48 protein-coding genes, 1 tRNA gene and 8 pseudogenes (2 of these 57 cut by a window edge) are annotated in these 57,385 nt (G+C 64.6%); 33 read left to right on the top strand and 24 right to left on the bottom strand.

Annotation, left to right across the window (positions count from 1 at the left end):
• The 7 genes from ALC15_RS09720 to ALC15_RS09690 all read right to left on the bottom strand — a co-directional run.
• On the bottom strand, positions 1-348 hold the start of the coding sequence (locus tag ALC15_RS09720) for a lipid A biosynthesis lauroyl acyltransferase (protein WP_050627041.1). Its footprint begins 588 nt before the window's first position; only the first 348 of its 936 coding nucleotides appear in the window; its start codon is at positions 346-348; the stop codon falls past the left edge of the window.
• Between the two features lie 18 nt (positions 349-366).
• Positions 367-1,644: a beta-ketoacyl-ACP synthase gene (locus tag ALC15_RS09715; protein ID WP_050627040.1), complete on the bottom strand. Its 1,278-nt coding sequence runs from the start codon at positions 1,642-1,644 to the stop codon at positions 367-369.
• 27 nt (positions 1,645-1,671) lie between these two features.
• Positions 1,672-2,835, bottom strand: a complete 1,164-nt coding sequence (locus ALC15_RS09710; protein ID WP_050627039.1) for a beta-ketoacyl-ACP synthase — start codon at positions 2,833-2,835, stop codon at positions 1,672-1,674.
• Between the two features lie 12 nt (positions 2,836-2,847).
• On the bottom strand, positions 2,848-3,324 hold the full coding sequence (locus ALC15_RS09705; RefSeq protein ID WP_050627038.1) for a 3-hydroxyacyl-ACP dehydratase FabZ family protein: 477 nt from the start codon (positions 3,322-3,324) through the stop codon (positions 2,848-2,850).
• A gap of 9 nt (positions 3,325-3,333) precedes the next feature.
• Positions 3,334-3,633: an acyl carrier protein gene (locus ALC15_RS09700; RefSeq protein WP_050419055.1), complete on the bottom strand. Its 300-nt coding sequence runs from the start codon at positions 3,631-3,633 to the stop codon at positions 3,334-3,336.
• Between the two features lie 182 nt (positions 3,634-3,815).
• Entirely contained in the window at positions 3,816-4,172 is a 357-nt protein-coding gene (locus ALC15_RS09695) for a hypothetical protein (protein WP_050627087.1), read from the bottom strand.
• An 87-nt stretch (positions 4,173-4,259) separates the two neighbouring features.
• Positions 4,260-5,117, bottom strand: a complete 858-nt coding sequence (locus tag ALC15_RS09690) for an ion channel (RefSeq protein WP_244486008.1) — start codon at positions 5,115-5,117, stop codon at positions 4,260-4,262.
• A gap of 110 nt (positions 5,118-5,227) precedes the next feature.
• On the opposite strand from ALC15_RS09690, the pseudogene ALC15_RS09685 reads away from it, so the two are divergent.
• Positions 5,228-5,853, top strand: a pseudogene (locus tag ALC15_RS09685) (ParB-like protein).
• Here the strand turns inward: ALC15_RS09685 and ALC15_RS09680 are convergent.
• The 4 genes and pseudogenes from ALC15_RS09680 to ALC15_RS44545 form a co-directional block, all read right to left on the bottom strand.
• Positions 5,814-6,326, bottom strand: coding sequence for an MgtC/SapB family protein (locus tag ALC15_RS09680; protein ID WP_050627036.1), 513 nt, complete (start codon positions 6,324-6,326; stop codon positions 5,814-5,816). The pseudogene ALC15_RS09685 and the gene ALC15_RS09680 sit on opposite strands and share 40 nt — an antisense overlap.
• Before the next feature lie 22 nt (positions 6,327-6,348).
• Positions 6,349-6,927, bottom strand: a complete 579-nt coding sequence (locus ALC15_RS09675) for a peroxidase-related enzyme (protein WP_050627035.1) — start codon at positions 6,925-6,927, stop codon at positions 6,349-6,351.
• A gap of 108 nt (positions 6,928-7,035) precedes the next feature.
• Positions 7,036-8,783: pseudogene (locus ALC15_RS09670) on the bottom strand (ATP-binding protein).
• Between the two features lie 206 nt (positions 8,784-8,989).
• Positions 8,990-9,187: a hypothetical protein gene (locus ALC15_RS44545; RefSeq protein WP_162240480.1), complete on the bottom strand. Its 198-nt coding sequence runs from the start codon at positions 9,185-9,187 to the stop codon at positions 8,990-8,992.
• A 109-nt stretch (positions 9,188-9,296) separates the two neighbouring features.
• On the opposite strand from ALC15_RS44545, the pseudogene ALC15_RS09665 reads away from it, so the two are divergent.
• The 9 genes and pseudogenes from ALC15_RS09665 to ggt all read left to right on the top strand — a co-directional run.
• Positions 9,297-11,072: pseudogene (locus ALC15_RS09665) on the top strand (putative bifunctional diguanylate cyclase/phosphodiesterase); the annotation flags it as partial.
• Positions 11,073-11,160: 88 nt separating this feature from the next.
• Positions 11,161-11,346 (top strand): hypothetical protein, encoded by a 186-nt coding sequence (locus tag ALC15_RS09660; RefSeq protein WP_050627033.1) that lies wholly within the window; start codon positions 11,161-11,163, stop codon positions 11,344-11,346.
• 149 nt (positions 11,347-11,495) lie between these two features.
• Positions 11,496-12,452, top strand: a complete 957-nt coding sequence (locus ALC15_RS09655; protein ID WP_050627032.1) for a catechol 2,3-dioxygenase — start codon at positions 11,496-11,498, stop codon at positions 12,450-12,452.
• A gap of 159 nt (positions 12,453-12,611) precedes the next feature.
• Entirely contained in the window at positions 12,612-13,082 is a 471-nt protein-coding gene (locus ALC15_RS09650) for a DUF1801 domain-containing protein (protein ID WP_050627086.1), read from the top strand.
• 216 nt (positions 13,083-13,298) lie between these two features.
• Positions 13,299-14,576, top strand: coding sequence for a sulfite dehydrogenase (gene soxC, locus ALC15_RS09645; RefSeq protein WP_050627031.1), 1,278 nt, complete (start codon positions 13,299-13,301; stop codon positions 14,574-14,576).
• A 34-nt stretch (positions 14,577-14,610) separates the two neighbouring features.
• Positions 14,611-15,108: a c-type cytochrome gene (locus ALC15_RS09640; protein ID WP_430649151.1), complete on the top strand. Its 498-nt coding sequence runs from the start codon at positions 14,611-14,613 to the stop codon at positions 15,106-15,108.
• A 172-nt stretch (positions 15,109-15,280) separates the two neighbouring features.
• Positions 15,281-15,586 (top strand): BA14K family protein, encoded by a 306-nt coding sequence (locus ALC15_RS46030; RefSeq protein ID WP_050627029.1) that lies wholly within the window; start codon positions 15,281-15,283, stop codon positions 15,584-15,586.
• 157 nt (positions 15,587-15,743) lie between these two features.
• Positions 15,744-17,246, top strand: a complete 1,503-nt coding sequence (locus ALC15_RS09630) for an amino acid permease (protein WP_244486006.1) — start codon at positions 15,744-15,746, stop codon at positions 17,244-17,246.
• Positions 17,247-17,326: 80 nt separating this feature from the next.
• The gene (gene ggt, locus ALC15_RS09625; protein ID WP_050627028.1) at positions 17,327-19,063 is read left to right on the top strand and encodes a gamma-glutamyltransferase; all 1,737 of its coding nucleotides are present in this window, start codon (positions 17,327-17,329) and stop codon (positions 19,061-19,063) included.
• A gap of 59 nt (positions 19,064-19,122) precedes the next feature.
• Here the strand turns inward: ggt and ALC15_RS09620 are convergent, their stop codons facing one another.
• Complete coding sequence (locus tag ALC15_RS09620) at positions 19,123-19,551, bottom strand: hypothetical protein (RefSeq protein ID WP_244486005.1); 429 nt, start codon at positions 19,549-19,551, stop codon at positions 19,123-19,125.
• 474 nt (positions 19,552-20,025) lie between these two features.
• Here ALC15_RS09620 and ALC15_RS09615 point away from each other — a divergent pair, with 474 nt between their 5' ends.
• The 4 genes from ALC15_RS09615 to ALC15_RS09600 all read left to right on the top strand — a co-directional run bounded on the left by ALC15_RS09615 (position 20,026) and on the right by ALC15_RS09600 (position 23,782).
• Complete coding sequence (locus ALC15_RS09615) at positions 20,026-22,521, top strand: penicillin-binding protein 1A (protein WP_050627026.1); 2,496 nt, start codon at positions 20,026-20,028, stop codon at positions 22,519-22,521.
• Positions 22,522-22,739: 218 nt separating this feature from the next.
• Positions 22,740-22,940, top strand: a complete 201-nt coding sequence (locus tag ALC15_RS09610; RefSeq protein ID WP_050627025.1) for a hypothetical protein — start codon at positions 22,740-22,742, stop codon at positions 22,938-22,940.
• A 183-nt stretch (positions 22,941-23,123) separates the two neighbouring features.
• A tRNA-Gln gene (locus ALC15_RS09605) sits at positions 23,124-23,197 on the top strand.
• A 177-nt stretch (positions 23,198-23,374) separates the two neighbouring features.
• Entirely contained in the window at positions 23,375-23,782 is a 408-nt protein-coding gene (locus ALC15_RS09600) for a GNAT family N-acetyltransferase (protein WP_050627024.1), read from the top strand.
• Between the two features lie 24 nt (positions 23,783-23,806).
• Here ALC15_RS09600 and ALC15_RS09595 read toward each other — a convergent pair whose 3' ends face one another.
• Positions 23,807-24,451 carry a TetR/AcrR family transcriptional regulator gene (locus tag ALC15_RS09595; protein ID WP_050627023.1) on the bottom strand — a complete coding sequence of 215 codons (645 nt, stop codon included), beginning with the start codon at positions 24,449-24,451 and terminating at the stop codon, positions 23,807-23,809.
• Between the two features lie 118 nt (positions 24,452-24,569).
• Between ALC15_RS09595 and ALC15_RS47140 the strand changes: the two genes are divergently transcribed.
• Together ALC15_RS47140 and ALC15_RS09590 are read left to right on the top strand one after the other, a co-directional pair.
• Positions 24,570-25,004 carry a sulfatase-like hydrolase/transferase gene (locus ALC15_RS47140; protein WP_283806260.1) on the top strand — a complete coding sequence of 145 codons (435 nt, stop codon included), beginning with the start codon at positions 24,570-24,572 and terminating at the stop codon, positions 25,002-25,004.
• Positions 24,944-26,854 (top strand): sulfatase-like hydrolase/transferase, encoded by a 1,911-nt coding sequence (locus tag ALC15_RS09590; RefSeq protein WP_283806259.1) that lies wholly within the window; start codon positions 24,944-24,946, stop codon positions 26,852-26,854. Before ALC15_RS47140 ends, ALC15_RS09590 begins: the two co-directional genes overlap by 61 nt.
• 5 nt (positions 26,855-26,859) lie before the next feature.
• Here ALC15_RS09590 and ALC15_RS09585 read toward each other — a convergent pair whose 3' ends face one another.
• From ALC15_RS09585 to ALC15_RS09575, 3 genes and pseudogenes are all read right to left on the bottom strand, one after another.
• Positions 26,860-27,417, bottom strand: coding sequence for an invasion associated locus B family protein (locus tag ALC15_RS09585; protein WP_050627022.1), 558 nt, complete (start codon positions 27,415-27,417; stop codon positions 26,860-26,862).
• A 58-nt stretch (positions 27,418-27,475) separates the two neighbouring features.
• Positions 27,476-30,620, bottom strand: a pseudogene (locus ALC15_RS09580) (efflux RND transporter permease subunit).
• Positions 30,617-31,789 (bottom strand): efflux RND transporter periplasmic adaptor subunit, encoded by a 1,173-nt coding sequence (locus ALC15_RS09575; RefSeq protein WP_050627021.1) that lies wholly within the window; start codon positions 31,787-31,789, stop codon positions 30,617-30,619. The pseudogene ALC15_RS09580 and the gene ALC15_RS09575 overlap by 4 nt, the downstream one beginning before the upstream one ends.
• Positions 31,790-31,971: 182 nt before the next feature.
• Between ALC15_RS09575 and ALC15_RS09570 the strand changes: the two genes are divergently transcribed.
• From ALC15_RS09570 to tolA, 7 genes and pseudogenes are all read left to right on the top strand, one after another.
• Positions 31,972-32,433, top strand: coding sequence for a MarR family winged helix-turn-helix transcriptional regulator (locus ALC15_RS09570; RefSeq protein WP_050418810.1), 462 nt, complete (start codon positions 31,972-31,974; stop codon positions 32,431-32,433).
• A gap of 128 nt (positions 32,434-32,561) precedes the next feature.
• Positions 32,562-32,801, top strand: coding sequence for a hypothetical protein (locus ALC15_RS09565; protein WP_050627020.1), 240 nt, complete (start codon positions 32,562-32,564; stop codon positions 32,799-32,801).
• Between the two features lie 215 nt (positions 32,802-33,016).
• Complete coding sequence (locus ALC15_RS09560; protein ID WP_094193786.1) at positions 33,017-35,581, top strand: TonB-dependent receptor; 2,565 nt, start codon at positions 33,017-33,019, stop codon at positions 35,579-35,581.
• A gap of 20 nt (positions 35,582-35,601) precedes the next feature.
• Positions 35,602-36,291 (top strand): Fe2+-dependent dioxygenase, encoded by a 690-nt coding sequence (locus ALC15_RS09555; protein ID WP_050627019.1) that lies wholly within the window; start codon positions 35,602-35,604, stop codon positions 36,289-36,291.
• Between the two features lie 3 nt (positions 36,292-36,294).
• Positions 36,295-37,364, top strand: a pseudogene (exbB, locus tag ALC15_RS09550) (tonB-system energizer ExbB).
• A gap of 3 nt (positions 37,365-37,367) precedes the next feature.
• A complete protein-coding gene (gene exbD / locus ALC15_RS09545) occupies positions 37,368-37,832 on the top strand; it encodes a TonB system transport protein ExbD (protein ID WP_050627018.1) in 465 nt (154 codons plus the stop codon).
• 12 nt (positions 37,833-37,844) lie between these two features.
• Positions 37,845-38,642 carry a cell envelope integrity protein TolA gene (gene tolA, locus ALC15_RS09540; protein ID WP_050627017.1) on the top strand — a complete coding sequence of 266 codons (798 nt, stop codon included), beginning with the start codon at positions 37,845-37,847 and terminating at the stop codon, positions 38,640-38,642.
• 49 nt (positions 38,643-38,691) lie between these two features.
• On the opposite strand, the gene ALC15_RS09535 is transcribed toward tolA, so the two are convergent.
• From ALC15_RS09535 to ALC15_RS09520, 4 genes are all read right to left on the bottom strand, one after another.
• Positions 38,692-39,927, bottom strand: coding sequence for an ABC transporter substrate-binding protein (locus ALC15_RS09535; protein WP_050627016.1), 1,236 nt, complete (start codon positions 39,925-39,927; stop codon positions 38,692-38,694).
• 197 nt (positions 39,928-40,124) lie between these two features.
• The gene (locus tag ALC15_RS09530) at positions 40,125-40,532 is read right to left on the bottom strand and encodes a hypothetical protein (RefSeq protein WP_050627083.1); all 408 of its coding nucleotides are present in this window, start codon (positions 40,530-40,532) and stop codon (positions 40,125-40,127) included.
• Positions 40,533-40,632: 100 nt separating this feature from the next.
• Positions 40,633-41,313, bottom strand: a complete 681-nt coding sequence (locus ALC15_RS09525; RefSeq protein ID WP_050627015.1) for a site-2 protease family protein — start codon at positions 41,311-41,313, stop codon at positions 40,633-40,635.
• An 86-nt stretch (positions 41,314-41,399) separates the two neighbouring features.
• Positions 41,400-42,302 carry a DMT family transporter gene (locus tag ALC15_RS09520; RefSeq protein ID WP_050627014.1) on the bottom strand — a complete coding sequence of 301 codons (903 nt, stop codon included), beginning with the start codon at positions 42,300-42,302 and terminating at the stop codon, positions 41,400-41,402.
• Between the two features lie 93 nt (positions 42,303-42,395).
• Here ALC15_RS09520 and ALC15_RS09515 point away from each other — a divergent pair, with 93 nt between their 5' ends.
• Entirely contained in the window at positions 42,396-43,265 is an 870-nt protein-coding gene (locus ALC15_RS09515; RefSeq protein WP_050627013.1) for a LysR substrate-binding domain-containing protein, read from the top strand.
• Here the strand turns inward: ALC15_RS09515 and ALC15_RS09510 are convergent.
• From ALC15_RS09510 to gntR, 4 genes are all read right to left on the bottom strand, one after another.
• Positions 43,262-44,008 (bottom strand): SDR family NAD(P)-dependent oxidoreductase, encoded by a 747-nt coding sequence (locus ALC15_RS09510; protein ID WP_050627012.1) that lies wholly within the window; start codon positions 44,006-44,008, stop codon positions 43,262-43,264. The genes ALC15_RS09515 and ALC15_RS09510 overlap by 4 nt on opposite strands.
• A gap of 22 nt (positions 44,009-44,030) precedes the next feature.
• Entirely contained in the window at positions 44,031-44,762 is a 732-nt protein-coding gene (locus ALC15_RS09505; RefSeq protein WP_050627011.1) for an SDR family oxidoreductase, read from the bottom strand.
• A 113-nt stretch (positions 44,763-44,875) separates the two neighbouring features.
• Positions 44,876-46,714: an IlvD/Edd family dehydratase gene (locus tag ALC15_RS09500; protein WP_050627010.1), complete on the bottom strand. Its 1,839-nt coding sequence runs from the start codon at positions 46,712-46,714 to the stop codon at positions 44,876-44,878.
• A 211-nt stretch (positions 46,715-46,925) separates the two neighbouring features.
• A complete protein-coding gene (gntR, locus tag ALC15_RS09495; protein WP_050627009.1) occupies positions 46,926-47,954 on the bottom strand; it encodes an HTH-type transcriptional regulator GntR in 1,029 nt (342 codons plus the stop codon).
• A gap of 206 nt (positions 47,955-48,160) precedes the next feature.
• On the opposite strand from gntR, the pseudogene ALC15_RS09490 reads away from it, so the two are divergent.
• The 9 genes and pseudogenes from ALC15_RS09490 to ALC15_RS09450 form a co-directional block, all read left to right on the top strand.
• Positions 48,161-49,227 (top strand): annotated as a pseudogene (locus tag ALC15_RS09490) (ABC transporter ATP-binding protein).
• A gap of 81 nt (positions 49,228-49,308) precedes the next feature.
• Positions 49,309-50,627, top strand: a pseudogene (locus ALC15_RS09485) (ABC transporter substrate-binding protein).
• 109 nt (positions 50,628-50,736) lie between these two features.
• The gene (locus ALC15_RS09480; protein ID WP_094193784.1) at positions 50,737-51,696 is read left to right on the top strand and encodes a carbohydrate ABC transporter permease; all 960 of its coding nucleotides are present in this window, start codon (positions 50,737-50,739) and stop codon (positions 51,694-51,696) included.
• Positions 51,697-51,761: 65 nt separating this feature from the next.
• Complete coding sequence (locus ALC15_RS09475) at positions 51,762-52,685, top strand: carbohydrate ABC transporter permease (RefSeq protein ID WP_050627007.1); 924 nt, start codon at positions 51,762-51,764, stop codon at positions 52,683-52,685.
• Positions 52,686-52,737: 52 nt separating this feature from the next.
• Positions 52,738-53,724 carry a D-erythronate dehydrogenase gene (denD, locus tag ALC15_RS09470; protein WP_050627006.1) on the top strand — a complete coding sequence of 329 codons (987 nt, stop codon included), beginning with the start codon at positions 52,738-52,740 and terminating at the stop codon, positions 53,722-53,724.
• Positions 53,725-53,748: 24 nt separating this feature from the next.
• On the top strand, positions 53,749-54,705 hold the full coding sequence (locus tag ALC15_RS09465) for a sugar kinase (protein WP_050627005.1): 957 nt from the start codon (positions 53,749-53,751) through the stop codon (positions 54,703-54,705).
• Complete coding sequence (eda, locus tag ALC15_RS09460; RefSeq protein WP_050627004.1) at positions 54,702-55,352, top strand: bifunctional 4-hydroxy-2-oxoglutarate aldolase/2-dehydro-3-deoxy-phosphogluconate aldolase; 651 nt, start codon at positions 54,702-54,704, stop codon at positions 55,350-55,352. The genes ALC15_RS09465 and eda overlap by 4 nt, the downstream gene beginning before the upstream one ends.
• 44 nt (positions 55,353-55,396) lie before the next feature.
• Positions 55,397-56,568: pseudogene (locus ALC15_RS09455) on the top strand (acetyl-CoA acetyltransferase).
• A gap of 1 nt (position 56,569) precedes the next feature.
• Positions 56,570-57,385 carry the 5' portion of a class I adenylate-forming enzyme family protein gene (locus tag ALC15_RS09450; protein WP_050627003.1) on the top strand. The gene runs 723 nt beyond the window's last position, so 816 of the gene's 1,539 nt are visible here — the first part of the coding sequence; the start codon lies at positions 56,570-56,572; its stop codon lies off the right edge, out of view.

The following is a 57,385-nucleotide window of genomic DNA, read 5'->3' as shown; positions in this document are numbered from 1 at the left end:
GCCCGGCTTGTCGGGATTGCCGGGATCATGGTCCCAGATGCGGTCGATATGCGCGAATTCGGCGCCGATGCGTCCGAGGTTGTGCCAGACGCCAGTCAGGATCTCCTCGATTTCCTGCGGTGACTTCTCCGGGAAGGCCGCCTTGAGGTTCTCGCGGCCGATGCGATCCTCGCGCAGCCGGCGGCCGATGAAATGCGCGGCATGGCCGAAGAATCGTGCGGTCTTCTCCGGATCGAAATAGCGCGTGGTACGCAGCAGCCCGGTCGTCAACGCGCCAATGGCGACATTGGTCACGGGCTTGGCAGCGTCGCGCAGCTGCGCCCTGGTGCGAAGGATCAGGCGTTTCATCGAGGCGAGGGCGCGGGCCTAAGCCGGCTCGCGCGTCAGGATCAGCGAGGCGTTCTGCCCGCCGAATCCGAACGAGTTCGACATCACGGCAGTCACCTTGGCGTCGCGCGCCTTGTTGCCGACCACGTCGAACGGGATCGCGGGATCGGGCACCTCGTAATTGATCGTCGGCGGGATCCGCTGATGCTCGAGCGTGAGCAGCGAGAAGATCGCCTCGACTGCGCCGGCGGCCGAGATGGTGTGGCCGACCATCGACTTGTTCGACGACACCGGGATGTTTTTGGTGTGTTCGCCGAACACTGCCGAAGTGGCAAGATATTCCATCTTGTCGTTTTCCGGCGTCGAGGTGCCGTGCGCGTTGATGTGGTCGATCTGCTCCGGCTCCATCCCGGCATCCGCGAGCGTCTTGCGCACGCAGCCGATCGCCGGTTTGCCGTCGGGGGCCGAGCGGGTGCGATGGAAGGAGTCGGTGAGCTCGCCGCAGCCGGCGACGACGCCCAGGATGCGCGCGCCGCGCGCCATCGCGGCCTCGTAGCTCTCGAGCACCAGCGCGCCGGCGCCTTCGGCCATCACGAAGCCGTCGCGGTTCTTCGAGAACGGCTTTGAGGCGCCCTGCGGCGGATCGTTCTGGGTCGAGAGAGCCGAGAGCAGCGAGAAGCGCACCATGGCTTCGGGATTGACCGAACCGTCGGTCGCGACGCACAGCGTTGCATCGGTCTCGCCGCGGCGGATCGCCTCGACGCCGAGCTGGATTGCGGTCGCGCCGGACGCGCACGCCGTCGAGAGCGAGATCGGCGACCCCTTGGTGCCGAAGGTCTCGGCGAGGTTGAGCGCGACCGAACCGAAGGTGAAACGCCGGTGGAAGTGCGCAAACTTGCCGCCGCTGCAGGTCGCCAGATAATCGATGATGCCAAAGTCCTTGGCCGGAACCTCGCGCGCGATTTCGAGCCGCTGCGGCCACTCGGTTTCGATCGGCGCGACCGCGAGAAACAACGGGCCGGGGAAGTCGCCCTTGTTGCCGATGCCGGATTGCTCCAGGGCCTCTTCAGTCGCGATCTCGGCGAGACGTTGCGACAGGCTGGTCGAGGAGAACGGGTCGACGGTGACGAAATCGACGGCGCCGGCCATCGTCGTCTTCAGGCTGTCGAGCGGGAAGCGCGTCACGGTCTTGATGCCGGACTCGCCGGCGGTGAGGCGCTTCCAATTGTCGGCCTTGCCGCCGCCGAGCGACGTCACGATTCCCATGCCGGTCACGACGACGATCGGTCGGCCGAATTTATCGCGTGGTGCTGTCATGGTGTCCCCGTCGGTGCTTGCGCAGAATTACTTGACGGCCTCGACCAGTGCCATGCCTTCGCCCTGCCAGTGGCCGACCCCCAATACGACAATTTGGGTTGGCGCTTCGGTCTTTTCAACCTCCAACCCGGTCGGGTCGTTGGCCGGATAGAGTGCGCCGCGGGAAATCGAGAGCGCGGCCAGCGCGAGCCCGAGCGGGAACTGGGCCTCCATGGTGTGCCCAAAGGTCGTCCCGGTGGCGCGCACGGCAAGGCCGGGATGTTGCCCGAGGAATTCGCGCTCTTCGCTGGTCGCAGGCTCGGCGCCGGTCGCGCCCGTGATCAGCACGGCGTTGTCGTTGCTGACCCCGAGCTGCGGCCACATCGCCCGCAGCGACTTCGTCACCGCGCCGGGCTGCTTGCGCTTGGCAAGATCGGCGACCACCTTGGTCAGCTTGGCATACGGCTTGGCGCCGCGCGCCTCGGCGTGCTCGCGCGATTCCATCACCAGGAAGGCGCCGGCGGACCCGATGGCAAAGCCCGGGTGATTCCTGCGGGCCCAGACCGGCGCGTATCGATCCTTGAGGGCAAAGTCGCCGAACGAATACAGCATCAAGAGGTCGCCGCGATCGCCATTATGGGCGGCGCCGACCAGCGCGATGTCGCTCTGTCCGGCGCCGATGCGCGCGACCGCGATCCGCGCGGCGTCGATGCTCGAGGCTTCCTCGCCCATGAAGGTGCGCGACGTCCCGCACACGCCATGAACGATCGCGATATTGCCGGCGAGCAGATTGGAGAGCTGGGCCAGGAACAGCGTCGGGCGCAGTTCGTTCATCAGCTTCTCGTTGAGCAGGGCGGGCGGCAGCTTGCCCTGCGCATCGGCGTTCATGATCGCGAGGTCGACATTGAGGTCACGCTCGCCGCCACCGGCAGCGATGATCATGTCCATCCGCGACAGGATTTCCTGATTGCCTTTGACGCCGGCGGAATCGAGCGCCAGCCCGGCGGCATAGGTGCCGATGCGCTGCCAAGTCTCCATCTGGCGCTGATCGCCCTTCTTCGGGATCTGGGCGTCGAAGCTGACGGGGGCGATCGGATGGATCACGTAGGGCGCAAGACGCTTGTCGTCGGCATTGACGCGCTTCTCACCGAGCGCCTGCCAATGCGCGTCCAGTCCCTCGCCGAGCGAGGAGAGCAGGCCGACGCCGGTGATCCAGACTCCTTCTCAGCCATTACTCATTGCCTGCTGCGGAAACCCGATCCTGTTGGCCATCGCATCCATGTGCACGCGCAAGTCCGGGTTGGGGAAGGGGATATGACGGAAGGTCAGCTCGGCATTGCATTTGAGCTCCTTGCCGACACGGACCTTCGCCGAGGTCACAGTGAAGCCTGAACCTTCGTGTTCGATCTTGGCGTCGATCGTCAGGGTCGAGCCGGGGCTGACGAAGCCGCGCATCTTGGCTTCCTTGACCATGGCGAGGAAGGGCATGCGCTCGAACTTGGTCAGACCGAGGATCAGCCAGCCCGAGCTCTGCGCCATCGCTTCGGTGAGCAGCACGCCGGGCATGATCGGATAGCCCGGGAAATGCCCGGCGAACACCGAATGGCTCGCCGGCGGAACGTACGCCTCGACGACAATGGTCTTTGCGTCGAGGTTGAGCTCGACGATCCGATCGATCAGCTGAAAAGTTTCAAGCTGCATGGCGGGCGATTACGAGGCCGAGCCCGCGCCCGCGTTCTTGGCCGCAACCAACTCGTCGATGCGGTCGGCGAGATTCTGCAACACGAAGTACTGCTCCGTCGTGGCTTTGCCGTCGTTGACCTCCTGGGTCCACTTTTCGAGCGGCATCTTGATCCCGAAGGCCTTGTCGATGGCGAAGGCGATGTCCAGGAAGTCGAGGCTGTCGATCCCCAGATCGTCGATCGCGTGGCTCTCCGGCTTGATCGTATCGCGCGGGATGTCGCAGGTCTCCGCAATAATGTTGGCGATCTGCTCGAATGTGGAAGACATCATTAAGCCTTTGATATATTGAAGGTAATTCCGGGTCAACTCGGAGGAGGCGGGCGCGTTGCCCCGGAATGCCCTATTGCTGCTGCCGGGAGTCGTGTGCCCGTATATCGGAGCAGGGCCGTTAGTTCAATGGAGCTTGGCCGGCCTCGCCAGGACGGTTTTTGAGCCTGGTTCCGGCCAGCCTAGGTGCGCGGCATCACCGTAATCTTCGCGCAATCCCGGCGGCCCATCAGCACGCAATCCTGGGTCTTGCGCAGATCGGCGATGCTCATGGCGAGCCAGATACCGATCGCGGTCAGCGCCACCGTGAAGGCAAAGGCGGCGATATTGGCGAGCATGCGCTGGCGGAAGTCATCCGGCTCCTCGCGCGGCTTCTCATAGCGGGAGAGGTCGTTGGCGACGGAAACGGGAGCGACGGAAGCCGGGCGGGTCGATCGGATCGGGTCCTCGCGCTTGCCCGGCGGCTGCGCCGAAGTACGCGGCCGGAATTTGAGCACCACGTGCTCGTCTTCCGAGGAAATTGGCCGCTGCGTCTTCACTGTTGTCAGTCCGGTCGCGTCGCCGCTCATGTTTAGCATGTCCGGCGCGTTTCACACCTAAAATCTTGATACCCGCAGAGGTGGTATTTATCCTTCGATGGTCTCGTGGAACCGACTGTAGTCGATCCGCAGACGGCCGTCGTCGGTCGCCTGCAGGATCTCGGCATAGCGATGGCCGAAGCGGACGTCGGAATGTTCATAAGATTTTCGCGCATGCAAGGTTTGCGCTGCAACGTCGTCATAGCCCGACACGAAGAGGCCGAGACCGGCATTGAGGGCTTGCAGGTCCGCGGCGTCGAGGCCGGCGAGCGGGCTGTCCTGGTCGATCACATGAAACAGGGTCCAGCTCAGCGCCAGCGCCGGGCTTTCGCTGCGCACGAGCGGCAGTTCGTAGAACCGGCGGTATGGCGTGCCTTCCTTGCTGACGCCGTTCTTGAACAGCCACAGCCGTGCGGTGGCATTGGCGATGATGTTGTGCCGCTCGTTGGCAAGACGGATCATCAGCGTCAGCTCGCCCTCATGGTTCGAGATCACGGGGTTGTCGGCGAACAGCAGCCGCGCGCTCGGCCGCGAGAAGCGGGCGAAGATCAGCCCCGTCATCAACGACATCGAGAAGATGCCGGTGAAGAGCTCGATGGCGGCGATGAAGTGCCCGTAGTGGGTCTGCGGGTGCATGTCGCCGTAGCCGGCGGTCGAGAGTGTTTCGATGCTGAAATACAGGTAGTCGATGTACTGGCCGTCAGGCACGTTGGCGATCGGATGATCGCCGAGCCAGTAGAGCAGCGCGAAGACAGCGTTGAAGGTGATGAACACCAATGCTGCACCGCCGATAAAGGCGGGCCACGATGCCGTCATGCAACGGTGGCTGATGTCCGCCCAGAAACTGAGCTCCAGCCCCTCGGTCACGACCTCGCGGTTGCCGAGGCGGACCGTGCGTGCCTTCACGCGTTCGCTTGCTCTCAAAGCCATTCCGCCGGACCGGCTCTTTCGTCTGCCTGAGACATCATGTCATAATGGAACCCATTCCGGAGTGCCGGTCAAACGGGAGTACAATCATGGCCCATACGCGCGAGCCTTACGTCAAACCGGTCCCGATCCTGTCACTGCGACCGACCCAGATGACGGTCGGAATGCAGGAGGTGAAGGAGAAGCGGAAGCGCTGGCGCGAGCACAGATCGGACAAGAAGCGCGCCGAGCTTCTGGGCAAGCACATGATCCCGGTGGTCCATGGTCCCGACGATCGCTACTATGTGGTCGACCACCATCACATGCGCGCGCGCTGCACGAGGAGGGCGTCAAGGACATCCTGGTCACCGTGATCGGCGATCTCACCATGGTCGAGCGTGACGTGTTCTGGGGCGTGATGGACAACAAGCGCTGGGTCTATCCCTACAACTCGAAGGGTGAGCGCTGCCACTTCAGGGACATTCCGAAATCGATCAAGGATCTCAAGGACGATCCATTCCGCAGCCTTGCCGGCGAGATGCGCCGGGCCGGCGGCTTCGCCAAGGACACGACGCCGTTCAGCGAATTCCTGTGGGCCGATTTCCTGCGTCGCCACATCCCGCGCAAGACGGTGGAGAACAATTTCGCCAAGGCGCTGGAGAAGGGACTGGCGCTGGGTCGCAGCGGGGCAGCGGTCTATCTGCCCGGCTGGTGCGGGCCGGCATCCGACGATTGAGGCGGCGCGGCTTCCGAATTGTGCGGATAGTCCTTGCCGCCGAGCGCGTGGTGCAGCCATCGCTCGATCCGCCTGCCGAAGGTTAGCAGCAGGAATGCCAGCGCAAGGGCGGTGAGGACGATCGGCCAGTGCCCAGCGCCGCAGACGATCCCGACGCATGCGGCGAAGAACGCGCATGCGGCGCTGGTCAGGCCGTGGACCTGAGAGCGGTCGCCCTGACGCACGATCACGCCGGCGCCGAGAAATCCGATGCCGGTCAGCACGCCCTGGATCACGCGGCTCACCGCATCGGTGAACTGGCCGGGCTGAACCGCCTGCAATGCCAGCAGCACGACGGTGGCCGTCGAGAGGCTGACGAGACCAAGCGTCTTCAGGCCGATCGGCTTGCCGCGGAGGTCGCGGTCGAGCCCGATCGCGCCGCCGGCAAGCATGGCCGCGCCGAGGCGCAGGATGATCTCGCTCCAGTCTGCCAAGATGTCCTCTACAGGCCGTCGTCTATTTCGGCTGCCGCCCGAGCATGTAGAACTCGGCGTTCGGCCGCATGCCGGTGATGTTGGCGAGCCGGTTCGAGAGCGCGAAGAACGCCGCAACCGCGGCGATGTCCCAGACGTCGTCGTTGCTGAAGCCGTGGGCGGCCAGCGCGGCGAAGTCCGCCTCCGCGACCTCCTCGGCCGCGCGGCTCACCTTCATGGCGAAATCGAGCATCGCGCGCTGCCGCGGCGTGATGTCGGCCTTGCGGTAGTTGATCGCGATCTGGTCGGCGATCTCCGGGTTCTTGGCGCGGATGCGCAGGATCGCGCCGTGGGCGATCACGCAATATTGGCACTGGTTGGCAGCGCTGGTCGCCACCACGATCATCTCGCGCTCGGCCTTGGAGAGGCCGGAGTCCTTTTCCATCAGCGCGTCATGATAGGCAAAGAAGGCGCGAAACTCGTCGGGCCGGTAGGCCAAAGTGAGGAAGACGTTCGGCACGAAGCCGGATTTCTCCTGCACCGCCAGGATGCGGGTGCGGATATCCTCGGGGAGCTTGTCCAGAGCGGGCGTCGGGAAGCGATTTGCGGTCGGCTGCGTCATGAGATGGTTCCGGCATGCCGCATGGATGCGGCGTCACGGGAAACCATAGAGGATGACGGGTCGGGCGAAGGCGCATCGGCGCCTTGACCGAATCCTGGCGAAATACGGCTAGCGCAGCGGCTTCTTCAGCAGCGAGAAGCGATCGGGATCGAGACCGAGTGACGGCTGCAGCATCGGCGCCTCGGCGGGCGCATGGTGCGCGCTGGCGGCGGAGCGTTGAAATTGGCATCGCCGCTCGGCGAATCGCGATGCGAGGTGGCGCCGCGCCAGCGCTCCAGCACGGCGCTGACGAAATGCATGTCATGGCCGGCGGTGACCGACGGCACCGTCGCGATGGTGGCCTCGCCGCGCGGCAGCTGGTGCGGCGGCACCTCCTTGAAGCGCAGCCGGGTCGGCAGCGCGACGCCTTCGCCGAACGCCAGCACTTCGCGGGTGCCGAGCGAGGGCACGAACGACAGCAAATTGGCGGCGGCATCCGACACCGCCGAGCGCAGCAACGCCTGGTCGCGGTCGTTGGCAAGCCGCATCGTGAACAGCGTGTTGCACTGGGAGATGATGGTGGCGTCGAGCTCGGCCGGACGCTGGGTGATCAGGCCGAGATAGACGCCGTATTTGCGGCCTTCCTTGGCGATGCGCGACACCGCCTTGCGGGTCGGCCCGAAGCCGATGTTGCGGTCCGCGGAGGCATAGCGGTGCGCCTCCTCGCAGACGAACAGCATCGGCGAGACGCCGTCGCTCCACAGCCCGAAATCGAATGCCATGCGGCACAGGACCGACACCACGGAATCGACGACTTCGGCGGGGAAGCCGGCAAGCTGCATGATGGTCATCGGCTTGCCGTTGGCGGGCAGGCGGAACAGGTGGCTGATCACCTCCGCCATGGTATCGCCGCCGACATTGGCATTGTCGAACATGAAGGCGTAGCGCGGATCGTTGCGCACTGCGTCGATGCGCGAGATCAGCTTGTGATAGATGATGCGCGAGGAGCGGTTCTCGAGCTTGCCCATGCGCTCGTCGATCAGCGAGATCAGGTCGACGAGGCGATAGGGCACCGGCGTGTCGACAGTGTAGCCGACCTGCTTCGGGTCGATGCGCTTCAGTCCCAGACCGACCCGGTCGGAGTTCTGGTACTGGGTGTAGATGCCCTTCGCCATCGGGATCACTTCGGCGAGGATGTCGAGTTCTTCGGGCACGCCGGGCCGGCCGCCGAACAGCACGTCGACGATCTCCTCGAAGTTGAACAGCCAGAATGGCAGCTTCAGGTTTCGCGGGTTGAGCACCTGCGCGCGCTCGCCGAAGCAGCGGCCGTATTCGTTGTGGACGTCGAGCAGGAAGATGCGCAGGTTCGGCCGCGACTTCAGGATCTCGTTGAGCAGCAGCGACACGCCGGTGGATTTGCCGACGCCGGTCGAGCCGAGCACCGCGAAGTGCTTGGACAGCATTTCCTCGACGTCGACATAGGCGATGACGGAGCGATCCTGTTGCAGCGTGCCGACATTGATCTGGTCCGAGCCGCTCGGTGCATAAACCGTGCGCAGCTCCTGGTTGGTGATCAGATCGGTGCTGTCGCCGATGGTCGGATAGTGGGTGACGCCGCGCTGGAATTTCGGGCGGTCGCCGCCGAGGATTTCGCCGAGCAGGTCGACCGAGGCGGTCGCCATGTATTCGTCGGACGCCGGCAGATTCTCGCACGACACCTCGGTGATCATGGCGACGATGACCGATGTCGCGCAGCGGATGCTGACGAACCGGCCGACGGTCGCGCGCATTTCTGAAAGTTGCATCTGGCCGCCTGCCAGCAGCCCCACCCGGGCCTGCGAGCCGCGCACAGAGATCACACGTCCGAAAGGTGTCACAGTTCCAGCCTGGCTCGTTCTCGAAATCTAAATGTCCGGACCAATATGCCCGCCCGGGATTGGAAAAACCGTTAAGTCGCCGGGGTTCGGCATCGGCTAAATCTACACCTTCCCGGTGACGATTTGTTTCTATCGTGCCGCGAGATTGCGCCCGGTCGCGCGCATCGGCGGCGAAATCGTCGCTTTCCGGCACAGTAGCGTTTGTTTCACGGTTTATCTGTTAATATCGGATTCACCATCTTCGAGGAGTGCATCGGCGGCTCCGTAGCTTTACGGGGGTTCGGCGCGATGTGTTGCGCGATGGCTCCAGGTATCGTGTAACCGATTGCTAACTGCGAGTTGTAACGACCTTTCCATTTGTGCTGCGTAACGATGCCGCGCTCGGGAGAGATCAGCGTGCGCATCGAACATCGCAATTCATCGCCAGGGAATGCCGACGCCGGTTCGACCAAGGGACTGGCGTTCTGCGCCGGCCTGCTCGTCGGCAGCCTGCTCGGAAGCGTCACCGCGCAATGGAGCGAGCGCGAAGGCCTGCTGATGGCGGCGTTTGCGATCATGGCCACGATCGTCTTCCTGCTGCTGAAGCGGCACGAAATCTCCGACGCTCGGCTCGCCACCGAGCGCCGCAATCTCATGACCGCGGTGAACAACATTCCGCAGGGGCTCGTGCTCTACGACGCGTCGGCGCGCATCATCATCTGCAACGGTCCTTACATCGAGATGTTCGGGCTTTCCCCCGACGTGGCGAAGCCGGGCTGCACCATGCAGCGGCTGATCGCGCACCGCCAGGAGACCGGCTCGTTCGACGGCGACGTCGACGCGTTCTGCGATGCCATCATCCGCAATGTGAAGCTGGGCAAGGCGACGCGTCAGCTGACCGAGGCACCGGGCGGCCGCGCGATCGAGATCGTCAACAAGCCGCTGCCGGACGGCGGATGGGTGGCGACCATCGAGGATGTCACCGAGCGGACGCGAACCGAGAACAAGATCGCCTACATGGCGCATTATGATGCGCTCACCGATCTGCCCAATCGCGTGCTGTTCCGCCAGCGCCTCGAACAGGCGCTGAGGACGATGGGCCCGGATGACCAGCTCGCGGTCATGTATATCGATATCGACGAGTTCAAAGCCGTCAACGACGCGCTCGGCCATCAGATCGGCGATGAACTGCTGACGGCGGTCGCCGACCGCCTGCGCTCCTGCCTCGGAGAGAGCGATGTCGCGGCACGGCTCGGCGGCGACGAATTTGCCGTGATCCAGACCGCGGTCCGCGATCAGACCCAGACCATGCAGCTGCTCGCCGCGATCTACCAGAGGATCCGCCAGCCGATCGATTGCAGCGGACACCTGATCACGACCGACGCCAGCATCGGCATCGCGGTGGCGCCGGCCGACGGCACCGACCTCGATCAATTGCTGCGCAACGCCGACCTTGCGCTCTATGGAGCGAAGAGCGATGGCCGCCGCACCTACCGCTTCTTCGAGGCCGGCATGGACGCGCGCGCCAAGGCGCGGCGCAATCTGGAGCTGGAGCTGCGCCAAGCCATCGTCGAGGGCAGCTTCGAGCTGCATTATCAACCGCTGCTTCATCTCGGGGACGGCAGGGTCAGCTGCTGCGAGGCGCTGCTGCGCTGGCGCCATCCCGAACGCGGCACGATCTCGCCGGCGGATTTCATTCCGGTCGCCGAGGATACCGGCCTGATCAATGATCTCGGCCACTGGGTGCTCAACACCGCGTGCCGGGAGGCCGTGAACTGGCCGGATCATATCCACGTCGCGGTCAACGTGTCGCCGATCCAGTTCAAGAGCCAGGCGCTGGCGCTGAACGTCGCCGCAGCGCTGGCGGCGTCGGGGCTCGCGCCCGCACGGCTTGAGCTTGAGATCACCGAGGCGGTGCTGATCCGCGACGACGAGGCCGCGCTCGATATCCTGCATCAGCTGCGCGACCTTGGTGTGCGCATTGCGCTCGACGATTTCGGCACCGGCTATTCGTCGCTCAGCTATCTGCAGCGCTTTCCCTTCGACAAGATCAAGATCGACCGCGCCTTCATCAAGGATCTCGCCGGGACCGGCGCGTCGTCCACGATTGTCCAGGCCGTCGTGAACATCGCTGCCGCGAGCGACATGACGACCACCGCCGAGGGCGTCGAGACGGAGCAGCAGCGCAGTCTGCTGCGCATCCTCGGCTGCACCGAGATGCAGGGCTACCTGTTCAGCCGGCCGGTGCCGGATGTCGAAATCCGCAGGCTGCTGTCCTCGCATCGCGAGGACGCCGTCTCGGTCGCCTGACCGCGGGCGGTTTCCCTATGTGATTCCGGCCACGGAATGCCGCGCAGGCGCCGGCCATCCTGTTGAGACGCAACAAGAGGGCCCTGCCATGTACTATCTCGTGAATGCGCTTCTCGTTCTGGCGATCGCGTTCTTCTTCTTCCTGCCGATGACCGACCGCCGCACGGCGCGGATGAAGCTCTGCATGGTATGCGCGCTCGCCGTCGCGCTGACGGTGTCGGCGACCATGTCCCGGCCGCATGATGCGGCGCCGGTAATGGCGTCCAAGGGGTAGGCGCGGACGCTGCTAGCGGCCCGCGGCTGCGATTACCGGCGCCAATAATTTGTTGACGAGACCTAATCCTTTGTACACTAGTACAATCGCGCCGGCACCGCTCGCCCGAGCGGAAAGACGTCGGTGGCGTCGTGCGAGGAGAACGCCCCATGCAGCCGGAACCGATCTTCGATCTCGCTCATCTCGGGCACATGGAGTTGCTGACGCCGAAGCCGGACGAGAGCTTGAGGTTCTTCGTCGATGTGATGGGCATGACGGTCAGCGGCCGACAGGGCGAGTCGGTCTATCTGCGTGGCTGGGACGACTATGAGCGCTATTCGCTGAAGCTGACCGCATCGAAGACCTCTGGCATGGAGCACATGGCGCTGCGGGCGCGCAGCCCGCAGGCACTCGAGCGCCGCGTCGCCGCGCTGAAGGGCTCGGGCTTCGACATCGGCTGGATCGACGGCGACATGGGGCAGGGGCCGGCATTCCGCTGCCGCGATCCCGACGGCCATATCATCGAGCTCTATTACGAGACCGAATGGTACGAGGCGCCGGCCGGGCTGAAGCCTGCGTTAAAGAACCAGGCGCAGCGCTTTCCGGCCCGCGGCGTCAATGTCCGCCGGCTCGACCACCTCAACTGCCTCGCGGTCGACATCAGGGCCAATCGCCTGTTCTTCGAGAACTACCTCGGATGCCGCACCACCGAGCAGATCGTGCTCAACGACGGCACGGAAGCAGCGATGTGGATGACCATGTCGAACAAGAGCTACGACTTCGCCTACACGCGTGACCACTACGGCAAGCGCGGCCGATTCCATCATGTGACCTACGCGCTGGACAGCCGCGAGGAGATCCTGCGGGCCGCCGATATTTTCCTCGAGCATGGGGTGCATATCGAGACCGGCCCGCACAAGCACGCGATCCAGCAGACCTTCTTCCTCTATGTCTATGAGCCCGGCGGCAACCGCGTCGAGGTCGCCAACGCCGGAGCCCGCCTGATCCTGGCGCCGGACTGGAAACCGATCGTGTGGACCGAGGAGGAGCGCAAGAAGGGCCAGGCGTGGGGATTGAAGACGATCGAGTCGTTCCACACCCACGGCACGCCACCGGTGATCGACTAGGCGCCGGACTGCGGCAAAAACGACCGATCGCGCGCGTCGATAGGCCGCCACGCACAGGCGCGGTCCCTGACGACAACATCGACGCACAACCATATGATCCGGGTCGAGAGGGCGAGCGCTGCGCAAGTGCGCGGCACGTGGACCGCTGGAAACAGGACAATGGTTGGCAAGACGTCCAAGAGGTCGGCGAAGAGCGCAAAGAAGCGAGCCGCGACGCGCGCGGGCGCAAAGCCGCGCCTGCTCGCGGGCGGCAATCCGCAGATCGCGAAGGGAGTTGGTGACGCGCCCGTGCAAGCCTATATCGCGGCGATGCCGGGGTGGAAGAGCGAGGTCGGACGCAGGCTTGACGAGCTCATTGTGCGGACCATCCCCGGCGTGCACAAGGCAGTGAAATGGAACTCGCCACTTTACGGCGTGGCAGGCGAAGGCTGGTTCCTCGGCATCCATGTCTTCACGCGCTACATCAAGGTGGCGTTTTTTCGCGGCGCATTGCTACGTCCCGTACCGCCGGGCGAGTCCAAGCAGCAGCACACGCGCTACCTCAACATCCACGAGAACGACCAGCTCGACGAAGCCCAGTTCACCGCCTGGGTGAAGCAGGCCAGTCAATTGCCCGGCGAACGGATCTGAGCGGCCGCGCAAGCGAAGCCCGGTGAGCCACGGCCATCACGCGCCGTCGGTGCGGCCATGCACGCGCGATCATTGCCTCGCCTCGGGCGTTTGGTGTTAGGCTGCACCAAAGCACGATGAATCGTCATCGCGCCTTGTTGTCCTGGCATGGTCTTCTCGGAAAGCCGCTTCGTGCTTTTCCGGATCATGCTCTGGTAACGTCAGAGGAAAACGTCGATGAGCGAACACACGACGGACAAGCGCGTGCGAGAGGCGTCTCGCAGGCGATTTCTTCAGGCGGGTGCGGCACTGGCCGGAGGCTCCGCGATGGCGGGAGTTGCCGGTTCTCCTGCGCTTGCCGAACAGGGGAAGAATCTTCCGCCCAACGTGCCGGAGTGGATGAAAGCGCCCGGCGACCCGATGGGAAGCCAGCCCTACGGCACGCCATCGGCTTACGAGAAGGGCGTCGTCAAGAACATCTCGAAGGCGCTGCCGCAATATATCTCCGCATCGGGCCGCACGCCGTTGCAGGAGCTTGACGGCATCATCACCCCGAACGGTCTGTTCTACGAACGCCACCATGGCGGCGTGCCGACCATCGATCCGGCCGAGCACCGGCTGATGCTGCATGGCATGGTCGATCGCCCGCTGGTGTTCACAATGGAGGACATAAGGCGCTTTCCGTCGCAGTCGCGCATCCATTTCCTCGAATGCTCCGGCAATCCGGTCTACACCAAGCCCTACGGCAAGACGGCGTCAGACCTCGTCGGCCTCCTGAGCTGCGCGGAATGGACCGGCGTGCCGCTGAAGACGGTGCTGGACGAAGCGGGCCTGCAGGCGGGTGCCAAGTGGATTGTTGCCGAAGGCGCCGATGCCGCCGCGCTGACGCGCTCGATCCCGATCGAGAAGTGCCTCGACGACGCCATGCTGGTCTACAGCCAGAACGGCGAGCGGCTGCGTCCGCAGCAGGGCTATCCGCTGCGCCTCTTATTGCCTGGCTTCGAGGGCAACATGAACGTGAAGTGGCTGCGCCGCCTCAAGGTCACAGCCGAGCCGGCCTATTCGCGCGAGGAGACCTCGAAATACACCGACCCGATGCCCGACGGCACGTCGCGCGAATTCACCTTCTACATGGAGGCCAAGTCGATCATCACGCGGCCGTCGGGCGGGCAGAAGCTGACCACGCACGGCTTCCATCAGATCACCGGGATCGCCTGGAGCGGCCACGGCAAGATCAAGAGCGTCGAGATCTCGCTCGACGAGGGCAAGAGCTGGCAGCAGGCGGAGCTCCAGGAGCCGGTGCTGACGCGCGCGCTGACCCGCTTCCGCTTGCCATGGCACTGGGACGGCACGCCTGTCGTGATCCAGAGCCGCGCCATCGACGAGACCGGCTACGTGCAGCCGACGCTGGCGGAATTGGTCAAGGTGCGTGGTCTCAATTCGTTCTACCACAATAACGCGATCTGGCCCTGGCGCATCGATGCGAATGGTGAGGTGACGAATGCCCAGGCGTAACCTCAAGGCAGCGTTTCTGGTGGGGGCGATCGCGATGCTCGCGGCTGCTGCGCAGGCCGAGGATCGCTTTGGCATCGGGCGTCCGGCAACGCCCGCCGAGATCGCCGGCTGGAACATCGATATCGGCCGCGACGGCTCCAACCTGCCGCCGGGCAGTGGCAGCGCCGAGCGCGGCCGCGCTGTGTTCGCCGAGCAATGTGCGACATGCCACGGCGACAACGGGCAGGGCGGCGTCGGCGATCGTCTGGTCGGCGGACAGGGCACGCTGGCAAGCCCAAAGCCGATCCGAACCGTCGGCAGCTACTGGCCCTATGCCCCGACCCTGTTCGACTACATCAGGCGCGCGATGCCGCAGAACGCACCGCAGTCGCTGAGCAATGAGGACGTCTACGCGGTGTCCGCCTACATCCTCAGCCTCAACGGCGTCGTCCCCGCCAATGCCGTGCTCAACGCCAAGTCGCTCGCCGCGGTCAAGATGCCGAACCGCGATGGGTTCGTCTCCGACCCGCGGCCCGACGTGCATAATCACTGAGCTGCGAGACGCTCGTCGCGAACCGCCGTGGTCATGCCCCACGGAGGGCGCCTCGCAGCATTGTGACTTCCTGCCTCTGTGCCCCGAATTTGATCGTCACCACATCAGAGATGGGCACAGGGCCTTCCTGCCGCCCCAGGGCAACTTTCAATTGATGCATCGGAGAGGTCAGATGGCCGGACTCAGGGCCGTTGCAGCCGCTGTGCTGCTGGTGGGAATGACATTCACGCCGGTGTCGGCCCAGATTTCGGAGCCGGCCCTTTTTGACGCGCAGAATCCCGGGCGCAGCGCGATCAACGGCGGTGCGCTCACACCATGGGGTGAAGCGCAGGCGGCAGCACAACGCAGCGGCAACCCCGCGAACGCCTACGGCGCCGTGCCGCCGGCACCATCCTCGTCCTGCGCACGCTACCGTTCGTTCGATCCGGCGTCCGGCACTTACCTTGGCCGCGATGGCCGCCGCCATTCCTGCCGATAGGCAACGTACCGCGCTTGACCGCCGTTCTTGGCGGTGGATAAGGGCGCCGGCAATTGCCCGGCGCGCGAACGGCCGCGCGTCAAGCGCGCTATAGTCTGCCGGTCGCAGCGGGTCCCGCCGGATCCGAGCGGCGGAGGACAGGCGGAGGGCTCCCGGCGTGACCGACATCCTGGCCGGCTTCTGGGATCGAAAATCGACCTCCGAGCTGTTGCGGGAGGCGGCGCGCGCCGACGGCGACGCGGAGACGCCGGCCTTCAAACGCTCGCTCTCGGCGTTGCAACTGGTCACGCTCGGCATCGGCGGCATCATCGGCGCCGGCATTTTCGTGCTGACGGGGCACGCGGCCGCAGCCAATGCCGGCCCCGCCGTCACGCTCTCCTTTATGCTCGGTGCGGTCGCCTGCGCCTTTGCCGGCCTGTGCTACGCCGAGATGTCGTCGACCGTGCCGATCTCCGGCAGCGCCTATACTTACGCTTATGCCACGCTCGGCGAATTGATCGCCTGGATCATCGGCTGGGACCTGATCCTCGAATATGCCGTCGGCGCGATCGCGGTCTCGGTCGGATGGTCCGGCTATTTCGTCAGCTTCATGCGTGATTTCGGCATCAATCTGCCGCAGCAATTCACCTCGGCGCCGCTCGCCTATGACACCAATACCGGGGTCTGGTCGTCGACCGGCTCGGTCATCAACATCCCGGCGATGGTGATCATTGCGTTCGTCACCACGCTGCTCGTGGTCGGCATTCGCGAGTCCGCGCGATTCACTAGCTTCGTCGTCGTGGTCAAGCTCGTCGTCATCGCGTTGTTTCTCGCCGCCGCAGCCTCCTCCGTATCGCTGGCGAACTGGGTGACGGCGGGTAATCCGGAGGGCGCGCTGATCCCGCCGAATGCCGGTCCCGGCGCATTCGGCTGGTCCGGCGTGGTCCGCGGCGCGGCGGTGGTGTTCTTCGCCTATATCGGCTTCGATGCGATCTCGACCGCAGCGCAGGAGGCGAAGACGCCCGCGCGCGACATGCCGATCGGCATCCTCGGCTCGCTCGTGATCTGCGCCGCGCTCTATGTCGCGGTCGGCTTCGTGCTGACCGGCATCGTGCCGTATGACAAGCTCAGCGTGCCGGATCCGATCGCCGTCGGCATCGATGCGGTTGGCATCGGCTGGCTCGGTCCCTTCATCAAGCTCGGCATCCTGTTCGGGCTGACGTCGGTGATCCTCATCATGCTGCTGGCGCAGCCGCGGATCTTCCGCGCCATGGCGCATGACGGGCTGCTGCCGGGCTTTGCCGCAAAGATCCACCCGCGCTTCCAAACCCCCCATGTCTCAACCATCTTCGCCGGCACCGTCGCTGCCATTCTCGGTGGCCTGCTGCCGATCGGACTGGTCGGCGAGCTCGTCTCGATCGGCACGCTGTTCGCATTCACCGTGGTCTCGATCGGAACGCTGGTGCTGCGCGTGCGCGATCCGCAATTGCCGCGCCCGTTCAAGGCGCCGGCGATCTGGCTGGTGGCCCCGGCTGCCGCCGGAACCTCGCTGTTCCTGATGTTCGGCCTGCCGCTCGACACCTGGATCAGGCTCGCGGTGTGGCTCGTGATCGGGCTGGCGATCTATGCGGCCTACGGCAGACGCCACAGCCGGCTGCGGATGCACGGCGAGGGCCTATAGTGCGCATGCGAGCGGCCTGCTAGGTTCGCGCGCTAAGGTCGTAAAGCCGCGATAGTCGGCGCAGGTCCCGGGAGGCTTCCATGCAAAATTCAACGATGCGCGCGCGGTGGATCGCCGCCGCGATGGTTTCGATCGGCCTCGCATCGGCTGCTCCCGCGCGCGCGGCGTCGGTGGCGCCGGTCGCCGCCGAGAACGGCATGGTGGTCTCGGCGCAGCATCTCGCAACGCAGGTCGGCATCGAGGTGTTGAAGCGGGGCGGCAACGCGGTCGACGCGGCGGTTGCGGTCGGTTACGCGCTTGCGGTGGTCTATCCCGCCGCCGGCAATCTCGGTGGTGGCGGGTTCATGACCATCCAGCTTGCCGACGGCCGCAAGACCTTCCTGGATTTCCGCGAAACGGCGCCGAAGGGTGCCACCGCCAACATGTATCTCGACAAGGACGGCAACGTCGTCGCAGGCCTCTCGACCAAGGGGCACCTCGCGGTTGGCGTGCCGGGCTCGGTGGCTGGCATGGAATATGCGCGCGAGAAGTACGGCACGATGAAGCGCGCGGACGTGATCGCGCCGGCGCTGCAACTCGCCGAGGACGGCTTCGTACTGGATCAGGGCGACATCAGCATGTTCCAGACCGCGACCAAGGATTTTCAGGAGGATCCGGCCTCGGCCGCGATCTTCCTCAACAATGGCAAGCCGTTCCAGGTCGGCGAGCGGCTGACGCAGCACGAGCTCGCCGAGACGCTGCGCGAAATCAGCAAGCGCGGCACCGATGGTTTCTACAAGGGCTCGGTAGGGGCGGCGATCGTCGCCTCGAGCCAGGCCGGCAAGGGCCTGCTCACCCAGGAGGACCTCGACAACTACAAGGTTCGCGAGCTCGCGCCGGTCGAATGCGACTATCGCGGCTACCACGTGGTCTCGGCGCCGCCGCCAAGCTCGGGCGGCGTCGTGATCTGCGAGATATTGAACATCCTCGAGGGCTATCCGCTCAAGGATCTCGGATACCACTCCGCGCAGGCGGTGCATTACCAGATCGAAGCGATGCGCCACGCCTATGTCGATCGCAACAGCTATCTGGGCGACCCCGACTTCGTGAAGAATCCGCTCGAGCGGCTGCTCGACAAGAATTACGCCGCCAAGGTCCGTGCCGTGATCGACCCGGCCAAGGCCGGCGTGTCCAAGGAGATCAAGCCCGGCGTTCCGCCGCATGAGGGCAGCAACACCACGCATTATTCGATCGCCGACAAGGACGGCAACGCGGTGTCGGTCACCTACACGCTCAACGATTGGTTCGGCGCCAAGGTGACCGCGGCCAAGACCGGTGTGCTGCTCAACGACGAGATGGATGACTTCACCGCCAAGGTGGGCGTGCCGAATCTGTATGGTCTGGTGCAGGGCGAGGCCAATTCGATCGTGCCGGGCAAGCGCCCGCTGTCCTCGATGAGCCCGACCATCGTCACCAGGGATGGCAAGCCGGTCATGGTGGTGGGCACGCCCGGCGGCAGCCGCATCATCACGGCGGTGCTGCTGACGATGATCAACGCTATCGACTACGGCATGAACGCGCAGGAGGCCGTGGACATGCCGCGCTTCCACCAGCAGTGGCTTCCGGAGGCCACCAACCTCGAGAATTACACGCTGTCGCCGGATACGCGGAAGATGCTGGAAGGGATGGGCCACAAATTCGGCCCGCCGCAGCCGGCCAACCATCTCGCGGTGATCATCATCGGCGCACCGTTGCTCGGCGGCGAGCCGGTCGGCAACAACCGCTTCTATGGCGCGAATGATCCGCGCCGCAATTCAGGGCTGGCGGCCGGCTACTGATTGCCGTCGTGCGATCGCTCAGCGGCGGCAGGGCCTGCTGCCGCCGGATCGATCTCGGCTCAGGCGACGGCGCCCGATCTGCCGTCGTCGTGCCCGCTGGTCAGCAGCAAGCGCCGGCGGATCGCATCTTCGATGAGGGCCAGCGATTGCTTGGCTTCGCGGGCCTCGGCTTCGGCGGCCTGGGCGCGGTATTCGGCCGCATCGAGCTGCTCCTGCTGGGACTCGATGCGCCGTCGCGCCTCTTCGAGCGCCCGGGACGCGTCCCTCAGCTTGCGCTCGGTCGCGGCGATGATTTCGAGCTGGGCCTGTTCGGCGGCCTCGGCGCGGGCCTCGCCGGCGCGGGCCCTGTCTTCGATGCTGCGGAATAGATCCGCCGCCTGATAGACGAGGTCTAGGGCCTCGGTGCCCATCGCCGATGTGGGTGGTTTCGGAAATCCAACGATGTTCGGGTCGACGGCAAACGGCCGTTTAAAACCGCGCAGTGCCATGCAAGTCAGCCCCTCGCGAGTCGCGTGTATACCAACAACTTGCGGTAGTTATAGTTAATGGCCCGTTAATCGGATCGGCCGGCCGGCACTGTCCACCGGTTTATGATGGTGTCGTACCTGTAACGGCAACGGGGTAGTGGAAGCAGTGGGCCGGACCTGCGCTTTCCTTTCGCGACGCGCTCACCGCGCAAGCGGAGCGATTGCCGGCTGGAGCGCGTTCGGCGCACGGGCGGGCGAATCGGCGCGGGGAGGCGGGAGGCCGACGCAGTCCTGCGGGGCATTCCGCCTGGGATGGGGACCGCTGATTTGGCTGTGCGCGCGAGCCGGGCTCTATGGCATAAGTTTGACGTCTGGCACGCTTTAATTCTCCCGTGTTGAATTGCAGGTCCATGGTGCGACCGATATACCGGGCGGCCTAAGTGGCACGCAGCGCCCTCAGAACGAGCGACGTATTCGCCACGGAAAATCTGGTCGATGAAATTTCTGTTGCGGTTCTTCGGGTTCCTGTTCACCGCAGGAACCATCCTGTTCCTGGCCGGTCTGGCCGCGGTCGCAGGGCTGTTCTGGCATTTTTCCAAGGACCTGCCCGACTACTCGCAGCTCCAGAACTACGAGCCGCCGGTGATGACCCGCGTGCACGCGGCGGATGGATCGCTGCTGGGCGAGTTCGCCAAGGAGCGCCGGCTCTATCTGCCGATCCAGGCGGTGCCGAAACTCGTGATTAACGCGTTCCTCGCGGCCGAGGACAAGAATTTCTACGAGCACGGCGGCGTCGACTACACCGGCATGGCGCGCGCCGGCGTCGCCTACATCCAGAACTTCGGTTCCAACCGCCGTCCGCAGGGTGCTTCGACGATCACCCAGCAGGTCGCCAAGAACTTCCTTCTGACCAACGAGGTGTCGTTCAGCCGCAAGATCAAGGAAGCCCTGCTGGCGATGCGAATCGAGCGGGCCTATTCCAAGGACAAGATCCTCGAGCTCTATCTCAACGAAATCTATCTCGGCCTCGGCGCCTATGGCATCGCGGCGGCCTCGCTGGTCTACTTCGACAAGTCCGTCAATGAACTGACCGTTGCCGAAGCGGCATATCTGGCAGCGCTGCCGAAAATGCCGGCCAGCCTGCATCCGGTGCGCAACCATGCGCGCGCCGTCGAGCGCCGCAACTATGTGATCGACCGCCTGCAGGAGAACGGTTGGATCACTGCTGCCGACGCCGACAAGGCGCGCAAGGATCCGCTGACCGTCACCAACCGCAGCAGCGGCGCGCACACCTTCGCCGGCGAATATTTCTCGGAAGAAGTCCGCCGCGACATCTTCGAACGCTATGGCGAGAAGAAGCTCTATGAAGGCGGCCTGTCGGTGCGCACGACGCTGGATCCCAAGATCCAGGTGATGGCGCGCAAGGCGATGGTGGCCGGCCTCGTGAACTATGACGAGCAGCAGGGCTATCGCGGCGCGATCCAGAAGCTCGATCTGTCGGCCGATTGGGGCGTGCCGCTGGCCGAGATCAAGTCGCTCTCGGACATCTCGCCATGGCGGATGGCGGTGGTGCTGGAGAGCAACGACCAGTCGGCGCGGATCGGCTTCCAGCCCGGCCGTGAGCTCGGCGGCGCCATCAGCAAGCAGCGCGAGACCGGCATCGTGACGCTGGAAGGCGTGCGATGGGCGCGGGCAACGTCCGGCCCGTACAAGGGCAAGACGCCGACCTCGGTGGCGCAGGTGCTGCAGCCCGGCGACGTGATCTACGCCGATCCGCTGTTCACTAAGGACGGCAAGCCCGTCGAGGGCCAGTACCGGCTGCGCCAGATTCCCGAATTGTCGGGCGCGATGGTGGCGATGGATCCGCACACCGGCCGTGTGCTCGCGATGGTCGGCGGCTTCTCGTTCGATCAGAGCCAGTTCAACCGCGCGACGCAGGCCTACCGGCAGCCCGGCTCGACTTTCAAGCCGATCGTCTATTCGACGGCGCTCGACAACGGCTACACCGGCTCGACGATGATGATCGACGGTCCGATCGAGATCGACCAGGGCCAGGGCAATATCTGGCGGCCGGAGAACTTCTCCACCGGCAAGTATCTGGGCCAGGTCACGCTGCGCAACGCGCTCCGCCTGTCGCTCAACACCGTGACCGTGCGCCTCGCGCAGGAAATCGGCATGCCTGTGATCGGTGAGTACGCCAAGCGCTTCGGCGTCTATGACGAGCTGCCGAACTATCTCGCCTACGCGCTCGGCGCCGGCGAGACCACGGTGATGCGGATGGCCACGGCCTATTCGATGATCGCCAATGGCGGCGTCCGCGTGAAGCCGACTCTGATCGACCGCATCCAGGATCGCTACGGCCACACCATCTTCAGGCACGACCAGCGCGAATGCCGCGGCTGCGACGCGCCGGAGGGCTGGAAGAACCAGCCGGAGCCGCAGCTCGTCGACCGCCGCGAGCGGGTGCTCGACGCGATGACCGCCTATCAGATCACCTCGCTGATGGAGGGCGTGATCCAGGCCGGTACCGGCACCGCGCTGAAGGAGGTCGGCAAGCCGCTCGCCGGCAAGACCGGTACCTCGAATGAGGCCAAGGACCTCTGGTTCGTCGGCTTCTCGCCGGACCTCGTGGTCGGTCTCTATGTCGGCTACGACAAGCCGCGCTCGCTCGGCCGCAACGCGCAGGCCGGCCACACCGCGGCGCCGATCGCGCGCGACTTCCTGAAGCTCGCGCTGGCCGACAAGCCCGCCACCCCGTTCAAGCAGCCGGTCGGCATCCGCTTGGTGCTGGTCGACGCCAAGACCGGCCTGCGCGCCACGCCTGGTCAGAACCGGGGCGTGGTGCTCGAAGCCTTCAAGCCGGGCCAGGCACCGCCATACTATGATCCGACGCTGGTCGCCGGCACCGATGTGATCGACGGCACCCAGCAGGCAATTCCGCCGGACGCGGATCGCGCCGTGATGCGGTCAGGGACGGGCGGGCTGTACTGACGCCCGGCCGACAGGACACTCCGCCGACTGCCTTCTGTTCAGTCTCCTGCACCGCCGTGGCCACGCGGCGGTGCGGCGCTTTGTCAGGGCGCGTCATGCCGCCGAAGTTGAACGTGCCGGCCGCGGCGCCGACTCAAAATTGAGCCCTCGGAGAAGCAGGAAACGCGGCGTTCACGTTGCGTCGAAGGCGTCGGGCGCGCGTTAGGCCGTGAATCGCAATGATCAAGGCACTGGTTGCTGTAGTTCGGGTGATTTGGACCGTTATCGTGGTTGGCGCGGCAACTCTGATGGGCGCGGTCCTTGGATGGGTCTGGCATGGCTGGATTGGTGCCATCGCGCTCGGCACCATCGGATTTGGCCTTGGAGCCTTGCTTGCAGCCCATCCTGAGTTGCTCCTTGGAGTACTCGCCGAAATGTAACACCTTTGGCCGACGGCAGATCGGCCGGCAACTTTCACATCCATTCAACGCCATCAATGCTTGCCAAGCGTGGGACCAAGCGGGTAGAAGGTCGCTCTCGCGCGGGCGCTGATTTGGCAGGCGAACCCGCTGCACCGAGATGTCCAGTCATCCAGCTAAGCTGTTGATACCACGGACACTTCTTGGGGAATGGTGTAACGGTAGCACAACAGACTCTGACTCTGTTTGTCTTGGTTCGAATCCAGGTTCCCCAGCCAATCTGCGCCCGATGGCGAAGCCATCGTCCCAAATTCCGATGATTGCCTCTAGCAGCCTGCTGCCGACCCGCCGCGAAGCAGTGGCTGCCATCACGGCATCCAGGGTGGATTAGCGCGACGTATTCCACCATGGTCTCGCGCGCGTGGTCCTGGGTGTTGCGACAGAGGTTTAAGCTGATGGACGAGATTGTTTATGCCCGCGAGGCGTCGATCGGCGTCGACGAGTTCATCGAGGTGCTGCGTCAGTCGGGCCTCGGCGAGCGGCGTCCGCTGGCGGATACCGAGCGGATGGCGCGCATGATCGCCAATGCCAACCTGATCGTGACAGCGCGCAAGGCGCACCGGCTCGTCGGCGTCTCGCGCGCGCTGACCGATTTCGCTTATTGCTGCTATTTGTCCGACCTTGCTGTCGATCGGGCGCACCAGGGGCACGGCATCGGCAAGCGGTTGATCGCAGAAACGCGGCGCCTCGCCGGACCTGAATCGATGTGCCTGTTGCTGTCGGCGCCGGACTCGATGGGATTTTACAAGTCGATCGGCATGCCGCAGCCGGACAACGCGTTTCTCTACAAGCGCGAGCGATAGCGGCCGGTAGAGGCCCGCGGCGCGCTATCTCATCTCCGCCTTCAGCAGCAGCGCAAGGCAGTTCGCCAGCCGCCGCTCCATCTCCCCGTCGCGCAGCGACAGCGGCCCGGGATCGTTGAGGATCGCGTTGACCAGCGTGCCGAGCACGACCTGGAAGCCGAAGGCGATGGCGCCGGTCTTCGCTGCCTTGCGGCCCTTGCCCATCGCCGGCAGCAGCAGCGGGGTGGCGTGCTCGGTGGTCGCGCGCGCGAGGCCCTTGAAGGGGGTCCACTTGTCCGGCCTGGTGCCGTCGTGCTGGAGCGCGGCGCGCAGCACGCCTTCATGGGCGCGGATCCAGCCGACGACACCCGACACGACGAGTCGGCAGCGGTCGTCGAGCGCGACATCGCCGGCGGGATTGTCCATCCGGGCGAGGTGGCGCGCGCCGTCCTGCGCCGCCAGCGCGATCAGCGCGTTGAAATAAGCTTCCTTGTTCTCGAAGCGGCTGTAGAAGGCGCCGACGGTGGCGCCGACCTTGCTACACAGGGCTTCGATCGACAGCTCGGCGAGGCTTCTTGTCCGCAATAGTTCGGCGCCCGCCTCGAGCAGCGCCAGCGTCGTCTCGCGGCTGCGCTTCTGGCGCGAGGGGGTGACGCCGGGAAGGTCGAGCTGGGCTGAAAGCCGCGGCATTTGCGCTTGCGTCTCCTGGTTTTCATAATCATAATTCGGATTATCATTTCAGGCAATCCGGCCGCATCGTGCCGGAACCGTGCAGCGGGTCAGCCGCGGCGAGGACAGGGAGAGCGCCATGAGCGAGCATCGCCGGCCGCCGTTCGGCGGCAGCATCGGCAAGACGGTTGCGACCTCGAAGCCGTGGTGGCCCGATGCACGTCAGCCGCCGGCCGGCGCGCCGAACATCCTAGTCGTGCTGTTCGACGATGTCGGCTTCTCCGATTTCGGCTGCTACGGCTCACCGATCCGGACGCCGACCATCGACCGGCTCGCCGCCGAAGGCCTGCGCTACAGCGGCTTCCACACCACCGCGATGTGCTCGACCACGCGCGCGGCGCTGCTCACCGGGCGCAACCACCATTCGGTCGCGTCGGCTGCCTCGCCAATTTCGATTCCGGCTATCCGGGCTATCGCGGCAAGATCGCGCGCGAGGCGGGGACGCTTGCCGAGATGTTGCGGCCGCACGGCTATCGCAACTACATGGTCGGCAAGTGGCACGTCACGCCGCTGACCGAGAGCGGCGCCACGGGGCCGTTCGACGGCTGGCCGCTCGGCCGCGGCTTCGATCGCTTCTACGGCTTCCTCGACGCGGAGACCGATCAATATGCGCCGGAGCTGGTGTCCGACAACACGCAGATCAATCCTCCGGGCACTTTCGAGACCGGCTATCATCTGACAGCCGATCTGGTCGACCAGTCGATCCGCTTCATCGCCGATCATCTGGCCGATCGTCCCGACCTGCCGTGGCTAACCTGGCTTGCACCCGGCGCCTGCCACGCGCCGCATCAGGCGCCGGCCGATCTCATCAGGAGCTATGACGCAACCTTTGCCCACGGCTGGGACATCGAGCGCGAACAGCGGATGGCGCGGCAGAAGGCGATGGGGCTGGTGCCGGAAGCCACCAGGATGCCGGCGCGAAACGACGGCGTGAAAGCGTGGGACGAGCATTCCGCCGACGAGCAACGCGTCTTCACGCGGTTGCAGGCGGCCTATGCCGGCATGCTGGATCACGCCGACCAGCATCTGGCGCGGCTGATCGCCTTCCTCGACAAGGCCGGCATTCGCGACAACACGTTGATCATCGTGATGTCCGACAACGGCGCAAGCCAGGAGGGCGGGCCGCTCGGATTCGTCAATGCGATGGGGCCATACAATTTCCGGCCCGAGCCGCTGCCGGTGAAATTGCAGCGGATCGACGACATCGGCGGGCCGGACACGCACTCCAATTTTCCGCACGGCTGGGCGATGGCCTCGAACACGCCGCTGCGGCGCTACAAGCAGAACACCCATGGCGGCGGCATCCGCGATCCCTTCGTGATGAGCTGGCCGAAGCGGATCAAGGCGAGGGGCGAACTGCGCCATCAATTTGTGCACGCCTGCGACCTGACGCCGACACTGCTCGATCTGATCGGAATTTCAGCGCCGGGGGAGATCGTGGGTTGTCCGCAAATGCCGCTCGAAGGCGAGAGCTTCGCGCGCTCGATCGACGACGCGTCGGCACCGTCGAAGGCATCGGCGCAATATTTCGAGATGTTCGGCCATCGCGGGCTCTGGAAGGACGGCTGGAAGGCGGTGTCGTTTCATCCCTCCGGCACGCCGTTCGAGAACGACAAGTGGGAGCTCTATCATCTCGACCGCGACTTCTCCGAGGTCGATGACCTCGCAACGAAGGAACCCGAGCGTCTGGAGCAGATGACAAAACTGTGGTGGAGCGAGGCCGAGGCGCACAACGTGCTGCCGCTCGACGATCGTTTCGGTCCGCGCTTTGCCGAGAACGCGGCGCGCTTTCATGGCGCACGGACCAGGTTTACGTTTCATGCCGGCATGGGGCACGTGCCGACCGACGTCGCGCCCGATGTCCGCAGCCGCAGCTACACTATCGAGGCGCATGTCGAGATCGCCGACGGCGCGAGCGGCGTGCTGATCGCGCATGGCGACGCCACCTCGGGCTATAGCCTGTACATCAAGGATGGCTTTCTGGTGCACGATCTGAATGTCGGCGGCGGCCATGAGCTCGTGACATCCAGCCGCAAGGTGCCTGCGGGCGCGCACCGGCTCGGCGTCCATGTCGAGCGGTTGCTGCGCGGGGAGGCGCCGGCCAAGGGCGCGCGGACCGGCGTCACCGAATACACGCTGACGATCGATGGTGAGCCTGCGGGATCGATGCAGACCCAGCTCGGCTTCCACAATTTCATCTCGTGGTCCGGGCTCGACATCGGACACGATCGCGGCAGCCCGGTCTCGCACTATGCAGCGCCGTTCGAATTCACCGGCAAGCTCTTGCAGGTGACGGTCGTCATGCGTGACGACCAGAAGCTCGATGGTGATGGCGTCGGGACCGCGCAGATGGCGCGGCAGTAGCAACCTTACTTGATCTTGTCGTAGACCGTCGCGAAGTCGGCGAGCGGCATCGGGATGCTGATGGTTTCCTTGCCGAGATTCTGGAAGGCGATCTTGAGCTGCTTGCCCGATTTCAACTGGGTCAGGACGTCGGCCGCGATCGGCGCATTGATGTAGCAGCCGCGCGCTTCACAGGTCTGGATCGGCACATCGACCGCCTTGCCGTCGTCGACCTGCAGCTTGGCGCCGGCCGGCAGGTTGAGGCCGAGCGGCAGCTGGATCAGCGCAACCGGGGTGCGGGTGTCGCCGGGAACGCGGATATTGACCAGCACGATGAGCTGGCCGGTCTTGGTGAGAACCGCGGTCTGTTCCATCGCGCATTCGAGCGGCGCGTCGCGGCTCGCGCTGGTGCAGCGCGCGACCCAGCCGGTATTGTTGCCGGATGCATCGCCTTGAGGCGCGGCGGGAGCGGCGGCCGGAACCGGTGCGGGGCCCGTCTTGCCCTTGGGCGTCTGGGCGTGGCCAAGGCCGGCTGCACCGACCACGGTGAACAGGGCGAGAAGCGACTTTGCGACAATCTTCACGATACCGGCTCCGAAATGAACATCCTTCGGGTGTGCCGGTATGGGGTGAAAAGTCAAGTCACTCGGCGGCCTGCTTGACCGATCGGTCTTCGCCATCGTCGGCGTCGTGGTCGACGCGCGGCGAGCGGCCCCAATTCGCGAACGCGTTGGAGAGCCTGTCGAGATAGAGATAGACGACCGGCGTTGTGAACAGCGTCAGCGCCTGGCTGACGATCAGGCCGCCGACCATGGCGTAGCCGAGCGGTTGGCGGATTTCGGAGCCGGTGCCGGTCCCGAGCATCAGCGGCACGCCGCCGAGCATGGCGGCCATCGTCGTCATCATGATCGGGCGGAAGCGGAGCAGGGCAGCCTGACGGATCGCCGCCACCGGCTCCATGTGCTGGTCGCGCTCGGCGGCGATCGCGAAGTCGACCATCATGATGCCGTTCTTCTTCACGATGCCGATCAGCAGGATGATGCCGATCAGCGCGATCAGTGAGAAGTCGAAGCCCGCGGCCATCAGGATCGCCAGCGCGCCGACGCCGGCCGAGGGCAGTGTCGACAGAATGGTGATCGGGTGGATGTAGCTCTCGTAGAGGATACCGAGGATCAAATAGACGACCACGAGCGCCGCCAGAATCAATAGCGGCACGGTCGACAGCGATTGCTGGAACGCCTGCGCGGTGCCCTGGAAGCTCGAGCTCAGGGTCGGCGGGGCGCCAAGGTCGATCATGGCCTTCTGCACTGCTTCGGTCGCCTGGCCGAGCGCGACACCCTGCGCCAGGTTGAACGAAATGGTGATCGCCGGGAACTGGCCCTGGTGGCTGATCGACAGCGGCCGCACCGGCACGGTGGTCCATTTCGCGAAGGTCGACAGCGGCACCTGTTCGCCGGTCAGCGGCGACTTGATGTAGATGTTGTTCAGCGTGTCGATCGAGCCCTGCAGCTCCGGCAGCACCTCGAGGATGACGTGGTAGCTGTTGAGCTGGGTGAAGTACTGCGTCACCTGGCGCTGGCCGAACGCGTCATAGAGCGTGTCGTCGATCAGCTGCGGCTGGATGCCGTAGCGCGAGGCGGTGTCGCGGTTGATCTTCAGCTCGACGGTCGTCCCGTTGGTCTGCTGGTCGGTGGCGACGTCGCGCAGCTGCGGCAGCGTCTGCATCTTGCCGAGGATCTTCGGCGCCCATTCGTTCAGCTCGGCGAGGTTGGCGTCCTGCAACGTGAACTCGAACTGGGTACGGGTCGGGCGGCCACCGAGGCGAACGTCCTGCGCGGCCTGCATGAACAGCCGGGCGCCGAGCACCTTCTCCAACTTCGGCCGAAGGCGAGCGATGATCTGCTGCGCGTTGGCATCGCGCTCGTTCAGCGGCTTGAGCGTGATGAACATGTTGCCGTTGTTGCCGGCCCGGCCGCTGCCGCCGATCGCCATCGCAACCGTCGCCACGCCGGGATCCTGCATCACGATCTTGCTGAGCTGCTCCTGCTTGCCCTTCATTTCAGCGAAGGAGATGTCCTGGTTGGCCTCCGAGGTCGCGGTGATCAGGCCGACGTCCTGCTGCGGGAAGAAGCCCTTCGGGATGATGACGAACATGTAGATCGACAGCGCCAGCGTCGCGAAGAAGATCATCAGGGTGGTGAACTTCCAGCGCAGCGCAAGGTCGAGCCCGCTCTGATAGCCGCGCAGCATGGCATCGAAGCCGCGCTCGCTGAGCTTGTAGAGACGGCCGTGCCTCTCCTCGTTGTGGGCGCGCAGGAAGCGCGAGGCCATCATCGGCGTCAGCGTCAGCGACACGAACATCGAGACGAAGATCGTCATCGCCAGCACGACAGCGAATTCGCGGAACAGGCGGCCGATGATGCCGCCCATCAGCAGCAACGGAATCAGCACCGCGACCAGCGAGATGCTGATCGAGACGATGGTGAAGCCGATTTCCTTGGAACCCTTGAAGGCGGCCGCCATCGGCCGCTCGCCTTCCTCGATGTAGCGGCTGATGTTCTCCAGCATCACGATGGCATCGTCGACCACGAAGCCGACCGCGATCGTGAGCGCCATCAGCGATAGATTGTCGAGCGTGTAGCCGAAGATCCACATCAGCGCGCAGGCGCCGAGCAGCGCCAGCGGCACCGTCACGGCAGGGATCACGGTCGCCCAGAAGCTGCGCAGGAAGACGAAGATCACCATCACGACCAGGAAAATGGTCAGCATCAGGGTGAACTGGACGTCCTCCACCGCGGCGCGGATCGTGGTGGTGCGGTCGGAGATGACCTCGATCTTGACCGCCGGTGGAATGGCTGCGACCAGCCGCGGCAGCGCCGCCTTGATCTTGTCGACGGTGTCGATGACGTTGGCGCCGGGCTGCTTGAAGACGACGAGGAACACGCCGCGCTTGCCGTTGGCCCAGGCAGCCTGCTTGGCGTCCTCCGGCCCGGTCACGGCCTGGCCGATGTCGCGGATCCGCAAAGGTCCGCCATTGCGGTACGCGATGATGACGTCGTTCCAGCTCCGCCGTGAGCAACTGGTCGTTGGCATAGATGGTGTAGGCGCGGGTGGCGCCGTCGATATTGCCCTTCGGGCTGTCGACGGTTGCGATGTTGATCGCGGCGCGGACGTCCTCCAGCGACAGGCCCTTCGCGACCAGCTTGGCCGGGTCGATCTGGACGCGGACCGACGGCTTCTGCTGGCCGCCGATGATGACCTGCGCGACGCCGGAGATCTGGCTGATCTGCTGGGCAAGCTGGGCGTCGACGGAATCGCTGACCGTGGTCAGCGGCAGCGTGTCCGATGTCGCCGACAGCAGCATGATCGGCGCGTCCGCTGGATTGACCTTGCGATAGGTCGGCGGCGAGGGAAGGTTCTTCGGCAACTGGCCGCTGGCGGCGTTGATCGCGGCCTGCACGTCGTTGGCGGCGCCGTCGATCGAGCGGTTGAGGTCGAACTGGATTGTGACCGACGCCGTGCCGAGATAGCTCGTCGAGGTCATCTGCGCGATGCCGGGGATCTGCGCGAACTGGCGCTCCAGCGGCTGGGCGACCGAGCTCGCCATGGTCTCCGGGCTGCCGCCCGGGAGCGTCGCGGTGATCTGGATGGTCGGGAAGTCGACTTGCGGCAGCGGCGCCACCGGAAGCAGGGGATAGGCAACGAGGCCGACAAACAGGATGCCGGCCATCAGCAGCGAGGTGCCGATAGGGAAGCGAATGAATGGTGCGGATATTCCGTCGCTCATTCCTGCGTAACCTTCGACTGGGACTGGTCCGAGCTCGCCACCGCCGTCGTCACCAGGGTTCCCGGCGAGACCTTGTACTGGCCCGCGGTGATCACCTGCTGTCCCGGCGACAGGCCTTCGTCGATCACCGACTTGCCGTCGATCGACTGGCTGACCTTCAGCTTGCGAAGCTCGGCCTTGTTCTCCTGATTGACTGAATACGCGTATAGGCCCTCGGTGCCATGCTGCACCGCGTCATCCGGCACGACGGTGGCATCCTTCAAGGTTCGGACCAGGAGCCGGGTCGAGACCGACTGGCCCGGCCACAGCGCATGGTCCTTGTTATCAAACACCGCCTTCAGCCGGACAGTCCCGCTTGTGGTGTCGACCTGATTGTTGATCAGCGCCAGGGTTCCGGTCGACAGCACCCGCTTGCCGTCGGTAGTCAGGGCAATGGTCTTGGGCGGCGCCACGGCCAGCGCCGCCTTGATGTCCGGCAGCTGGTCTTCCGGCGCGGTGAAGATCACGGTAATCGGCTCGATCTGGGTGATCGTCACGATGCCGGTCTGGGCCGACGCGTTGACGATGTTGCCGATATCGACCAGTCGCAGGCCGACGATGCCGTCGATCGGCGACTTGACGGTGGTGTAGTCGACCTGGGTCTGCGCGTTGAAGATGGCGGCTTCGTCGGCCGCGATCTGCGCCGTCAGCTGGGCCACGGTGGAGCGCTGGGTGTCGAGCTGCTGGCGGGTCGCGAACTCGCCGAGCTTGGTGTAGCGCTGCAGGTCGAGATTGGCGTTGGCGAGGTTGGCCTCGTCCTGGGCCTTCTTGGCCTTGGCCTGGTCGAGCGTCGCCTGATAAGGCCGCGGATCGATCTCCACCAGCGTGTCGCCGGCCTTGACGAACTGGCCTTCCTTGAAGGCGATCTTGGTGATCTGGCCGTCGACCCGGGTGCGAACCTGGACGGTGTTGAACGCCTGCACCGTGCCGAGACCGGTCAGGTAGACCGGGAAGTCGGCCTTCTCGACCGGCGAAATCTTGACCGGAACGGCCGGACGTTGCTGGGCAGCACGCTTCTGCGCAGCCTCAGCCGCCAGCTTGTTGTCGGAATATTTTTGCCAGCCGAAATAGCCGGCGGCGCCAACCGCAGCGATCACTAAAACCCAACCGATGGTGCGTGACTTTGACATGCGGACTCTTGGGTTCGACGTAACAATAAAGGGCGATCGAAACGGTTCACAGAGCTTGCGGATATAATATGCGTGCACTTAATGTGTAAACACACCAAGGCTTGAGAATCCTAAACATTTGGAAAGGTTTAGGTCAGAAACGAGCAGAAACATTCCGGCTGGAAAACGCACCGAGGACCCCTATGTCGCTCGACCTCAAACGCCAGTTCATTGCGCAGCTCGTCGAGAGTTCCAGGCTGCTGCGCAATTATATCGATCATCGCGCCAAGGCGCGAGGCACCACCCGCGCTCAATGGATCGTGCTCTTCCGTCTGCGTGAGCAGGAAGGACTGTCCCAGGTTGACCTTGCCGACGTCCTCGAATTGCAGCCGATCTCGCTGGTGCGGCTACTTGACCGGCTGGTCGAGCATGGCCTGCTCGAACGCCGTCCCGACCCCAGGGATCGCCGCGCCAATCGCCTGTTCCTGACCAGGACCGGGCGCCGCCTCGTCGACGATCTCGACAGTCTGCGCGATGCGATCGCCGGCGACGTGCTGCGCGACGTCTCGGACCGGCATGTCGAAAGCGGCCTCGCCACGCTTCGCGAGGTCAAGGATCGCATCAAGGCGCTTGGCGAGGACGCCGAGCACATCGCCGCGAAATAGCGCGCGTCTGGTAGCGCGCAGTCCTGCGCTCGACCCCTTCATCGGCTCGCGGCTTGCGCGACGCGGTTGAAACGCCGCGGGATGTCGTTCATATCGCGCAGCGACGATGCGAGAGGATGAGGGCCGCGATGGATGAGTTGAACGGACGCATGATGGCTTGCCAGATCCTGGTCACTGGATTGATCGCGCGCGTCGCCAACGAGCAGCGCGACCCGCTGCGTTTTCTCAGTGACTTCCGCGACGAGATCAAAGCGGTCGTCAACGGCGTCAATATCGCCGGCCTCGAGAACAGCGACCGTGTGCGGCAGGTCGCGCAGCGGACCATCGACGAGCTGTTTTCGCTGATGAAGCCGCCGAGCGCCGAGTGATTGTCGGCAGCAGTTTAGAATCGTTATTAGAACGCTTAAAAACTAGAGTTTAGAACGATTTCAAACCACAGATTAGAATCCCTTTGAACTGGGGCGATTCAAGCAAACTGTGGCGCTGATCGCATTGATAAAAAAGGTCACGCTCGATAACCGGAGGAGACAGTTCGTCGCAGGAGATTTCGCGACGAATTTGGTTTCTGGGGGCGTGCAAGACAATGAGCAATGTGAAGGCGCCGAGATCGCTGCGCTTCGAAGCAGCAATCGGTTCGGCTGATGATACGGGTTATTCTGCCACGAAGGTCTCCGCAGTCGCGAGCCTGATCGCGGTGGCGTCGTTTTCGGGCGCCGAAGCGCAGCAGACCAACCTGCCGCCGGTGAATGTCGATGCCCCCGTCGCGCGCCCGCGGCCCGTCTCCTCCAAGCCGACGTCGGACCAGGTCCGCGCCCGCAACGCGCTGCGCCGCGCCGCGCGCCGCACCAACCAGCAGGCTCAGCAGGCGCCGGTGCCGTTTCCCAACGCCGGCGGTCTTCCCGCTGACCGCGACCGCTACGCGGATCCGGCCGCGCCGTACAAGGGCGACCGCTTGCAGGCATCCGGGAAATATCCCGAGCCGATCCTGAATACACCGAAGTCGGTGACGGTGCTGACCAAGGACGTGCTCGAGGACAAGAACGCGACCTCGCTGAAGTCCGCAATCCTGTCGACGGCCGGCGTCACGCTCGGCACGGGCGAGGGCGGCAACGCGTTCGGCGACCGCTTCTTCATCCGCGGCTTCGATGCCCGCAACGACATCTTCATCGACGGTGTGCGCGACGCCGGCGTCAGCGTCCGCGAGAACTTCTTCACCGAGCAGGTCGAGATCCTGCGCGGCCCCGGCTCGTCCTTTGCCGGCCGCGGCACCACCGGCGGCGCGATCAACATCGTCACCAAGCAGGCGACGACGGAGAACAGCTTCTACAACATGGACACCACGTTCGGCACCGATCGCACCAAGCGGGTGACGCTCGATGTCAACCAGGTGATCAGCCCGACGCTGGCGATCCGCGCCGGCGGCCTGTTCCAGGATGCCGGCGTCGCCGGCCGCAGCTATGTCACCGACAACCGCGACGGCGCGTTCGTCGCCGGCACGTGGAAGCCGGTCGATGCGGTGAAGATCACCGGCAATTACATCCACACCGAGCTCACCGGCATCCCGGATTTCGGCGTGCCGTACTACCGGCCGAGCACCGCGAGCACGGCCGGCGGCCCGTTCCCGGACTTCGGCGTCAACCGCAACAATTTCTACGGCTTCGTCAATCGCGACTTCTTCAGGACCGGGCAGGACATCGGCACGATCAACGCCGAGGTGCAGGTCACGCCTGACCTCGTGATCAGCAACAAGATTCGGGAGTCGCGCTCGACCCAGAACTACATCGGCACGCTGCCGGAATCGCCGGTGCTGACCAATCCGCTCTCGGCCTCGACGCTCAGTCTCAATCCGCAGAGCCGCTACCAGGTCACTGACGTGTTCGCCAACCAGACCGAGGCGACCTACAAGTCGGTCGACGGTCTCGGCTTCAAGCACACGACGACGGCCGGCGTCGAATACGACAACGAGCGGTCTTCGATCGACAAATATCTCGGGCTGAGCTCCGAAGTGACGACCGGCACATCGCCTTTCACGGGCAGCGGATCTCTCTCCGGCGTCAGCGTGTTCAATCCGCAATACACCAACATTCCGTTCCCGATTCCGTCAGGGCTATCCGGTCAGGCGACCAAGATCGGCATCGACACGGTCAGCGGTTACATCATGGACACCGCCAACTGGAATGATTTCGTCATTCTCAATGGCGGCGTCCGTTACGACGACTACCAGCTCACGACGTCCGGATACGGCACGGTGAACGGCGTCAGCACATTCGGCAAGCAGTCGGCCGATTTCGGGATGCCGAATTTCAACGTCGGCCTCACACTGAAGCCGCTGCCGAACGGCAGCGTCTATGCGGCCTATGCGACCTCGTCCAACCCTGTCGGCGCCGAGTTCGACGGCACCAGCACCGCCTATGGCGGCATCAATCCGGTTCTCAACGGCGGCAATACCCAGATCTTCGGGCCGGAGAAGAACAAGGCCATCGAGGTCGGCACCAAATGGGAGCTGTTCGACCGGCATCTGCTGGTGACGGCCGCGCTATTCCAGACCGAGAAGGAAAACGCGCGCGAAGCGCAGAACGTCGGCAGCACGACCGCAGCCGCGGCGATCCCGGGTTGCGTCTATCCGGCCGGAACGACCGGCAACGTCTCCTGCATCACGGCAGGTGCGGCCTATCGCATCCGCGGCGTCGATCTCGGCGTCGGCGGCAAGATCACCGACAAGTGGAGCGTGTTCGGCGGCCTCGTGCTGATGCAGTCGGAAGTGACCAGGTCACTGGCACCGCCGGCCAACACGATCCTGTATTCGAGCAATGTCGGGCTGCCGCTCGCCAACGTCGCGCATCAGTCGTTCAGCATGTTGACGAAGTACCAGCTCACCGACATGTGGGAGCTCGGCGGGCAGGCGGTGTACCGCTCCAAGGTCTATGGCGGCACGCTGCTGGCAGCGAACCAGGGCACGTCGATCCCGAGCTACTGGCGCTTCGACGCCTTTGCCGAGGCCAAGATCGACAAGCACTGGACCATGAAGCTGTTCGTCAACAACATCTTCGACAAGCGTTACTACGACGCGCTGTACCAGAGCGCAGCACCCTTCGTGCTCGAGGCGCCAGGACGCGCTGCGTATCTGGTTGTGTCTGCGCGTTACTGACGGAGGCCTCGCGGCACAAGATGCTGGTCTGTATTCCCAACGTATTGAGCAAGGCTGATGTGGCGGACTTCCGCCGCATCATGGAGCAAGCCGAATGGGAAGACGGCCGCTCGACCGCGGGGGCTGCCTCCGCGATGGTCAAGCGCAACGAGCAGTTGCCGCCCGACAGCGAGGTCGCGCGGCAGCTCGGCAACCGGGTCCTGTCGGCGCTGTCGGCAAGCCCGCGCTTCATCTCGGCGGCGATCCCGCTTCGAATCTTTCCACCCTTGTTCAACCGCTACGCAGCAAGCGACGGGCACCATTTCGGCCTGCATGTCGACAATGCGGTGCGGGGCGACAGGCTGACGGGCTTGCGGATCCGCACCGACCTGTCGGTCACGCTGTTTTTATCGGAGCCGGAAGACTATGATGGCGGCGAGCTCGTCATCGAAGACCTCTACGGATCGCACGAAATCAAGCTGCCGGCAGGCGATCTCGTGGTTTATCCTGCGTCCAGCTTGCATCTGGTCACGCCGGTCACGCGGGGGACCCGGGTAGCGTCTTTTTTCTGGCTGCAGAGCATGGTACGGGATGCCCACGCGCGCAGCCTGATCTTTGATCTCGACACCGCGATCCAGGCTCTGGTGGAGCGGCTGGGGCGCGATGACCCTGAAACGGTCAAATTGACCGGGATTTATCACAACCTGATCCGTCACTGGGCTGAAGTGTAACTGATGATGACATTCAAGTTCCCCGCTGCATCCGCCATGATCGCCTCGCTGGCGATGCTGTTGCTGGCCGCGCCGTCTTCGGCGCAGCAGCAAACGGCGCCTGCCGCGCAGCCCGTGACCCGGCCCCAGCCCGCAGCCGTGGCCCAACCGCAGGCGGTGCAGCCTGCAGCGGCTCAGCCTGCGACGGCCCAGCCTGCTACTGCTCAGGTCGCGCCGGCAGCCCAGCCGGCGACCGCAGCGCCGCAAGCACAGGTGACACCGGCCGCTGCGGCTCCGGCACCGGCGGCGCTCGATGCGTCATCGGGCGCGCCTGCGAGCGGCGATGGCAAGGCGCTGAAATCGACCGCGACCGGCCTGCACGAATTGTCGCCGTGGAATATGTTCTTGAACGCCGACATCATCGTGAAGGCGGTGATGCTCGGTCTTGCGTTCGCATCGCTCGTGACCTGGACGGTGTTCATCGCCAAGATGGTCGAGCTGACCGTCGCGCAAAGCAAGCTGCGCGGCGCGCTCGCCAAGATCGCTGAATCGCGCTCGCTCGCCGAAGCGCAGTTCGCGCTAGGCGCCAAGGGCACCGTGCTGTCGTCGTTCATCGGCGCGGCGATGCGCGAGGGGCGCCTGTCGGCGGGCATCTCGAGCGATGCCGGCATCAAGGAACGCGCGGCGTCGAGCTTTGCAGAGATCGTGCGCGCCGAAGCCCGCAAGATCCGCATCGGCATGGGCCTGCTCGCGACCATCGGCGCAACGTCGCCGTTCGTCGGCCTGTTCGGCACCGTCTGGGGCATCATGAACAGCTTCATCGGCATTTCGAAGTCGCAGAGACGAACCTTGCCGTGGTGGCGCCGGGCATCGCGGAAGCGCTGCTCGCAACCGCGATCGGCCTCGTCGCGGCGATCCCCGCGGTCATCATCTACAACCATTTCTCTCGCGTCACGAAGGTCTATCTCGAGCTCGTCAACCGCGCCTCGGGCGCCGCGGGGCGGCTGCTGTCGCGCGATCTCGATCGCACCCATGGCAGCATTCCCGGCGAGGTTCCGCGCAGCGCGCACGGGCGCGCCGCCGCGGCGGAGTAGGCGATGGCAGTCTCGATCTCCGAGAACGACGGCGACGACGATTTCGCGGAATCCCACGAGATCAACGTCACGCCGTTCATCGACGTGATGCTGGTGCTGCTGATCATCTTCATGGTGGCGGCACCGCTCTCGACCGTCGACCTGCCGATCGATCTGCCGACCTCCAGCGCGACGCCGCAGAAGAAGCCGGACAAGCCGACCTATCTCAGCATCAAGCCGGACCTGACGTTGGCGATCGGGGAGAACGCAGTGAAGCGGGCCGACCTGATCAATTCGCTGGATGCGGTGCCCGACATGAGCCGGGACAAATACGTGTTCCTGCGCGCCGATCGCATGGTGCCCTATGGCGAGCTGATGGGCGTCATGGAGCTGTTGCGCGCCGGCGGCTACACGCATGTGAAGCTGGTCGCGCTCGAGGGCGTGCCTGGCGCGCCCGCGGCCCCGCAGGCCGAGCCGGCCAAACCCTGACGGCGATCAGCGATGTCCACCAACCCCGATCTCGATCTGCGGACGTCGAAGCGGCTCTGGGTAATCGCCGCGGTGACGGCGGTCGGGCTGCATCTGGGCGGCGCGGCGCTGGCGCTGACGAATTTGCGCGGCGACGACGGCGACGAGGGGCTTGGTGCTGCCGGCGCGGAGTACGCCGTCGAGCTTGCCTCTCCCGATGTGCCTGAAGAAGCCGCACCGCCCGGCGCGCCGGCTGACGAGCAGCAGGCCGTGCAGGAAATGGCGCAGCAGAAGGCAGAGGTGAAGGACACCGACCTGCCTCAGGAAAAGCCTGTCGAGGCCGACGATCCCGATCGCATCGTGACGGAGGACACCGCCAAGAAGCAGAAGGAGGAGGAAGCCAAGGTCGCCAAGGTCGAGACCAACGCGCAGGAAGCGCAGCAGGCTTCAGAAGCGGCCGCGCCGACCAAGCTGGAAGACGCTTCGCGTCAGTCGGAGACGACGAAGGCGCCCAATCCCGGGATCGGCAAGGACAAGTTCGCGCTGACCGCCAAATGGGGCAAGAAGATCAGCGCCTATCTCGACCTGCACAAGAAATTCCCGGAGAATAGCAAGACCAAGGAGGGCAAGGTGAAGCTTGCCCTGGTGCTCAATCGCCTCGGCAAGGTCTTGTCCGTTGCGGTGATGGAAACGTCCGGGGATGCCGCGTTCGACGACGCAGCGGTCTCGATGGTCCACCGCTCCGATCCCGTGCCGGCGCCGCCGGCCGGACTGACCGAGGACCAGTTCTCCTTCACGCTTCCCGTCACGTTCAACAAGCCGAAGAAGTAGCTGTCGTCATTCCCCGATGCGCAATTGTGCATCGGGGAATGACGGGTACTCAGCTCTTCTTCACGAGTGGGCAGACGCTCTTCTCGAGCGGCAACCAGGCTTCATCCGCCGGGATCGTCGCGATCAGCTTGTAATAGTCCCACGGATATTTCGACTCCGAAGGCTTCTTCACCTCGAACAGGTAGGCGGGGTGGATCTTGCGGCCGTCGACGCGGATTGAGCCCTTGCCGAACAGCGGATCGTCGGTCGGCAGCTCCTTCATCTTGGCGACCACGGCGCGGCCGTCATGCGGATTGCCGCCGAGTGCTTCCAGCGCCTTGAAATAGTGGATCAGCGACGAATAGACGCCGGCCTGCACCATGGTCGGCGGGTTCTTCTTGAAGCGCTCCATGAAGCGCTTGGTGAAGGCGCGGGTCTGATCGTTCATGTCCCAGTAGAACGTTTCGGTGAAGTTCAGGCCCTGGGCAACGTTGAGGCCGAGCGCATTGATGTCGGTAATGAACAGCAGCATGCCGGCGAGCCGCTGGCCGCCCGAGACGATGCCGAATTCGGCGGCCTGCTTGATCGCGTTGGTGGTGTCGCCGCCGGCATTGGCAAGGCCGACGATCTTGGCCTTCGAGCTTTGTGCCTGCAGCAGGAAAGACGAGAAGTCCGCGTTGTTGAGCGGATGCTTGACGCTGCCGAGCACCTTGCCGCCGTTCGCGGTGACGACATTCGAGGTGTCGCGCTCCAGCGCCTGGCCGAACGCGTAGTCCGCGGTGAGGAAGAACCAGGTGTCGCCGCCGGATTTCACCAGCGCCTTGCCGGTGCCGTTGGCGAGCATGTAGGTGTCGTAGACCCAGTGCACCGTGTTCGGCGAGCACTGCGCGCCCGTGAGGTCGGACGAGGCAGAGCCCGAGTTCAAATTGACGACGTTCTTCTCCTTGGCGAGGTTGGCGATCGCAAGCCCGACATTGGACGCCGCCAGATCGACGAACACGTCGACCTTCTCGACATCGATCCACTGCTTGCCGATGTTGACCGCAACATCCGGCTTGTTCTGGTGGTCGGCCGAGATCAAATCGATCTTCCAGCCCTTGGCCAGCAGCCCGGAATCCTCGATTGCCATCTGCGCCGCGACCGTCGAGCCGGGACCGCCGATATCCTGATAGAGACCGGACTGATCGCCGAGGGCGCCGACCTTGGCGACCTTGTCCATGGTCTGCGCCGACGCTGTGCCGGCGAACACGAGGCTCGCGGTCGCGGCCAGGGCTGTCGTGACCAGGGCTGCAATGGAACGCTTCATCTTCCCTCCAGTATGATTTTGTTTTTTGAGTTCCGCATTATGCCCGGCATCGGGCGCATCGCCTAGGGCGCTGCTTCGATCGAGCGCGCGCGATATTCCACGCCGCGGTGATTGAATGGCCGATGACGCGCGACGCGATGCCGCGGCGTTCGCGTGTCTGTCATGAATGTGTCGAACGGGATGAAGCGCGGGCGGCGCTATTTCCAGTAGTAGCGGATCGCGACGTAGACCACGACGAGGCAGGCGAAGATCAGCGCCACCGGCATCGGACGCTTGGCGTTCGGGTCCGATGTGGCCGCTTTCTTGGCGGGCAGGCGGCGGAACGCGGTGACGTTGCCGGTGTCGGCAACCGGTTCGCGCGTGCGCGCCGGAACCTCGGGCGCCTTTCCGGCGCCGCCCATTTCCGCATAATAGGTGCGGTACATCTCCTGGATCGTCGCCTCGCTGGCCTCGGCGTCGGTCATCTGCTCCAGCAGCCTCTTGTAGATGGCCAGGAAATTCTGCGCCTCGGGCGGCAAAGCAGAAGCGCCGTTCAGCTTCGCCATCATCTTCCAGGTTGCAAAGTCAGCCCGCGCACGCGTGTCGGCGCGTCGTGCAATCAGCATATCGGCAGCTTTGATCACCATGGCCTCGAAGCGTTCCTGTCCCCGCGCATGTCCGGAGATTGGCACCGAATTCCGGTCAGATCATGCGCCAAATCAAAGGCTATGTGTTTCCGGTAATGAGGAGAAGGGCATTGATCACATAGCCGGTCAGAGTTCGCAGTATCGTTGAAATAACATCAAGATTTAGGCCGATCTGCCTGCCAATCACGGGCAGCAGGATCAGAAGGCCGATCAGGATCAGCATGCCGTAGGGCTCCAGCCGGGCCAGCGGGATCGCCAGCGGCCGCGGCAGCAGCCCGACCGCGACCCTTCCGCCGTCCAGCGGCGGGATTGGCATCATGTTGAAGATCGCGAGCACGATGTTGATCAGGAACGCGTTTTTCAGATTGTCCGCAGTCCATTTTGCCGCACCTGCCGGAACCAATGGCAGCGCGTGGAATGCCAGCGCCGCTACGGTCGCCAGGATGATGTTGGTGACCGGGCCGGCCAGCGCCACCCAGACCATGTCGAGCTTGGGATGGTTCAGCTTGCGGAAGCTCACGGGCACCGGCTTGGCGTAGCCGAACAGGAACGGCGAATGCGCGAACAGCAGCACCGCCGGCAGGATCAGCGTGCCGAATGGGTCGATGTGCTTCAGCGGGTTGAAGCTGACGCGCCCGAGCTTCCAGGCGGTGTCGTCGCCGAGCCGGTGCGCGACGAAGCCGTGTGCGGCTTCGTGAAACGTGATCGCGATGACCAGCGGCAGGACCCAGACGGAGACGTCGTAGAGGGAAATGTTCAATGGCGTGCCGCCCTTTGGGTTCGCTCGGGAATGACCTTCAGGCTAGCACGGATTCGGCGGCGGCTTTGCGGGTGCGTGGTCGCGGGTCAGGATGTCTCCGGTGAGACCACGCGAGCCTTGTGCGGCTGCGTGGTCGCGATCCAGATGCCGGCAAACACCGTGACGATCCCGGCGACAAGATTCCAGCTCAGCGGCTCGCCGAGCAGGACCGCACCGACCAGCGAGGCCGCGATCGGATTGACGGTGACCGAGATCGCCACCCGGGTTGGCGTCGTCCGCTCCAGCGCGAAGGCCCAGAGATAGAAGGTGAGCGCCGCGCCGAACGCGCCAAGATAGGTCGCGCTGAACCATTGCGGCGCGCCAAACTCCGCGACCGGCGCAAAACTGCCGCGCAGCAGCGAGGCCGCGATCAGGACCACGGCCCCGGCAGCCATCGCGAGCGTGGTGAAGGGGATCGGGCCGGAGCGGCGGATGAAGGGCTTCGACCAGATGCTGTAGAGCGCCATGCAAAGCGCGGCCGCGACCATCAAGAGATCGCCGCCCCAGGCGTCCGGCGGAGCCGTGGCAAGGCCGGAGAGCAGCGCCATCGCGACACCAAGGATGGTGACCAGCACGCCCGTGGCCTTGCGCGCGGTGAGTGGCTCGGCACCGAGCGCTGCGCCGACCAGCATGGTCAGCAGCGGCAAGGTCGAGAGCGCAAGCGCGCCCCGCGCGGCAGTCGTGAAAATCAGCGAGGCGTTGAACAGGATCGGAAACACCGCGAAGAACAGCAGGCCGAGGCCGGTGACACCGAGCCAGTCGCGCCGCGGCGGCCAGCTTCCAGGTTGTAGCAATGCGAGCGGCAGCAGCAGCAGGACGCCGATGCCGAACCGGAACGCGCCGATCGCCAATGGATCGATCGCGCCGACCAGGAACCGCGTCGCTCCGATCGAGGTTCCGCCGATCGCACTCGACAACACCGCGGCCGATACGCCCCAGATTTCGCCCATCCCGATCGATCCCTCTGTTTCGCTTGCGCAACCTAGGGAAGGGGAGGTATCCATGGAATGGAATAAATATGATCATTAAAATCAAGATTTGTTATGAGCGCGCCCGTCCTCGACCCGGATCTGCTGCAAGCCTTTGTCGCGGTGGCGGACCATCGCTCCTTCACCCGGGCCGCCTCGGCGCTGAACCGGACCCAATCCGCCGTCAGCATGCAGGTGAAGCGGCTGGAAGAACGGCTGCAGGCCGAGTTGTTTCACCGCAGCACATCCAGCGTCGACCTCAGCGCAGCCGGCGAAGGGTTGCTGGGTTACGCCCGCCGCATCTTGAGCCTCAACGCGGAAGCGATCGGCCGGGTGCGCGAGCACGGCACCGACGGGCAGGTTCGCCTCGGCGTGATGGATGACTACGGCACTTTGATCGTGCCGCCGCTGCTCAAGGAATTTGTCGCCAACTATCCGCTGATCCAGGTCGAGATGGAGACCGGGCTGACATCGTCGATGCCCGACCGGCTCGGCGAAGCCTATGACCTCGTGATCGCGATGCATCCGGAAGGGCGCGGCGAGGGCGAGTTGCTGCGCACCGAGCAGGCGGTGTGGGCCGCCAGCGCATCGCATCGTGTCGAAGAAATGGATCCGCTGCCGGTCGCGCTCTATCCGCAGGGCTGCCTGTTTCGGAGCTGGGCGATGCAGGCGCTGGACGAAGCGAGTCGGCCATGGCGGCTCGCCTTTGTCAGCCATAGCCTGTCTGCGGTCGAGGCAATCGCGGCGCAGGGCCTCGCTGTGACCGTGGTCAAGTCCGGCACCTTTCCGCCGGCGCTGCGGCGCCTGACGGCGCGTGATGGCATGCCGCGGCTGCCGCGGGCCGAAATCCGCCTGCACCGCGCGCCAAAGCTGTCGCGCGCGGCATCACTCTTGGCAGATCACCTGGTCGCCGCGCTTCGGCAGCCGGCGAAGCGGGCGAGCTAGTACGTCGCCCGGCCGCCCGAGATGTCGAACACCGCGCCGGTCGAGAAGGCGCAGTCTTCCGAAGCCAGCCAAGCCACCATCGAAGCCAGTTCCTCGACCTGCACGAAGCGGGCCTTCGGAATCTTCGACAGCATGAAGTCGATATGGGCTTGCGTCATCTGGTCGAAGATCGCGGTCTTCGCCGCGGCCGGCGTCACCGCATTGACCAGGATGTCGTGCTGCGCGAGCTCCTTTCCGAGCGATTTCGTCAGCGCGATCAGGCCAGCCTTCGACGAGGAATAGTGCGCGGCGTTCGGGTTGCCCTCCTTGCCGGCGATCGAGGCGATGTTGACGATGCGGCCGTATTTCTGGCCGATCATGGTCGGCACGATCGCCTTGCAGCAGATGAAGGGACCCTCGAGATTGATGCGCATCACCCGGCGCCAGTCGTCGAGATCGGTTTCCCAGACGGGCTTGTTGGCGCCGGTGATACCGGCATTGTTGACCAGGATGTCGATCTTGCCGAATGCCCTGAGCGTCTGATCGCGCGCGGCGTCGACCGCATCGGGATCGGCGATGTCGGTCTTGATCGCGATCACGTTCTCGCCAATCGCCCGCGCGGTCTTCTCCGCCAGCGGCTGGTCGAAATCCCAGATCGCGACCTTGGCGCCGGATGCGACGAAGCGCTCGGTGATGGCGCGGCCGAACCCCTGCGCGCCGCCGGTGACGACGGCGCAGCGGCCGTTGAGATCGATTTTGTTCATGCTGAATGCCTTTGCGTGCCCGTCAGAGCATGAAGCCGCCGTCGACGACCATGTCGACGCCGGTGGTGAAAGCCGCTTCGTCGCTCGCAAGATACACCGCCATGGCCGCGATTTCCTCGGCGGTGCCGAGCCGGCCCATCTTCTGGCGGGCGACGAACTTCTCGCGTCCGTCCGGACCCGCGGCAGCCGCGCGCTCCAGCATCGAGGGCGTCTCGACGGTGCCGGGGCAGATCGCATTGCAGCGGATGCCCTGGGTGATGAAGTCGAGCGCGACCGCGCGCGTGAGCAGCGAAACCGCCGCCTTCGACGCACTGTAGACGTAGCGATTGGCCGGGGGCCGCAATGCCGCGCAGGACGAAATGTTGACGATGCTGCCGCCTCCGCCTGCCAGCATCGCAGGCAGAAACGCCTTGATGGTCCGGTGCATGGACTTGACGTTGAGATCGAACGAGAAGTCGAAGTCTTCGTCCGAGCACTCCAGAATGGTGCCGTGATGCACGAAGCCCGCCGCATTGAGCAGGATGTCGATCTTGCCGACACGCTTGGCGAAGCTGTTGACATCGGCCGTGCTGCGAACGTCCAGCCGCGCGGTCTCGGCGATGCCTTCCTTGCCGAGCGTGGCGATGCCGCTCTCGTTGATGTCGGTGGCGATCACGGTCGCGCCTTCACGGGCGAATGCGATCGCGCATGCACGCCCGATGCCCGCCGCCGCGGCGGTGACGACGGCGCGTTTGCCCTTCAGTCTGTCTGACATGCTTTTCTTCCCTTCCTCTTGCCCGTCATTCCGGGGCGCGCGCAGCGCGAACCCGGAATCTCGAGATTCCGGGTCTGGTGCTTACGCACCATCCCGGAATGACGGTTGATGCTTCAGTGATTGTCCCGCGCCACGCCGACCTTGCCGGCAATGTCGTGGTAGCGCGTCGCGAGCTCGAGGCAGGCGCCGGTGGCGTGCTGGCCGACGGTCTGGCGGTAGAGCTCCTGCCACGGCGTCTGGTTGGCCGGGTGCGGGAAGCCGCCCTTGGCCTTCAGCTCGGCGCGGCGGGTGCGCAGCTCATCCTCGGAGATCATGATGTTGGCGCTGCCTTTGTTGAGGTCGATACGCACCTTGTCGCCGCTCCTCAGGATCGCGAGCCCGCCATCGGCCGCGGCCTCCGGCGAGGCGTTGAGGATCGAGGGCGAGCCCGAGGTGCCGGACTGCCGGCCGTCGCCGATGCAGGGCAGGGACAGGATGCCGCGTTTGATCAGCGCCGCCGGCGGCTGCATGTTCACCACCTCGGCTCCGCCGGGATAGCCGATCGGGCCGGTGCCGCGGATGAACAGAATGCAGTGCTCGTCGATGTCGAGCGCGGGATCCTCGATCCGCGCGTGATAGTCCTCCGGGCCCTCGAACACGACGGCGCGGCCCTCGAAGGCGTTGAGGTCCTTCGGGTTGGACAGATAGCGGTCGCGGAATTCCTTCGAGATCACGCTGGTCTTCATGATCGCGGAATCAAACAGATTGCCGCGCAGCACGATGAAGCCGGCATCCTTCACCAGCGGCTTGTCGTAGCCCCAGATCACGTCGCCGTCGGGCTTCTGCGCTTCCTTGCAATTCTCGCCCATGGTGCGGCCGTTGACGGTGAGGGCGCCTTCATGGATGCGCTTGTGCTTGATCAGCTCGCGTACGACCGAGGGCACGCCGCCGGCGCGGTGATATTCCTCGCCGAGATAGAAGCCGGCCGGCTGCATGTTGACCAGCAGCGGCACGTCGTGGCCGTATTTCTGCCAGTCGTCGATCGACAGCTCGACGCCGACATGGCGCGCCAGCGCATTGATGTGGATCGGCGCGTTGGTCGAGCCGCCGATCGCGGAGTTGACCACGATGCAGTTCTCGAACGCCTCGCGGGTCAGGAAGTCCGACGGCTTGAGGTCTTCCCAGACCATGTCGACGATGCGTTTGCCGGTCTCGTAGGCGATCTGGCCGCGCTCGCGATAGGGCGCCGGGATCGCCGCGCAGCCCGGCAGCGAGAAGCCGAGCGCCTCCGCCAGCGAGTTCATCGTCGAGGCGGTGCCCATCGTGTTGCAATGGCCGACCGAGGGCGCCGAGGAGGCCACGATCTCGATGAACCGCTCATAGTCGATCTCGCCCGCGGCGAGCCGTTCGCGCGCCTTCCACACCACGGTGCCGGAGCCGGTGCGCTGGCCTTCGTGCCAGCCGTTGAGCATCGGGCCGCCCGACAGCACGATCGCCGGCAGGTTCACGGTCGCCGCCGCCATCATGCACGCAGGCGTGGTCTTGTCGCAGCCGGTGGTCAGCACGACACCGTCGAGCGGATAGCCGAACAGCACCTCGACGAGGCCGAGATAGGCGAGGTTGCGGTCGAGCGCCGCGGTCGGGCGCTTGCCGGTCTCCTGGATCGGATGGGTTGGAAACTCCATCGCGATGCCGCCGGCGGCGCGGATGCCCTCGCGGACGCGGTGGGCGAGCTCGAGGTGATGCCGGTTGCAGGGCGACAGGTCGTTGCCGGTCTGTGCGATGCCGATGATCGGCTTGCCCGACTGCAATTCCTCGCGGGTCAGGCCGTAATTGAGATAGCGCTCGAGATAGAGCGCGGTCATGCCCGGATTGTGCGGGTTGTCGAACCATTCCTGGGAGCGGAGCCTGCGGCCCTTGCCCTTTGTGGTCTCGCCTGCGGCGCTGTGCCCGTTGGTATGGGGTTTTGTCATTGGTTTCTCCCGCAATGCAAATCGTGCTGGGCCCATTCAAGGGCTCTGGTTCAACGTTGTTCTACCTTGCGCAAATCGTCGGGCATTACAAACCCAGGCGATCAGGCACAGGTGTTTCGATGGATGAATTGGACCTTAGTTGAAGGCACTTGGTTGCGCTATCATTTTGTCATTTTTCGCGTCCTTGTGACGGGCTGGTGTCAAGTGCATGTCAGCTGCGTCGCGCCGAGCTTTGCCGTTCCATGACACTGAAGCCGAGGTCGACGACGGGCTTAGCGGGACGGCGGCCTTCCAGCGTCTCGATCACCATCATGGCAGCGTTTCTGCCCATTTCGTAACGATTGGTGCGCACGCTGCTCAGCGTCGGCTCGCTCGACGCCATGAATTCGAGGTCGTTGAAGCCGACGATCGCCACCTGCTCCGGCACCGCCATGTGGCGGCGCTTGCATTCGAACAGCGCGCCGAGTGCAAGGTCGTCATTGACGCAGAACACCGCGTCGATGTCGGGCGCCTTGGCGAGCAGGTCGGCAAACAGCGTCCCGCCCAGCGTCACCGAGGTCGGTATCGCTGTGGTGACGATGAGCTGCGGATCGAACAGGGCGGCCTCGGTCATCGCGGCGCGATAGCCGTCAAGCCGCCGCTGCACCCGCGGATCCATTCGCGCGCCGAGGAAGCCGATCCGTCGGTAGCCCTGCGCAAGGAGGTGGGCGATCGCGGCTTTTGCCGCGTCAAAATGCGAGAATCCGATCATCATGTCGATCGGCGAGGGGCCGACCTCCATGATTTGCACGATCGGGCAATCCACTGCCTCCATGACGCGGCGGGAATCGGCGGTCTGGTTGATGCCGGTAATGATCAGCCCGGCCGGCTTCTGTGCCAGAAAAAGACGCAGCAGGCGCTCTTCCTGCAGGATGCTGTAGCGGGTGTTGGCGAGCTGAATGCTGTAGCGGCTGACGTCGAGCGCGTCATAGATGCCGCGCAGCACGTCCGCGAACACGTTGTTGGTCAGCGACGGGATCAGGACACCGATCACCTCGGTACGCTGCGACGCAAGCGCGCGTGCCGCGAGATTGGGCACGTAACCGAGTTCTTTTGCCGCACTCTCGACCCGGGCGCGCTTGCCGGTCGAGAGCGCGTCCGGATTCCTGAAGAAACGCGAGGCCGTAATCGGACTGACGCCGGCGAGCTTCGCGACTTCGGCGAGCCGGATCTTGCCAGGCGTGATGCGCTTTCGGGCCATTTGCCGCTCATATCACGACGTTCGTCGCAGACAAACCGATATTGACAGCGCTACCAAGCGATTGCTAATCGAACGATTGCCAAAACCGGATAAACTGCGGACAATATCGCCAGTCCAACAGAGCCGCGCGCCCAGCGTGGCCGGAACAAAACAGAGCGGTGGCGGCACTCGTCGTACGCCGTCGGGAACTTGAGGGAGGGAAGTGGATGTCGTCGGTCCAGATTCGCGACGTGCGGAAATCGTTCGGCAATTTTGAAGTCCTGCACGGCGTGTCGATCCCGATCGAGGACGGCGAGTTCGTCGTTCTGGTCGGCCCGTCGGGCTGCGGCAAGTCGACCCTGCTGCGCATGCTGGCGGGACTTGAGAACATCACCTCAGGAACGATCTCGATCGGCGACCGCGTCGTCAACAATGTCCAGCCCAAAGAGCGCGACATTGCGATGGTGTTCCAGAACTACGCGCTTTATCCGCACATGACGGTCGCCGACAATATGGCTTCTCGCTGAAGCTGCGCGGCGCCAAGCCCGAAGAAATCTCGACCGGCGTCAAGCGCGCGGCGGAAATCCTCGCTTTGACCCCGCTGCTCGAACGCTATCCCCGCCAGCTCTCCGGCGGCCAGCGCCAGCGTGTCGCGATGGGCCGCGCCATCGTGCGCGATCCCCAGGTGTTCCTGTTCGACGAGCCGCTGTCGAACCTCGACGCCAAGCTGCGCGTCGCGATGCGCACCGAGATCAAGGAACTGCACCAGCGGCTGAAGACCACGACGGTCTACGTCACCCACGACCAGATCGAGGCCATGACCATGGCCGACAAGATCGTGGTGATGCATGACGGCATCGTCGAGCAGATGGGGTCGCCGCTCGAGCTCTACGACACGCCGGCGAACCAGTTCGTGGCCGGCTTCATCGGCTCGCCCGCGATGAACTTCCTCAAGGGCAATGTGAAGGTGAACGGCGCCGCCTATTTCGAGGGACCGAACGGGGTCAAGCTGCCGCTGAAATCGGCGCCGGCCAATTCCGACGGCAAGCCCGCGGTGTACGGCGTACGACCGGAGCATTTCACGATCGCCGATGACGGCGCCGAGGCCGAAATCGTGGTGGTCGAGCCGACCGGGTCGGAGACCCAGGTGTTCGCCAAGCTTGGCGGCGAGCAGGTCGTCGCCGTGTTCCGCGAGCGCCATCTGTTTAATCCCGGCGACAAGGTTCGGCTCAAGCCGGATCCGGCGCTGGTCCATCTGTTCGATGATGCGACGGGGAAACGACTGAATAGCTGACGGACTGATCGATCATAATGGCCGACCAACAGGCCAGATCAAAAAACAATAAAAACACATACATTATTGGGAGGAAGGACGATGCACGATTTGACTCGCCGCTCGCTACTTCAGGGCGGCACCGCGCTGGCCGCAACCGGGATGCTCACCGGGCCGGCGCTATTTGACTTCGCCAAAGCCTGGGCGCAGAGCGCGCCGTGGAAGGCGGAGCCCGGCGCCAAGCTCACCGTGATGCGCTGGAAGCGCTTCGTGCCCGCGGAAGACGATGCGTTTAACGCCATGGTGGCGGCCTTCAAGGCGGCAACCGGCACCGAGATGAACGTATTCAGCGAGTCCTTCGAGGACGTGCAGCCGAAGCTTCGGTCGCCGCCAACACCGGCTCGGGCCTCGACCTCGCCTGGGGCCTGCACACGCTGCCGCAGCTGTTCCCGACCAAGGTCCTCAAGATGAACGACGTTGCCGATTATCTCGGCACCAAGTATGGCGGCTGGACGGATGCCGCCGCCAAGACCTGCAAGCTGGGCAATGATTGGCTCGGCATCCCCGTCGCCACCAACGGCGGGTATATGACCTATCGCAAGTCAGCGACCGACAAGGCGGGCTTCAAGGAATTCCCGAAAGATTTTCCGGGCTTCCTCGAGATGTGCAAGGCATTGAAGGCGAACAACACGCCGGCCGGCTTTGCGCTGGGACATGCCAGCGGCGACGCCAACGGCTGGCTGCACTGGCTGCTCTGGGGCCACAACGCCTGGACCGTCGACAAGGACGACAAGGTCATCATCAACTCGCCGGAAACGATGAAGGCGCTGGAATATGCAAAGGCGCTGTCGGAGACCTTCATTCCCGGCGTCGCATCCTGGAACGACTCCTCGAACAACAAGGCGTTCCTGGCCGGCGAGCTCTATTGCACGCTGAATGGCATTTCCATCTACGTGGCCGCCAAAACCGACCCCACCAAGAAGGAACTTGCCGAAGACACCTATCACGCGCTCCATCCGATCGGCCCGATCGGCAAGCCGACGGAATTGCAGCTGGCGTTCCCGATCCTTGCCTTCAACTTCACGAAGTATCCGAATGCCGCAAAGGCGTTTGTCGCGTTCATGCTGGAGAAGGCGCAGTACGACAAGTGGCTGGATGGCGCTCAGGGCTATCTTACGCAAACACTGAATGCCTATGAGTCGGCGCCGGTGTGGACGGCGGACCCCAAGAACGCCGTGTTCGCACAGGCCTCCAAGCGCACGCTGCCGGCCTCCGGCATCGGCACGCCCGGCGAGAAGGCGGCGACCGCAATCGCAGACTTCATCGTGGTCGACATGTTCGCGAACTACTGCACCGGTGCCAAGGACGCCAAGGCTGCGATGGTGGAAGCCGAACGGCAGCTGAAGCGCATCTATCGCTGATGTGATCGGCGCGGGCGGCGGATCGCCGCCGCTCGCACCATCATTGGAATGCCATCATTGGAAGCTCGCGTAGTCATGCTCAATCCGTTGAGCAATCGGGATATCGCCTATGGCTGACATTGCGCTCGCGCCGCGACGTGCGAAGACCGAAATCCGCGAAGCGACCGCCTGGGACAAGTTGCGCCACAACAAGAACTGGCTCGGCTTCTGGTTCATGGTGCCGGCGATGGCGTTCCTGATCTTCTTCCTGGCCTATCCGCTGGGGCTCGGGATCTGGCTCTCGTTCACGGATGCGCGGATCGGGCGCGTCGGCCATTACATCGGCACCGAGAACTACGAGTGGCTGTGGGACGATTCGATCTTCTGGCTGTCGGTGTTCAACACGCTGCTCTACACTTCGATTGCCAGCGCCATCAAATTCGCGGTCGGGCTGTATCTCGCGCTGCTGCTCAACGAGCGCATGCCGTTCAAGGCGCTGCTGCGCGCCGCCGTGCTGATTCCCTTCATCGTGCCGACCGTGCTGTCGGCACTGGCGTTCTGGTGGATCTTCGATTCCCAGTTCTCGATCATCTCCTGGTCGCTGAAGCATCTCGGCCTGATCACGCAGAACATCAATTTCCTCGGCGACAGCACCTGGGCCCGCATCTGTGTGATCTTCGCCAATATCTGGCGCGGCGTGCCGTTCGTCGCGATCACGCTGCTGGCAGGCCTGCAAACGGTGCAGCCGTCGCTCTATGAAGCGGCGACGCTGGATGGCGCCTCGCGCTGGCAGATGTTCCGTTTCATCACATATCCCTTGCTGACGCCGATCATCGCCGTCGTGATGACGTTCTCGGTACTGTTCACCTTCACCGACTTCCAGCTGATCTGGGCGATGACCCGCGGCGGCCCGGTCAACGCCACCCATCTGATGGCGACGCTGTCCTACCAGCGTGCGATCATCGCGGGACAATTGGGCGAGGGGGCTGCGATCTCGAGCGCGATGATCCCGTTCCTGCTCGCCGCGATCATGGTGTCCTGGTTCGGCCTGCAGCGCCGGAAGTGGCAACAGGGAGAGAGCAATGACTGATCTCTCCCGCTTGCTGGTTTCTTTGCGCGAACGGGGCAAGCCCCGCGCGCGCCCGGGAGAAAACAATGACTGATCTCCCCGCACAGAAGGCCGACCTCAAGTCCATCCTGTCGACGCCGGCCCGCGTCGATAACAGCGAGGGCATGAGCTATTTGCAGTCGGTGCCGCGGCGGATCGTGACGCTCTACATCCCGCTGTCGATCATCGTCATCATCCTGCTGTTCCCGTTCTATTGGATGGGGCTGACCGCGATCAAGCCGGACGACCAGCTGCTCGACCTAGACAAGTACAATCCGTTCTGGACCTGGAATCCGACCTTCAAGCACATCCACAAGCTACTGTTCGAGAGCTACTATCCGCACTGGCTCTGGAACACGATGTATGTGGCGATCGGCGCCACCGTGCTGTCGATCATCGCGAGCGTGCTCGCGGCCTACGCGATCGTGCGGCTGCGCTACAAGGGCGCCAATGTCGTCGGCGGCCTGATCTTCCTGGCCTATCTGGTGCCGCCGTCGATCCTGTTCATTCCGCTTGCCACCGTCGTGTTCCAGTACGGTCTGTTCGACTCGCCGTTGGCGCTGATCCTGACCTATCCGACCATCCTGATCCCGTTCTCGACCTGGCTTCTGATGGGCTATTTCAAGACCATCCCGTTCGAGCTCGAGGAGTGCGCGCTGATCGACGGCGCCAGCCGCTGGCAGATCCTGATCAAGATCGTGCTGCCGCTTGCCATTCCCGGCCTGATCTCGGCCTTCATCTTCTGCTTCACGCTGTGCTGGAACGAGTTCATCTACGCGCTGACGTTCCTGCAATCGACCCCGAACAAGACCGTGCCGGTCGCCATCGTCAACGAATTCGTCGACGGTGACATCTATCGCTGGGGCTCCCTGATGGCAGGGGCGCTATGCGGCTCGCTGCCGCTGGTTATTCTTTACGCCTTCTTCGTTGAGCATTATGTCTCGGCGATGACGGGTGCCGTGAAGGAATAGGCGCAAGGCCCGCATCTGAATTCGAACAAGAGAGAAGAAAAGGAGCAGGGTCGTGCACATTCTGATTCTGGGCGCCGCCGGCATGGTCGGCCGCAAGCTGACCGAACGCTTGCAGCGCGAGGGCCGTCTCGGCAAGCAGGACATCTCCAGGATGACCCTGCAGGATGTGGTCGCGCCGGCCAAGCCCGCGAATGCCTCGATCCCGGTTAATGTCGTCGCCTCTGATTTTGCCGACGCCGGCGCTGCCGCGCCCCTGATCGCCGAGCGCCCCGACGTGATCTTCCATCTTGCTGCGATCGTCTCGGGCGAGGCAGAGGCCGAGTTCGACAAGGGCTACCGGATCAACCTCGACGGTACCCGCTACCTGATCGACGCGATCCGCGCCGTCGGCGGCGGCTATAAGCCGCGGCTGGTGTTCACCTCCTCGATCGCGGTGTTCGGCGCCCCGTTCCCCGAGAAGATCGGCGACGAGTTCTTCCACACACCGCTGACGAGCTATGGCACGCAGAAGTCGATCTGCGAGCTCCTGATCAACGACTACACGCGCAAGGGTCTGCTCGACGGCATCTCCATCCGCCTGCCGACGATCTGTGTGCGTCCGGGCAAGCCGAACAAGGCGGCGTCCGGCTTCTTCTCCAACATCATCCGCGAGCCGCTGGCGGGCGAGGAGGCTGTTCTGCCGGTGTCCGAGGATGTCCGGCATTGGCACGCCTCGCCGAAGTCGGCGGTCGGCTTCCTTGTTCATGCCGGCACGATGGACCTGAACGCGATGGGGCCGCGGCGCAATCTCAGCATGCCCGGGATGTCCGTCTCCGTCGGCGAGCAGATCGCCTCGTTGGAGCGCGTTGCCGGCAAGAACGTCACCGCGCGGATCAAGCGGGTGCCGGATCCGACCATCATCAGCATCGTCTCGGGCTGGCCGCGCGATTTCGCGACCGACCGCGCGCTGAAGCTCGGCTTCACCACCGCCGAGAAGACCTTCGACGACATCATCCGCATCCACATCGAGGACGAGCTTGGAGGCAAGTTTGCTGCCTAGCTCGGCAGGCTCACAGGTCTTGGGATGACCAGGGTTGCCAGCATCGGCGAATGCATGATCGAACTGCGCCAGGCGCCGGGCGGGCAGCTTGGTGGATTGTATTCGCGCTTCTATGGCGGCGACACGCTGAACACGGCGGTCTATCTGTCCCGGCTCGGTGTCCACATCGATTACATCACGGCGGTCGGCGACGACGCGCTCAGTGATGAGATGATCGCCGGCTGGGCGGCGGAAGGCATCGGGACCAAGCATGTCGCGCGATTGGCGGGCAGGCTGCCCGGGCTCTATATGATCCAGACCGACGACAAGGGCGAGCGGCGGTTCTTCCACTGGCGCGACAGCGCCGCCGCCCGCGAGCTGATGGACCTGCCCGAGACGGAAGATCTCCTGAACTCGCTCGCGACGTACGACCTCGTCTATCTCTCTGCGATCTCGCTCTCGATCCTGCGCGAGGAGGGACGCGAGCGGCTGATGGCGGCGCTGACGCGGGCGCGGCTCCTGGGCACGCGTTTCGCGTTCGACACCAATTTCCGCGCCCGCGGCTGGCCGGATCTGACTATCGCGCGGAAGGTGTTCAGCAGTGCGTTTGAGACCGCCGATATCGTGCTGGCTTCGACCGAAGACTTGGCGCCGCTCTATCCCGGCGAGAGCAACACGGCGCTGCTCGCTGGCATCTCGAGCCCCGAGGTCGTGCTGAAGCTCGCCGAGCCCGCCTGCATCGTGCGCTCCCACGCAGGGACGAACGAGGTGAGGGCGGAGCCGCTCATCAAGCCGGTGGTCGATACCACGGCGGCCGGCGACAGTTTCGCCGCGGCCTATCTTGCTGCGCGGCTCGGTGGTGCTGAGCCTCCCGAGGCGGCGCGCGCCGGTCACCGTCTGGCCGGCGTCGTGGTGTGCTATCCCGGTGCGATCATTCCGCGCTACGCCATGCCGCCGAAGAAGGCGCCTCGTCCCCCACCATCCCGCAAGGCCTCGCAATGACGACGACATCAAAGCAGGACCGGATCGCCGAGCTGATCCGCCAGGCCACCGTGATCCCGGTGCTGACCATCGAGCGGCTCGAGGACGCCGTACCCCTCGCGAGGGCGTTGGTCGCGGGAGGCGTGCGGACGCTGGAGGTGACGCTGCGTACGGCGGTCGCGGCCGATGCGGCCAAGGCCATCATCACCGAGGTGCCCGACGCGGTGGTCGGGATCGGCACCATCCTCAATGCCGACGATCTGGCCCGCGCCGAGGCGCTCGGTGCCAAATTCGGCATCAGCCCGGGGGCGACGCCCGAGCTGCTGAAGGCGGTCGCTGCCAGCAAGCTGCCGTTCGCGCCGGGGATTGCGACCGCCTCCGAGCTGATGCAGGCGCTGGCCCACGGCTTCGACGTCGTCAAATTCTTCCCCGCCGAGCAGGCCGGCGGTATCAAGGCACTGCGCGCCTTGGCCGGCCCATTCCCGCATGTCAGGGTCTGCCCGACCGGCGGGATTGGTGAGGCCAATGCGGCGACCTGGCTTGCCGAGCCGAACGTGCTGGCGGTCGGCGGCTCCTGGCTGTGCCCGGCGGCCGATATCCGCGCCGGCAACTGGGCGGGCATAACCGCCATGTGCGCCAAGGCGATGAAAACGCTGAAACCCACCTGAAGATACGCTACATAACTCCCGAACAGGAACAGGGAGATACGGCCATGACAGCAGCCAGCATCGTGGGTTGGGCGCACACGCCATTCGGAAAGTTCGACGCGGAGACCGTCGAGGGTCTCGTGGTCAAGGTCGCCAATGAGGCGCTCGCCGATGCCGGCATTGCCGCGTCCGACGTCGACGAGATCATGCTCGGCCATTTCAACGCCGGCTTCTCGCCACAGGATTTCACGGCTTCCCTGGTGCTGCAGGCCAATCCGGCGCTGCGCTTCAAGCCGACCACCCGGGTCGAGAACGCCTGCGCCACCGGTTCAGCCGCCGTGCATCAGGCATTCGCGCCATCGAGGCCGGCGCTGCCAAGATCGTGCTGGTGGTCGGCGTCGAGCAGATGACCAAGACGCCGGGGCCGGAGATCGGCAAGAACCTCCTGAAGGCATCGTATCTGCCCGAGGACGGCGACACGGTCGGCGGCTTCGCGGGCGTGTTCGGCAAGATCGCGCAGTCCTATTTCCAGAAATACGGCGACCAGTCGGACGCGCTGGCGATGATCGCGGCGAAGAACCACAAGAACGGCGTCGCCAATCCCTATGCGCAGATGCGCAAGGATTTCGGCTTCGAGTTCTGCCGCGCCGAGAGCGAGAAGAACCCCTATGTCGCCGGCCCCTTGAAGCGCACCGATTGCTCGCTGGTGTCGGATGGCGCCGCCGCGCTGGTGCTAACCGATGCCGAGACCGCCAGGACCATGGGCAAGGCGGTGAACATCCGCGCGACCGCGCATGCACAGGATTTCCTGCCGATGTCCAAGCGCGACATCCTGCAGTTCGAAGGCTGCACCGTTGCCTGGCAGCGTGCGCTGGACAAGGCTGGCCTGAAGCTCTCCGATCTGTCCTTTGTCGAAACCCACGACTGCTTCACGGTCGCCGAGCTGATCGAATATGAAGCGATGGGTCTGACGCCGAAGGGGCAGGGTGCGCGCGCCATCAAGGAAGGTTGGACCCAGAAGGACGGCAAGCTGCCGGTCAATCCGTCCGGCGGTCTCAAGGCCAAGGGCCATCCGATCGGCGCCACCGGCGTCTCCATGCACGTGATGAGCGCGATGCAGCTCGCAGGGCAGGCGCCCGAGGGCATGCAGCTCAAGAACGCCCAGATCGGCGGCATCTTCAACATGGGCGGTGCTGCGGTCGCCAACTACGTCTCGATCCTCGAGCCGGCGAAGTAGCTTGAACATTGCCGAATGGCTGGCAGCGACGGCGCGGGCGCGTCCCGATGCGCCGGCGCTGCTGACCGGCTTTGATCTCGACGCCGACTACGCGACCTTCGCCCGCCGCGCCGCCTCGATCGGGGCGGCGCTGGCGCGCGATCACGGGGTTGCCGCCGGCGACCGCGTCGCGCTGTTTGCCGGTAATTGCACGCAATATCTCGAATGCCTCTACGGCATCTGGTGGATCGGCGCAGTGGCGATCCCGATCAATGCCAAGCTGCACGGCCGCGAGGTGGCGTGGATCTGCGGCAATGGTGGCGCAAAACTCGCTTTCGTCTCCGATGACACGGTCGGCGCGCTGACGGAAGCCCGGGACGACTGCCCCGCCGGCATGACCATGCTGTCGGTCGACAGCGCCGCGTACAGGGCGATGCGAAGCGGCGAGGGCGCGCCCGAGCCGCTGCCGCGCGAGAGCAACGATCTCGCCTGGCTGTTTTATACATCCGGCACCACAGGCCGTCCCAAGGGCGTGATGCTGAGCCACGGCAATCTGCTTGCGATGTCGCTGTGCTATCTCGCCGACGTCGATCCGGCGACGCCCAACGATGCCTCGCTCTATGCCGCGCCGATCTCCCATGGCGCGGGTCTCTACAATTTTCCGCATGTCCGCATGGGCGGCCGCCACGTCGTTCCCGAAACCGGCGGCTTCGACCCGGACGAGGTGCTCAACCTCGGCCGGCAGCTCGACAATGTCGTGATGTTCGCGGCGCCCACCATGGTGCGCCGACTGGTCGATGCCGCCAAGAAGCGTGGCGAGAACGGCGAGGGGCTGCGC

This window comes from Bradyrhizobium viridifuturi (genome assembly GCF_001238275.1).
GTDB lineage: Bacteria > Pseudomonadota > Alphaproteobacteria > Rhizobiales > Xanthobacteraceae > Bradyrhizobium > Bradyrhizobium viridifuturi.
Note: the sequence above shows the minus strand (reverse complement) of the source record. Positions and strands in the feature narration are given on the sequence as shown.

Excerpts from the sequence above, each read along its gene's own strand:
- ALC15_RS09480 (WP_094193784.1), top strand. The coding sequence starts at position 50,737 with ATGGCTGACATTGCGCTCGCGCCGCGACGTGCGAAGACCGAAATCCGC.
- ALC15_RS09640 (WP_430649151.1), top strand. The coding sequence starts at position 14,611 with ATGCTCGCGGCTGCTGCGCAGGCCGAGGATCGCTTTGGCATCGGGCGT.
- ALC15_RS09505 (WP_050627011.1), bottom strand. The coding sequence starts at position 44,762 with ATGTCAGACAGACTGAAGGGCAAACGCGCCGTCGTCACCGCCGCGGCG.
- ALC15_RS09615 (WP_050627026.1), top strand. The coding sequence starts at position 20,026 with ATGAAATTTCTGTTGCGGTTCTTCGGGTTCCTGTTCACCGCAGGAACC.
- ALC15_RS09715 (WP_050627040.1), bottom strand. The coding sequence starts at position 1,644 with ATGACAGCACCACGCGATAAATTCGGCCGACCGATCGTCGTCGTGACC.
- ggt (WP_050627028.1), top strand. The coding sequence starts at position 17,327 with ATGCAAAATTCAACGATGCGCGCGCGGTGGATCGCCGCCGCGATGGTT.
- ALC15_RS09600 (WP_050627024.1), top strand. The coding sequence starts at position 23,375 with ATGGACGAGATTGTTTATGCCCGCGAGGCGTCGATCGGCGTCGACGAG.
- gntR (WP_050627009.1), bottom strand. The coding sequence starts at position 47,954 with ATGGCCCGAAAGCGCATCACGCCTGGCAAGATCCGGCTCGCCGAAGTC.
- ALC15_RS44545 (WP_162240480.1), bottom strand. The coding sequence starts at position 9,187 with ATGCGCACGCTGATCTCTCCCGAGCGCGGCATCGTTACGCAGCACAAA.
- eda (WP_050627004.1), top strand. The coding sequence starts at position 54,702 with ATGACGACGACATCAAAGCAGGACCGGATCGCCGAGCTGATCCGCCAG.
- ALC15_RS09535 (WP_050627016.1), bottom strand. The coding sequence starts at position 39,927 with ATGAAGCGTTCCATTGCAGCCCTGGTCACGACAGCCCTGGCCGCGACC.
- ALC15_RS47140 (WP_283806260.1), top strand. The coding sequence starts at position 24,570 with ATGAGCGAGCATCGCCGGCCGCCGTTCGGCGGCAGCATCGGCAAGACG.
- ALC15_RS09530 (WP_050627083.1), bottom strand. The coding sequence starts at position 40,532 with ATGCTGATTGCACGACGCGCCGACACGCGTGCGCGGGCTGACTTTGCA.
- ALC15_RS09675 (WP_050627035.1), bottom strand. The coding sequence starts at position 6,927 with ATGACGCAGCCGACCGCAAATCGCTTCCCGACGCCCGCTCTGGACAAG.
- ALC15_RS09515 (WP_050627013.1), top strand. The coding sequence starts at position 42,396 with ATGAGCGCGCCCGTCCTCGACCCGGATCTGCTGCAAGCCTTTGTCGCG.
- ALC15_RS09590 (WP_283806259.1), top strand. The coding sequence starts at position 24,944 with ATGTTGCGGCCGCACGGCTATCGCAACTACATGGTCGGCAAGTGGCAC.
- ALC15_RS46030 (WP_050627029.1), top strand. The coding sequence starts at position 15,281 with ATGGCCGGACTCAGGGCCGTTGCAGCCGCTGTGCTGCTGGTGGGAATG.
- ALC15_RS09705 (WP_050627038.1), bottom strand. The coding sequence starts at position 3,324 with ATGCAGCTTGAAACTTTTCAGCTGATCGATCGGATCGTCGAGCTCAAC.
- ALC15_RS09555 (WP_050627019.1), top strand. The coding sequence starts at position 35,602 with ATGCTGGTCTGTATTCCCAACGTATTGAGCAAGGCTGATGTGGCGGAC.
- ALC15_RS09570 (WP_050418810.1), top strand. The coding sequence starts at position 31,972 with ATGTCGCTCGACCTCAAACGCCAGTTCATTGCGCAGCTCGTCGAGAGT.
- ALC15_RS09595 (WP_050627023.1), bottom strand. The coding sequence starts at position 24,451 with ATGCCGCGGCTTTCAGCCCAGCTCGACCTTCCCGGCGTCACCCCCTCG.
- ALC15_RS09510 (WP_050627012.1), bottom strand. The coding sequence starts at position 44,008 with ATGAACAAAATCGATCTCAACGGCCGCTGCGCCGTCGTCACCGGCGGC.
- ALC15_RS09500 (WP_050627010.1), bottom strand. The coding sequence starts at position 46,714 with ATGACAAAACCCCATACCAACGGGCACAGCGCCGCAGGCGAGACCACA.
- ALC15_RS09560 (WP_094193786.1), top strand. The coding sequence starts at position 33,017 with ATGAGCAATGTGAAGGCGCCGAGATCGCTGCGCTTCGAAGCAGCAATC.
- ALC15_RS09575 (WP_050627021.1), bottom strand. The coding sequence starts at position 31,789 with ATGTCAAAGTCACGCACCATCGGTTGGGTTTTAGTGATCGCTGCGGTT.
- ALC15_RS09660 (WP_050627033.1), top strand. The coding sequence starts at position 11,161 with ATGTACTATCTCGTGAATGCGCTTCTCGTTCTGGCGATCGCGTTCTTC.
- ALC15_RS09650 (WP_050627086.1), top strand. The coding sequence starts at position 12,612 with ATGGTTGGCAAGACGTCCAAGAGGTCGGCGAAGAGCGCAAAGAAGCGA.
- soxC (WP_050627031.1), top strand. The coding sequence starts at position 13,299 with ATGAGCGAACACACGACGGACAAGCGCGTGCGAGAGGCGTCTCGCAGG.
- ALC15_RS09610 (WP_050627025.1), top strand. The coding sequence starts at position 22,740 with ATGATCAAGGCACTGGTTGCTGTAGTTCGGGTGATTTGGACCGTTATC.
- ALC15_RS09475 (WP_050627007.1), top strand. The coding sequence starts at position 51,762 with ATGACTGATCTCCCCGCACAGAAGGCCGACCTCAAGTCCATCCTGTCG.
- tolA (WP_050627017.1), top strand. The coding sequence starts at position 37,845 with ATGTCCACCAACCCCGATCTCGATCTGCGGACGTCGAAGCGGCTCTGG.
- exbD (WP_050627018.1), top strand. The coding sequence starts at position 37,368 with ATGGCAGTCTCGATCTCCGAGAACGACGGCGACGACGATTTCGCGGAA.
- ALC15_RS09565 (WP_050627020.1), top strand. The coding sequence starts at position 32,562 with ATGGATGAGTTGAACGGACGCATGATGGCTTGCCAGATCCTGGTCACT.
- ALC15_RS09520 (WP_050627014.1), bottom strand. The coding sequence starts at position 42,302 with ATGGGCGAAATCTGGGGCGTATCGGCCGCGGTGTTGTCGAGTGCGATC.
- ALC15_RS09465 (WP_050627005.1), top strand. The coding sequence starts at position 53,749 with ATGACCAGGGTTGCCAGCATCGGCGAATGCATGATCGAACTGCGCCAG.
- ALC15_RS09620 (WP_244486005.1), bottom strand. The coding sequence starts at position 19,551 with ATGGCACTGCGCGGTTTTAAACGGCCGTTTGCCGTCGACCCGAACATC.
- ALC15_RS09655 (WP_050627032.1), top strand. The coding sequence starts at position 11,496 with ATGCAGCCGGAACCGATCTTCGATCTCGCTCATCTCGGGCACATGGAG.
- ALC15_RS09700 (WP_050419055.1), bottom strand. The coding sequence starts at position 3,633 with ATGTCTTCCACATTCGAGCAGATCGCCAACATTATTGCGGAGACCTGC.